46 protein-coding genes and 1 tRNA gene (2 of these 47 cut by a window edge) are annotated in these 57671 nt (G+C 71.6%); 28 read left to right on the top strand and 19 right to left on the bottom strand.

Annotated elements, in window-relative coordinates; genetic code table 11:
- From CD790_RS21315 to metH, 3 genes are all read right to left on the bottom strand, one after another.
- A protein-coding gene (locus CD790_RS21315) for an ABC transporter substrate-binding protein (RefSeq protein WP_144384909.1) crosses the window boundary here: on the bottom strand, positions 1-656 show its 5' portion. The gene continues 949 nt to the left of window position 1, outside the view; the window shows 656 of its 1605 coding nt (coding positions 1-656); its start codon is at positions 654-656; its stop codon lies off the left edge, out of view.
- A 342-nt stretch (positions 657-998) separates the two neighbouring features.
- Positions 999-1700 (bottom strand): HAD family phosphatase, encoded by a 702-nt coding sequence (locus CD790_RS21320; RefSeq protein ID WP_186319169.1) that lies wholly within the window; start codon positions 1698-1700, stop codon positions 999-1001.
- Between the two features lie 288 nt (positions 1701-1988).
- Positions 1989-5513 carry a methionine synthase gene (metH, locus tag CD790_RS21325; RefSeq protein WP_144384911.1) on the bottom strand — a complete coding sequence of 1175 codons (3525 nt, stop codon included), beginning with the start codon at positions 5511-5513 and terminating at the stop codon, positions 1989-1991.
- Between the two features lie 742 nt (positions 5514-6255).
- Between metH and CD790_RS21330 the strand changes: the two genes are divergently transcribed.
- The 4 genes from CD790_RS21330 to CD790_RS21345 all read left to right on the top strand — a co-directional run bounded on the left by CD790_RS21330 (position 6256) and on the right by CD790_RS21345 (position 11525).
- Positions 6256-7020, top strand: coding sequence for an IclR family transcriptional regulator (locus CD790_RS21330; RefSeq protein WP_144384912.1), 765 nt, complete (start codon positions 6256-6258; stop codon positions 7018-7020).
- A gap of 523 nt (positions 7021-7543) precedes the next feature.
- Positions 7544-8329 (top strand): MIP/aquaporin family protein, encoded by a 786-nt coding sequence (locus CD790_RS21335; RefSeq protein ID WP_144384913.1) that lies wholly within the window; start codon positions 7544-7546, stop codon positions 8327-8329.
- A 45-nt stretch (positions 8330-8374) separates the two neighbouring features.
- The gene (glpK, locus tag CD790_RS21340; RefSeq protein WP_144384914.1) at positions 8375-9901 is read left to right on the top strand and encodes a glycerol kinase GlpK; all 1527 of its coding nucleotides are present in this window, start codon (positions 8375-8377) and stop codon (positions 9899-9901) included.
- Positions 9902-9914: 13 nt separating this feature from the next.
- Positions 9915-11525, top strand: a complete 1611-nt coding sequence (locus CD790_RS21345; protein ID WP_144384915.1) for a glycerol-3-phosphate dehydrogenase/oxidase — start codon at positions 9915-9917, stop codon at positions 11523-11525.
- A 135-nt stretch (positions 11526-11660) separates the two neighbouring features.
- Here the strand turns inward: CD790_RS21345 and mtnA are convergent, their stop codons facing one another.
- The gene (gene mtnA / locus CD790_RS21350) at positions 11661-12722 is read right to left on the bottom strand and encodes an S-methyl-5-thioribose-1-phosphate isomerase (RefSeq protein WP_144384916.1); all 1062 of its coding nucleotides are present in this window, start codon (positions 12720-12722) and stop codon (positions 11661-11663) included.
- A gap of 142 nt (positions 12723-12864) precedes the next feature.
- Entirely contained in the window at positions 12865-13863 is a 999-nt protein-coding gene (locus CD790_RS21355; RefSeq protein WP_144384917.1) for an NADP-dependent oxidoreductase, read from the bottom strand.
- Positions 13864-14068: 205 nt separating this feature from the next.
- On the opposite strand from CD790_RS21355, the gene CD790_RS21360 reads away from it, so the two are divergent.
- The 3 genes from CD790_RS21360 to CD790_RS21370 all read left to right on the top strand — a co-directional run bounded on the left by CD790_RS21360 (position 14069) and on the right by CD790_RS21370 (position 17678).
- Positions 14069-14962, top strand: a complete 894-nt coding sequence (locus tag CD790_RS21360; RefSeq protein ID WP_144384918.1) for a LysR family transcriptional regulator — start codon at positions 14069-14071, stop codon at positions 14960-14962.
- A 204-nt stretch (positions 14963-15166) separates the two neighbouring features.
- Positions 15167-15838, top strand: coding sequence for a FadR/GntR family transcriptional regulator (locus CD790_RS21365; RefSeq protein ID WP_144384919.1), 672 nt, complete (start codon positions 15167-15169; stop codon positions 15836-15838).
- Between the two features lie 634 nt (positions 15839-16472).
- A complete protein-coding gene (locus tag CD790_RS21370) occupies positions 16473-17678 on the top strand; it encodes a PAC2 family protein (protein ID WP_144384920.1) in 1206 nt (401 codons plus the stop codon).
- A gap of 174 nt (positions 17679-17852) precedes the next feature.
- On the opposite strand, the gene CD790_RS21375 is transcribed toward CD790_RS21370, so the two are convergent.
- The 5 genes from CD790_RS21375 to CD790_RS21395 all read right to left on the bottom strand — a co-directional run bounded on the left by CD790_RS21375 (position 17853) and on the right by CD790_RS21395 (position 23315).
- Complete coding sequence (locus CD790_RS21375) at positions 17853-18824, bottom strand: SMP-30/gluconolactonase/LRE family protein (protein WP_260867752.1); 972 nt, start codon at positions 18822-18824, stop codon at positions 17853-17855.
- Positions 18825-19717: 893 nt separating this feature from the next.
- Positions 19718-20947 carry a cysteine--1-D-myo-inosityl 2-amino-2-deoxy-alpha-D-glucopyranoside ligase gene (gene mshC / locus CD790_RS21380; protein WP_144384921.1) on the bottom strand — a complete coding sequence of 410 codons (1230 nt, stop codon included), beginning with the start codon at positions 20945-20947 and terminating at the stop codon, positions 19718-19720.
- A gap of 155 nt (positions 20948-21102) precedes the next feature.
- The gene (locus CD790_RS21385) at positions 21103-21960 is read right to left on the bottom strand and encodes an SCO1664 family protein (protein ID WP_144384922.1); all 858 of its coding nucleotides are present in this window, start codon (positions 21958-21960) and stop codon (positions 21103-21105) included.
- Complete coding sequence (locus tag CD790_RS21390) at positions 21924-22514, bottom strand: DUF3090 domain-containing protein (protein ID WP_144384923.1); 591 nt, start codon at positions 22512-22514, stop codon at positions 21924-21926. Before CD790_RS21390 ends, CD790_RS21385 begins: the two co-directional genes overlap by 37 nt.
- 87 nt (positions 22515-22601) lie before the next feature.
- A complete protein-coding gene (locus CD790_RS21395; protein WP_144384924.1) occupies positions 22602-23315 on the bottom strand; it encodes a histidine phosphatase family protein in 714 nt (237 codons plus the stop codon).
- A 378-nt stretch (positions 23316-23693) separates the two neighbouring features.
- Here CD790_RS21395 and corA point away from each other — a divergent pair, with 378 nt between their 5' ends.
- Positions 23694-24686, top strand: a complete 993-nt coding sequence (gene corA / locus CD790_RS21400) for a magnesium/cobalt transporter CorA (protein WP_144384925.1) — start codon at positions 23694-23696, stop codon at positions 24684-24686.
- 184 nt (positions 24687-24870) lie between these two features.
- Here the strand turns inward: corA and CD790_RS21405 are convergent, their stop codons facing one another.
- Both CD790_RS21405 and CD790_RS21410 read right to left on the bottom strand, forming a co-directional pair.
- A complete protein-coding gene (locus tag CD790_RS21405; RefSeq protein WP_144384926.1) occupies positions 24871-25659 on the bottom strand; it encodes a ferritin-like domain-containing protein in 789 nt (262 codons plus the stop codon).
- A gap of 348 nt (positions 25660-26007) precedes the next feature.
- Positions 26008-27057, bottom strand: coding sequence for an LLM class F420-dependent oxidoreductase (locus tag CD790_RS21410; protein ID WP_144384927.1), 1050 nt, complete (start codon positions 27055-27057; stop codon positions 26008-26010).
- A 280-nt stretch (positions 27058-27337) separates the two neighbouring features.
- On the opposite strand from CD790_RS21410, the gene CD790_RS21415 reads away from it, so the two are divergent.
- Both CD790_RS21415 and CD790_RS21420 read left to right on the top strand, forming a co-directional pair.
- Positions 27338-28321, top strand: coding sequence for an aldo/keto reductase (locus CD790_RS21415; RefSeq protein ID WP_144384928.1), 984 nt, complete (start codon positions 27338-27340; stop codon positions 28319-28321).
- Positions 28318-31164, top strand: a complete 2847-nt coding sequence (locus CD790_RS21420; protein WP_144384929.1) for a helix-hairpin-helix domain-containing protein — start codon at positions 28318-28320, stop codon at positions 31162-31164. The genes CD790_RS21415 and CD790_RS21420 overlap by 4 nt, the downstream gene beginning before the upstream one ends.
- A 344-nt stretch (positions 31165-31508) precedes the next feature.
- On the opposite strand, the gene CD790_RS21425 is transcribed toward CD790_RS21420, so the two are convergent.
- Positions 31509-32264, bottom strand: a complete 756-nt coding sequence (locus CD790_RS21425) for a hypothetical protein (protein ID WP_144384930.1) — start codon at positions 32262-32264, stop codon at positions 31509-31511.
- A gap of 48 nt (positions 32265-32312) precedes the next feature.
- Here CD790_RS21425 and CD790_RS21430 point away from each other — a divergent pair, with 48 nt between their 5' ends.
- Positions 32313-32501: a DUF5703 family protein gene (locus CD790_RS21430; RefSeq protein WP_144384931.1), complete on the top strand. Its 189-nt coding sequence runs from the start codon at positions 32313-32315 to the stop codon at positions 32499-32501.
- 384 nt (positions 32502-32885) lie between these two features.
- Here the strand turns inward: CD790_RS21430 and CD790_RS36625 are convergent, their stop codons facing one another.
- The 3 genes from CD790_RS36625 to CD790_RS21445 form a co-directional block, all read right to left on the bottom strand.
- Entirely contained in the window at positions 32886-33839 is a 954-nt protein-coding gene (locus tag CD790_RS36625) for a chaplin family protein (protein WP_313956524.1), read from the bottom strand.
- 177 nt (positions 33840-34016) lie between these two features.
- Positions 34017-34250: a chaplin gene (locus tag CD790_RS21440; RefSeq protein WP_144384933.1), complete on the bottom strand. Its 234-nt coding sequence runs from the start codon at positions 34248-34250 to the stop codon at positions 34017-34019.
- A 182-nt stretch (positions 34251-34432) separates the two neighbouring features.
- Positions 34433-35758: a M20/M25/M40 family metallo-hydrolase gene (locus tag CD790_RS21445; RefSeq protein WP_144385073.1), complete on the bottom strand. Its 1326-nt coding sequence runs from the start codon at positions 35756-35758 to the stop codon at positions 34433-34435.
- A 245-nt stretch (positions 35759-36003) separates the two neighbouring features.
- Here CD790_RS21445 and CD790_RS21450 point away from each other — a divergent pair.
- A tRNA-Leu gene (locus tag CD790_RS21450) sits at positions 36004-36088 on the top strand.
- A gap of 48 nt (positions 36089-36136) precedes the next feature.
- Here the strand turns inward: CD790_RS21450 and CD790_RS36045 are convergent.
- Positions 36137-36388 (bottom strand): recombinase family protein, encoded by a 252-nt coding sequence (locus CD790_RS36045; RefSeq protein WP_260867754.1) that lies wholly within the window; start codon positions 36386-36388, stop codon positions 36137-36139.
- A gap of 413 nt (positions 36389-36801) precedes the next feature.
- Here CD790_RS36045 and CD790_RS21460 point away from each other — a divergent pair, with 413 nt between their 5' ends.
- Positions 36802-37935: a hypothetical protein gene (locus CD790_RS21460; RefSeq protein WP_144384934.1), complete on the top strand. Its 1134-nt coding sequence runs from the start codon at positions 36802-36804 to the stop codon at positions 37933-37935.
- A gap of 73 nt (positions 37936-38008) precedes the next feature.
- Here CD790_RS21460 and CD790_RS21465 read toward each other — a convergent pair whose 3' ends face one another.
- Together CD790_RS21465 and CD790_RS21470 are read right to left on the bottom strand one after the other, a co-directional pair.
- Positions 38009-38659 carry a hypothetical protein gene (locus CD790_RS21465; protein WP_144384935.1) on the bottom strand — a complete coding sequence of 217 codons (651 nt, stop codon included), beginning with the start codon at positions 38657-38659 and terminating at the stop codon, positions 38009-38011.
- A gap of 18 nt (positions 38660-38677) precedes the next feature.
- Entirely contained in the window at positions 38678-39676 is a 999-nt protein-coding gene (locus tag CD790_RS21470; RefSeq protein ID WP_144385075.1) for a peptidoglycan DD-metalloendopeptidase family protein, read from the bottom strand.
- 484 nt (positions 39677-40160) lie between these two features.
- Between CD790_RS21470 and CD790_RS34750 the strand changes: the two genes are divergently transcribed.
- The 15 genes from CD790_RS34750 to CD790_RS21540 all read left to right on the top strand — a co-directional run.
- A complete protein-coding gene (locus CD790_RS34750; RefSeq protein WP_260867755.1) occupies positions 40161-40961 on the top strand; it encodes a hypothetical protein in 801 nt (266 codons plus the stop codon).
- 31 nt (positions 40962-40992) lie between these two features.
- Positions 40993-41334 carry a hypothetical protein gene (locus CD790_RS21480; RefSeq protein WP_144384936.1) on the top strand — a complete coding sequence of 114 codons (342 nt, stop codon included), beginning with the start codon at positions 40993-40995 and terminating at the stop codon, positions 41332-41334.
- Between the two features lie 10 nt (positions 41335-41344).
- On the top strand, positions 41345-42115 hold the full coding sequence (locus CD790_RS21485) for a hypothetical protein (RefSeq protein ID WP_260867756.1): 771 nt from the start codon (positions 41345-41347) through the stop codon (positions 42113-42115).
- Positions 42116-42119: 4 nt separating this feature from the next.
- Positions 42120-44030 (top strand): hypothetical protein, encoded by a 1911-nt coding sequence (locus tag CD790_RS21490; protein ID WP_260867757.1) that lies wholly within the window; start codon positions 42120-42122, stop codon positions 44028-44030.
- Between the two features lie 3 nt (positions 44031-44033).
- Entirely contained in the window at positions 44034-45566 is a 1533-nt protein-coding gene (locus tag CD790_RS21495) for an SCO6880 family protein (RefSeq protein ID WP_144384937.1), read from the top strand.
- The gene (locus CD790_RS21500) at positions 45566-47113 is read left to right on the top strand and encodes a type VI secretion protein (protein ID WP_144384938.1); all 1548 of its coding nucleotides are present in this window, start codon (positions 45566-45568) and stop codon (positions 47111-47113) included. Before CD790_RS21495 ends, CD790_RS21500 begins: the two co-directional genes overlap by 1 nt.
- A gap of 156 nt (positions 47114-47269) precedes the next feature.
- A complete protein-coding gene (locus tag CD790_RS21505; RefSeq protein ID WP_260867758.1) occupies positions 47270-48871 on the top strand; it encodes a type IV secretory system conjugative DNA transfer family protein in 1602 nt (533 codons plus the stop codon).
- Positions 48868-49260, top strand: coding sequence for a DUF4913 domain-containing protein (locus CD790_RS21510; protein WP_144384939.1), 393 nt, complete (start codon positions 48868-48870; stop codon positions 49258-49260). The genes CD790_RS21505 and CD790_RS21510 overlap by 4 nt, the downstream gene beginning before the upstream one ends.
- A 59-nt stretch (positions 49261-49319) precedes the next feature.
- The gene (locus CD790_RS21515) at positions 49320-50297 is read left to right on the top strand and encodes a hypothetical protein (RefSeq protein ID WP_144384940.1); all 978 of its coding nucleotides are present in this window, start codon (positions 49320-49322) and stop codon (positions 50295-50297) included.
- On the top strand, positions 50291-50461 hold the full coding sequence (locus CD790_RS34755) for a hypothetical protein (RefSeq protein WP_186319160.1): 171 nt from the start codon (positions 50291-50293) through the stop codon (positions 50459-50461). Before CD790_RS21515 ends, CD790_RS34755 begins: the two co-directional genes overlap by 7 nt.
- Positions 50462-50475: 14 nt before the next feature.
- Entirely contained in the window at positions 50476-51969 is a 1494-nt protein-coding gene (locus CD790_RS21520) for a glycosyltransferase family 4 protein (protein WP_144384941.1), read from the top strand.
- 294 nt (positions 51970-52263) lie between these two features.
- Positions 52264-53187, top strand: a complete 924-nt coding sequence (locus CD790_RS21525; protein ID WP_144385080.1) for a cyclase family protein — start codon at positions 52264-52266, stop codon at positions 53185-53187.
- 121 nt (positions 53188-53308) lie between these two features.
- Positions 53309-54889, top strand: coding sequence for a GMC oxidoreductase (locus tag CD790_RS21530; RefSeq protein WP_144384942.1), 1581 nt, complete (start codon positions 53309-53311; stop codon positions 54887-54889).
- 374 nt (positions 54890-55263) lie between these two features.
- Positions 55264-56748, top strand: a complete 1485-nt coding sequence (locus CD790_RS21535; RefSeq protein ID WP_144384943.1) for a cytochrome ubiquinol oxidase subunit I — start codon at positions 55264-55266, stop codon at positions 56746-56748.
- Positions 56745-57671, top strand: partial view of a cytochrome d ubiquinol oxidase subunit II gene (locus CD790_RS21540; RefSeq protein ID WP_144384944.1) — the 5' portion only. 114 nt of this gene lie beyond the right edge of the window; the window shows 927 of its 1041 coding nt (coding positions 1-927); it begins with the start codon at positions 56745-56747; its stop codon lies beyond the right edge, outside the window. The genes CD790_RS21535 and CD790_RS21540 overlap by 4 nt, the downstream gene beginning before the upstream one ends.

Below are 57671 nucleotides of genomic sequence, written 5' to 3' on the forward strand. Positions count from 1 at the left end.
TCGAACACCAGCTTGGTGACCCGGTCGCCGCTCTCCTCGGCCTCCATGGTGTAGGGACCAGAGCCGGCGCTGGCGAAGCCCTTGTAGAGGGACTTCTCCCCGTAGGTCTCGCTGTCGACGATGGCGGCGGCCGGGGTGGTGAGCTTGGAGGGGAAGGTGGCGTCCGGGGTGGACAGGTGGATGACCACCTCACGCGGACTGGGCGCCTCCACCTTGTCGATGGAGGAGAGCAGCTCCACCGGGCCGTTCTCGTGGTGGATGGCCCGGACCCGGTCCAGGGAGAACTTGACGTCGGCGGAGGTCAGCTCGTGGCCGTTGGCGAACTTCAGCCCGGCGCGCAGCGTGCAGCGGTACTGCTCGCTGCGGCGGTCGACGAAGCCGCAGCGCTCGGCGGCGTCCGGGACCGGGTCGGTGCCGGAGCGGGGCAGCCGCATCAGCGTCTGGAAGGCGTTGTGCATGACGGCCCAGGAGCCGACGTCGTACGCCTGTGCCGGGTCCAGCGGAGCCGGGCCGTCCGCGGTCGCCTCGATGCGGTCGGTGGTTCCGACCACGATGGTCCCACCGCCCGAGCCCCCGTCGTCCGAACCGGCGCAAGCGGTCAGCACGGAGGCCAGCAGGCCCGCCACGGCAGGCAGCACCATCGTCTTGCGCTTCATTGTCGGGGGTCTCCCTGCGGGGTCGTTCAACGTGCTCGCGACGACATTAGTCGGCGGTACCAGCCATGCTGGAACACAACGAAGTTGGCGCGATATCACGCCCCGATAACGACCGCCTGGTGACCGATATTCGGACACCGGAGCGTTTCGTACGAGGGATCACCAACCCGGACACATGGGTTTTCCCAAATCCCCACAGAACGGGCGTGCAGCATAATCATGCAAGGGTGTCGATAGGTGACACAGTGATAAAGATCACTCAGCGTGCGCGGTTTGGCGGAACCGGGGAATTACGGGGCCAATTCGACGCCGCGAATTCCCGACGGCACGCTCAGTACACGATCAGTGCATTGCCGTGATCAGACCACTCAGAAAAGCAAGGTCGACTTCTTCCAGCGAGCTGACCACGGTGCGCCCGGCGGCCGGCTCGATGGCCACCACCGACGGCACCGCGACCACCGGGCAGCCGGCCGCCTCCGCGGCCGCCACTCCGGTCACGGTGTCCTCGATGACCACGCACCGCGCGGGGTCCGCGCCCAGCCGGGCGGCGGCCAGCAGATAGGGGTCCGGGTGCGGCTTGGTCCGCGGGATCTCGTCCCCCGCCACCGTCAGGGTGAAGTGCTCGGGACCGAGGGAGGCCAGGATGCGGTCGATGACGCGGCGGTGCGAGGCCGAGACCAGCGCGGTCGGCACGCCGTGCCGGACCAGCTCGCCGAGCAGCCGACGGGCCCCGGGCAACAGCGGCACGGTGCCGCCGATCAGCTCGGTGAAGCGGGTGTTCAGCAGGTGGGTCAGCTCGGCGAGGGTGACGTCGGCGCCGGTGGCCTCGATCAGATACGCGGCACTGCGCGTCATCGGTCCGCCGACGACGACCTCACGGTGCTCGTCGGCCAGCACATGCCCGAGCTCGGCGAAGATCGCGACCTCCGCGTCCCACCAGATGCCCTCGGTGTCCACCAGGGTGCCGTCCATGTCCAGCAGCACGGCCTGGAGCGCGGAGCTTTCTGCCGTGTACCGATCGACGGCCGGGATGCTGCTGGTCACCATGCACCTCCGTAGGGGGACGCGACCGAGGGGCCGGTCCCGAGGGGACGCGAAGGCCGGCCGCCCTCCCAGGTGCGGAGGGCGACCGGCCTCTACCGGATCGTCCAGTCTACGACGCTCCCGCCCGACATGCCTGTGCATTTCCGGGGGCCGGGGAGGTGCCACACCGGCGCCGCCCCAGGCCCCGAAGAGGGCCCGCGCGGCCGGTGTCCGGGGCGCCGTCCGGAGCGGCGACCGGCCCTGCCGTGGGAACGCGCCGGGGCCGCGTCCCCACGGCCCCGGCGGCGCCTACCGCGCGTTGAAGTACTTCGCCTCCGGGTGGTGGATGACGATCGCGTCGGTGGACTGCTCCGGGTGCAGCTGGAACTCCTCCGAGAGCTTCACGCCGATCCGCTCGGGCTGCAGCAGGTCGGCGATCTTGGCCCGGTCCTCCAGGTCGGGGCAGGCCCCGTAGCCCAGGGAGAAGCGGGCGCCGCGGTACTTCAGGTCGAACATGTCCGTGACGTCGGCGGGGTCCTCGCCGCCGAATCCGAGCTCCGCGCGGACCCGCGCGTGCCAGTACTCGGCGAGCGCCTCCGCCAGCTGCACCGAGAGACCGTGCAGCTCCAGGTAGTCGCGGTAGGCGTTGGCGCCGAACAGCTCGGCGGTCGCCTCGCCGATCCGGGAGCCCACGGTGACCACCTGGAGCCCCACCACGTCGATCTCGCCGGACTCCTCGGGCCGGAAGAAGTCGGCCAGGCAGAGCCGGCGGCCGCGGCGCTGCCGCGGGAAGGTGAACCGGGTCCGCTCGCTGCCGTCCTCGTGCAGCAGCACGAGGTCGTCGCCCTTGGACACGCAGGGGAAGTAGCCGTAGACGACGGCCGCCTCCAGCAGGTTCTCGGTGTGCAGCTTCTCCAGCCAGCCGCGGAGCCGCGGCCGGCCCTCGGTCTCCACCAGCTCCGCGTACGTCGGGCCGTCGCCGGCGCGGGCCTCCTTCAGGCCCCACTGGCCCTTGAACAGGGCGCCCTCGTCGAGCCACGAGGCGTAGTCGGCCTGCTGGATGCCCTTGACGACGCGGGTGCCCCAGAACGGCGGGGTGGGCACCGGGTTGTCGACGGCGACGTCGGAACGCACCTGCCCCTGCTCCGGCTGCGCCTCGCTCACCTGGACCGCCGCCCGCGTGGGGACGCGGCGCTGCTTGAGCTCGGGGAGCGTGGCGCCGGGGACCCCGCGCTTCACCGCGATCAGGGCGTCCATCAACCGCAGTCCCTCGAAGGCGTCCCGCGCGTACCGCACCTCGCCCTCGTAGATCTCGTGGAGGTCCTGCTCGACATAGGCGCGGGTGAGCGCCGCGCCGCCGAGGATGACCGGGTAGTCGGCGGCCATCTTGCGCTGGTTCAGCTCCTCCAGGTTCTCCTTCATGATCACCGTGGACTTCACCAGCAGCCCGGACATGCCGATCACATCGGCCCGGTGCTCCTGCGCCGCCTCCAGAATGGCCGAAACCGGCTGCTTGATGCCCAGGTTGACCACGTTGTAGCCGTTGTTGGACAGGATGATGTCGACGAGGTTCTTACCGATGTCGTGGACGTCGCCGCGGACGGTGGCCAGCACGATGGTGCCCTTGCCCGCCGCTCCCTCGCCGTCGGCGCTCTTCTCCATGTGCGGCTCCAGATAGGCCACCGCGGCCTTCATCACCTCGGCGGACTGGAGCACGAAGGGCAGCTGCATCTGGCCGGATCCGAAGAGATCGCCGACCACCTTCATGCCGTCCAGCAGGGTCTCGTTGACGATGTCCAGCGCCGGGCGGGAGGTCAGGGCCTCGTCGAGGTCGGCCTCCAGGCCGTTGCGCTCGCCGTCGATGATGCGCCGCTTGAGCCGCTCCTCCAGCGGCAGGGCGAGCAGTTCCTCCGCCTTGGACGCCTTGAGCGACTTGGTGTTGACGCCCTCGAACAGCGCCATGAGCTTCTGCAGCGGGTCGTAGCCCTCGGAGCGCCGGTCGTAGATCAGGTCGAGGGCGGTGGTGACCTGCTCCTCGTCGAAGCGGGCGATCGGCAGGATCTTGGAGGCGTGCACGATCGCCGAGTCGAGCCCGGCCTTGACGCACTCGTCGAGGAAGACGGAGTTGAGCAGGATGCGGGCGGCCGGGTTGAGGCCGAAGGAGATGTTGGACAGGCCCAGGGTGGTCTGCACGTCCGGGTGGCGGCGCTTGAGCTCGCGGATGGCCTCGATGGTGGCGACGCCGTCCTTGCGGGACTCCTCCTGGCCGGTGCAGATGGTGAAGGTCAGGGTGTCGATGAGGATGTCGGACTCGTGGATGCCCCAGTTGGTGGTGAGGTCCGCGATGAGCCGCTCGGCGATGGCGACCTTGTGCTCGGCGGTGCGGGCCTGGCCGTCCTCGTCGATGGTGAGCGCGATCAGGGCCGCGCCGTGTTCGGCGGCGAGCCGGGTGACCTTGGCGAAGCGGGAGTCGGGGCCGTCGCCGTCCTCGTAGTTGACGGAGTTGATGACGGCCCGGCCGCCGAGCTTCTCCAGACCGGCCTGGATGACGTCCACCTCGGTGGAGTCCAGCACGACGGGCAGGGTGGAGGCGGTGGCGAAGCGCCCGGCGAGCTCCTCCATGTCCGCCACGCCGTCCCGGCCGACGTAGTCGACGCAGAGGTCGAGCATGTGGGCGCCCTCGCGGATCTGGTCCCGGGCCATCTCCACGCAGTCGTCCCAGCGACCTTCCAGCATGGCCTCGCGGAACTTCTTCGAGCCGTTGGCGTTGGTCCGCTCGCCGATCGCCATGTAGGCCGTGTCCTGACGGAACGGCATCGTCTGGTACAGCGAGGCGGCGCCCGGCTCGGGGCGCGGCTCCCGCTTCGTCGGGGTCAGGTCGCGGACCCGCTCCACCACCTGGCGCAGGTGCTCCGGCGTCGTACCGCAGCAGCCGCCGACCAGCGACAGGCCGTACTCCCGGACGAAGGTCTCCTGGGCGTCGGCGAGCTCGCCGGGGCTGAGCGGGTAGTGCGCGCCGTCCTTGCCGAGGACCGGCAGACCGGCGTTGGGCATGCAGGAGAGCGGGATGCGCGAGTGGCGGGACAGATAGCGCAGGTGCTCGCTCATCTCGGCGGGGCCGGTGGCGCAGTTCAGCCCGATCATGTCGATGCCGAGCGGCTCCAGGGCGGTCAGCGCCGCGCCGATCTCGGAGCCGAGCAGCATGGTGCCGGTGGTCTCGACGGTCACCGAGCAGATCAGCGGCAGGTCGGCGCCCAGGGCGTCCAGGGCGCGGCGGGCGCCGAGGACGGCGGCCTTGGTCTGGAGCAGGTCCTGGGTGGTCTCCACCAGCAGGGCGTCGGCGCCGCCGGCGATCATGCCCTCGGCGTTCTGCTGGTACGCGTCACGCAGCGCGACGTAGGGCGCGTGGCCGAGGGTGGGCAGCTTGGTGCCGGGGCCGATGGAGCCCAGCACCCAGCGCTGCCGTCCGTCGACGGAGTACTCGTCCGCGACCTCGCGGGCGATGCGCGCGCCGGCCTCGGAGAGCTCGTAGACGCGCTCGGGGATGTCGTACTCCCCCAGGGCCGCGAGGTTGGCACCGAAGGTGTTGGTCTCCACGCAGTCGACGCCGACGGCGAAGTACGCCTCGTGGACGGAGCGGACGATGTCGGGTCGGGTGACGTTGAGGATCTCGTTGCAGCCTTCGAGCTGCTGGAAGTCGTCGAGGCTCGGATCCTGGGCCTGGAGCATCGTGCCCATCGCTCCGTCTGCCACCACCACTCGGGTGGCGAGCGCCTCGCGGAGTGCGGCGGCGCGGCTGGTGCGGGCGGGGGACGGCGGCGTATGCGAGGCCATGGGCATGCTCCCTGGAGTGCGACGGCTGTCGGCTTTGCGGCTTCCCTCGGGAAGGCGCACCTGGCCAGAGTAGCCGCCAAGGGGGCGTCAGTCCCGGGCGTTCCAGCACGCGGGATGGCTGATGCGCGCCCATGGGACGGACGGGGCGCCCGCGGCGGACGCTCGGGGGCCCGTTCAGGGTGCTCGCGCCGAGGCCCGGGGCGTCTCGTCGCGGAGCACGCGAGAGGGCTTCGGGGGTACGGCGCGGAGCTCACGACAGGGCTTCGGGGTACGTCGTGGGGAGCTCGCGAGAGGTGGCGCGTTCGGGGCTCGCGGAACTCGCGAGGGGTGGGGCCGTCGGGGGCTCGGGCGCTCGCGAGGGGGATTCGGGGTACGTCACGGAGCTCGCGCGGGCCTCCGGGGCTCCAGCGCCGCACCCGTACAGGCGTTCGGACGACCCCCCGGTCAGGGGCGTTTACCGGACATCCGGAAGAATCGGCCGGCGGCCCCCGGCGGAGGCCCGAAGGGGCGTCCGGAGGGTGGCCGTCGACCGACCCGGAGGCGCGGAAAGACCGGTTCCGGGCGTGTCGGGGACCGACCGGGACCCGTCGCGGACAGGGTCGCGGCGGGACGACCGGACACGGCTCGCGGTGGCCGGATCATGATCCTTTACTGCTGTCCGTTGATCGCCACCAAGTATCCCTAGGTCGGCATCGACCGATAGTGTTCAGCATTGTCGAACCGCACTTGGGGAGGTTTCGCGATGGCACGGACCATCCAGTCGCTGGAGCGAGCGGCCGCCATGCTGCGCCTGCTGGCCGGCGGCGAGCGGCGCCTCGGCCTGTCCGATATCGCCTCCGCCCTCGGGCTCGCCAAGGGCACCGCGCACGGCATCCTGCGCACCCTGCAGCAGGAGGGTTTCGTCGAGCAGGACGCGGCCTCGGGCCGCTACCAGCTCGGCGCCGAGCTGCTGCGGCTGGGCAACAGCTACCTCGACGTGCACGAGCTGCGGGCCCGCGCCCTGGTCTGGGCGGACGACCTCGCCCGCTCCAGCGGGGAGAGCGTCTACCTGGGTGTCCTGCACCAACAGGGCGTCCTCATCGTGCACCACGTCTTCCGCCCCGACGACAGCCGCCAGGTGCTGGAGGTCGGCGCGATGCAGCCGCTCCACAGCACCGCGCTGGGCAAGGTGCTCTCCGCTTACGACCCGGTGGCGCACAGCGAGGCGGCCGAGGTCGAGCGCAAGGCGTTCACCCCGCGCACCGTCACGGCGCTCCGCGAGTTCGAGCAGCTGCTGGACCTCACCCGGGCCCGCGGCTGGGCCGCGGACGTGGAGGAGACCTGGGAGGGCGTCGCCTCCGTCGCCGCCCCCATCCACGACCGGCGCCGCATGCCGGTCGGCGCGGTCGGCATCACCGGCGCGGTGGAGCGGGTCTGCGACGGCGGCGAGCTCCGCTCCGACCTCGTGGCGGCGGTGCGCGACTGCGCCCGCGCGGTCTCGCGCGACCTGGGCGCCAGCCGCTTCTGATACTCGCCGAAGGCGCCGGCCACCGCTGAGGCCGCCAGGCGACGGGCGCCGACGCGCCGGCGCTCCCGGGGCGCCACGCCACCAGCCGCCCCGGCGAACGGGCCTCTTCACCCAACGGGCCTCTTCACCGAACCGGGCGCTCGACCGAACGGGCCGCCCCGGCGAATGAGTCCCGCAGGGCTCGGGAGCCATCCACCGGACCTCTCCCGCCAACCGTCCTCGACCGGGTCCGCGACCCGCTTTCGGGACCCTTCCGAAGCCCTTTCGTTATCGCTTCCAGACCCCTTGGTTACTCGCGGGTTAGACCCCCGCGTTCCGCGGAAGTTTTGGGCCCCAGAACCCTTGACGCGTCCTTCACGGTGAAGAAAACTGCCGTTCATCGGTCGGCATTGTCGAACACCTGACGACAATATTCGCTATGGTGGACTCGCCGCGGGCCGACCAACGCCCTCACCGAGAGGGCGCGGACCTCCGGACGAGCCGGGGTTCGCCTTCCCCTGGACGAAGGACAAAGGAGTCGCGGGTGTCCAGCTCCGACATCTTCATCGGCGAGACCATCGGTACCGCCGTTCTCATCCTGCTCGGCGCAGGCGTCGTCGCCGCCGTCGTGCTCAAGCGATCCAAGGCGTTCGAGGCCGGCTGGCTCGCCATCACCTTCGGGTGGGGCTTCGCCGTGCTCATCGGTGCGTACATCTCCGCACCGCTCTCCGGCGCGCACCTCAACCCCGCCGTCACGGTCGGCGTCGCCATCAAGTCGGGCGAGTGGGGCGATGTCCCCGTCTACTTCGCCGGTCAGATGCTCGGCGCGATGATCGGTGCCGCCCTGGCCTGGCTCGCCTACTACGGTCACTTCCAGGCCCACCTCACCGACCCGGAGCTGGTCAAGGAGCAGGCGGACCACGCCGGTCTGGTCGACCGGAAGACCGAGCCCGCCGCCGGCCCGGTGCTGGGCGTGTTCTCCACCGGCCCCGAGATCCGCAATGTGGCGCAGAACCTCGTCACCGAGATCATCGGCACCGCCGTGCTGGTCCTGCTGATCCTCACCAGCGGTCTGACCGAGGGACTCGCCCTCTCCGGCACCGGCATTCTGATCGTCGCCTTCACCGTGGTCGGCATCGGCCTGTCCCTGGGCGGCCCCACCGGCTACGCCATCAACCCCGCCCGTGACCTGGGCCCGCGCATCGTCCACGCCCTCCTGCCGCTGCCCAACAAGGGCGGCTCGGACTGGGGCTACGCCTGGATCCCCGTCGTCGGCCCGCTGATCGGCGGCGCCATCGCCGGCGGTCTGTACAAGCTGGCATTCGCGTAACCCCCCGGCCCCCTTCCCGAGACTTCCGCAGGAGAGCAGCAGACCATGACCGACACGCACACCACCGGCCCGTTCATCGCGGCGATCGACCAGGGCACCACCTCCAGCCGCTGCATCGTCTTCGACCGCGACGGCCGCATCGTCTCCGTCGACCAGAAGGAGCACGAGCAGATCTTCCCGAAGCCGGGCTGGGTGGAGCACAACGCCACCGAGATCTGGGAGAACGTCCAGGAGGTCGTCGCCGGCGCCATCGAGAAGGCCGGCATCACCGCCGCCGACGTCAAGGCGATCGGCATCACCAACCAGCGTGAGACCACGCTGCTGTGGGACAAGAACACCGGCGAGCCGGTGCACAACGCCATCGTCTGGCAGGACACCCGCACCGACGCGCTCTGCAAGGAGCTGGGCCGCAACGTCGGTCAGGACCGGTTCCGCCGCGAGACCGGCCTCCCGCTCGCCTCGTACTTCTCCGGCCCCAAGGTCCGCTGGCTGCTGGACAACGTCGAGGGTCTGCGCGAGCGCGCCGCCGCCGGCGACATCCTCTTCGGCACCATGGACTCCTGGGTCATCTGGAACCTCACCGGCGGTGTGGAGGGCGGCCACCACGTCACCGACGTCACCAACGCCTCGCGCACCATGCTCATGAACCTGCACTCCATGCAGTGGGACGAGCGGATCCTGGAGTCGATGGACATCCCGGCGGCCGTGCTGCCGGAGATCCGGTCCTCCGCCGAGGTGTACGGCGCCGTCAAGGGCGGCGTCCTGGACGGCGTCCCGGTCGCCTCCGCGCTCGGCGACCAGCAGGCGGCCCTGTTCGGCCAGACCTGCTTCTCCGAGGGCGAGGCCAAGTCCACCTACGGCACCGGCACCTTCATGCTGATGAACACCGGCGAGAAGGTCATCAACTCCTACAGCGGCCTGCTGACCACCGTCGGCTACCAGATCGGCGACGAGAAGCCGGTCTACGCCCTGGAGGGCTCGATCGCCGTCACCGGTTCGCTGGTGCAGTGGATGCGCGACCAGATGGGCCTCATCAAGAGCGCCGCCGAGATCGAGACCCTGGCCTCCTCCGTCGAGGACAACGGAGGCGCGTACTTCGTGCCGGCCTTCTCCGGTCTGTTCGCCCCGTACTGGCGCTCCGACGCCCGCGGCGTGATCGCCGGTCTGACCCGGTACGTCACCAAGGCGCACATCGCGCGCGCCGTGCTCGAGGCCACCGCCTGGCAGACCCGCGAGATCACCGACGCCATGACCAAGGACTCCGGCGTCGAGCTGACCGCGCTCAAGGTCGACGGCGGCATGACCTCCAACAACCTGCTGATGCAGACGCTCTCGGACTTCCTGGACGCCCCGGTGGTGCGCCCGATGGTCGCCGAGACCACCTGCCTCGGCGCCGCCTACGCCGCCGGCCTGGCCGTCGGCTTCTGGCCGGACACCGACGCGCTGCGCGCCAACTGGCGCCGGGCAGCCGAGTGGACCCCCCGTATGGACGCGGACGTCCGCGACCGCGAGTACAAGAACTGGCTCAAGGCCGTCGAGCGGACCATGGGCTGGATCGACGACGAGAGCTGACGAGGAGTTATTCATGAGCACCCTGCAGAGCGTTCCGTCCTTCGGAGCGCACCCGACTGCCGGTTCGAACCCGGGCCGTGCCGAAATCCGGGACCGGCTGTCCAACGCGACGTACGACCTCCTGGTGATCGGCGGTGGCATCCTGGGCATCTCCACCGCCTGGCATGCCGCGCAGTCGGGCCTGCGGGTCGCTCTGGTGGACGCCGGCGACTTCGCCGGCGCCACCTCCTCCGCCTCCTCCAAGCTGCTCCACGGCGGCCTGCGCTACCTCCAGACCGGCGCGGTCAAGCTGGTCGCCGAGAACCACTTCGAGCGCCGCGCGGTCTCCCGTGACGTGGCCCCGCACCTGGCCAGCCCGCTCACCTTCTACCTGCCGGTCTACAAGGGCGGCCCGCACGGCGCGACCAAGCTCGGCGCCGGCGTCTTCGCCTACTCCGCGCTGTCCGCGTTCCGCGACGGCGTCGGCCACGTCATCAGCCCCGAGAAGGCCGCGCGTGACGTGCCGGAGCTGCGCACCGACAACCTCAAGGCGGTCGCGGTCTACGGCGACGGCCAGATGAACGACAGCCGTATGGCGCTGATGACGGTCCGCGCGGCGGCCGAGGCCGGCGCCACCGTCCTCAACCACGCCGAGGTCACCGGGCTGCGCTTCACCGAGGGCCGGGTCACCGGCGCGGAGCTCAAGGACCGCGTCGACGGCACCGAGTTCGGCCTCGACGCCCGCCTGGTGCTCAACGCCACCGGCCCGTGGGTGGACCACCTGCGCAAGATGGAGGACCCGAACGCGGCGCCGTCCATCCGGCTCTCCAAGGGCGCGCACCTGGTCCTCAAGCGCACCTCCCCCTGGAAGGCGGCGCTGGCCACCCCGATCGACAAGTACCGCATCACCTTCGCCCTGCCGTGGGAGGACATGCTCCTGCTCGGCACCACCGACGAGGAGTACGAGGGAGACCCGGCGGACCTGACGGTCAACGACAAGGACATATCCCAGATCCTCGACGAGGCCGCGTTCTCCATTCGCGACCAGCAGCTCTCCCGCGACCTGATCACCTACTCCTTCGCCGGCCTGCGGGTGCTGCCGGGCGGCCCCGGCGACACCGCCAAGGCCAAGCGCGAGACGGTCGTCACCGAGGGCAAGGGCGGGATGCTCTCCATAGCCGGCGGCAAGTGGACCACCTTCCGTCACATCGGTCGCACCGTCATGAACAAGCTGGCCCAGCTGCCCGGCCGTCCGCTCGCGGACGACATGGAGCCGATGTCCCAGCTGCCGAAGCACGCCCCGCTGCCGGGCCTGGCCAACCCGCACGCCGTGGCGCACCGCCTGGTCATGGACGGCGGCACCCCGGGTCCGCGGATGTCCGCCGACACCGCCCGCCACCTGGCGACCCACTACGGCTCGCTCTCCTTCGACATCGCCCGGCTGGCCAACGAGGACGCGGCGCTCGCCGAGCGGATCCACCCCGACGCCCCGGAGATCTGGGCCCAGGTCGCCTACGCCCGGGACCACGAGTGGGCCGAGACCGTCGACGACGTGCTGCGCCGCCGCACCACCCTGACCATCCGCGGCCTGGACACCGAGGACGTCCGCGCCAAGGTCAAGGACATGCTGGAGAAGAAGAACTGACGCCGGCTGTCTGAGCAGAGGTAAGGGGCGCTCCTCTCCGAGGGGCGCCCCTTACCCGTGTCCCGCGAGAGACGGCGGCAGGGAACGGCGCCGAGAGCCGGACCACGACCTTCCAGGTGCGCACGTGCGGGTCGGTCAGGGCACGCGCAGGTGGTCGGCGGGGAGCTGGCCTGCCGCCACCTCCAGCACTCCGCGCTCGGTGACCAGCGCGGTGACCAGGCGGCCCGGGGTGACGTCGAAAGCCGGGTTGTGGCCCCGCGAGGCGGCGGGGGCGGTGCGCACGCCGCCCCACTCCAGCACCTCGTCCTCACCGCGCAGCTCGATGTGGATGCCCTCGCCGCTCGCGGTGGCCAGGTCGACGGTGGTGGTGGGCGCGGCGACGAGGAAGGGTATGCCCGCCTCGGCGCAGGCCAGGGCGACGGCGACGGTGCCGACCTTGTTGGCGGTGTCGCCGTTGGCGGCCACGCGGTCGGCGCCGACGACGGCCGCGTCCACCTCTCCGCGCAGGATGGTGCCCGCGGCGGCGCCGTCGGCCTGGACGTAGTGCGGTATGCCGTCGTGCGCCAGCTCCCAGGCGGTGAGCCGAGAGCCCTGGAGCAGCGGGCGGGTCTCGTCCGCGTAGACGACCTCCACCAGGTCGCGCGCGTGCAGCTCGCGGATGACGCCGAGCGCGGTGCCCCAGCCGGCCGTGGCCAGGGCGCCGGTGTTGCAGTGGGTGAGCAGACGCAGCGGGCGCCGCGCGCCGACACGCTTGACCAGCCAGTCCGCGCCGTGGCCGGCCATGGTGCGGTTGGCCTGCTCGTCCTCGCGCAGCACGGCGTGCGCCTCCGCCAGCACCGCGTCCGGGCCCTGGTCGAGGAGGGGCAGCACCCGGTCGACGCAGACCGCCAGGTTGACGGCGGTCGGGCGGGCGTCGCGGATCCGCGCGATGGCGGCGAGCAGCGCCGCGCGGTCCCAGCCGGCGCGCTCCGCCTGCCGGAGCGCCAGCGCCACCCCGTAGGCGCCGGCCACGCCGATCGCCGGCGCGCCGCGCACCACCAGGCGCCGGATGGCGTCGACGAGGGTGTCCACGTCGCTGACCCGCAACCGCTCCAGGCGGTCGGGCAGCAGGGTCTGGTCGATGAGCTGCAGGCCGTCGTCGGCCCACTCGACGGCGTGCAGTTCCTGTCGTGATGCCTGGCGTGATTCCTGACTCACGCTCGCCACCGTACCGGACGTCGCCGAACGGCGGTTCGTTATCCACAGGCGGGATCCGGGCGTCTCCACAGGCCCGCCGAGGGCTTGACACCCGGGCGGACCGCCGCTCTGGGCCCATCCGGTGGACGGGCCGCGGGGCGGCTCAGACCTCGCCGAGCTTGACGATCATCTTGCCGGTGTTGGCGCCGCGCAGCATGCCCAGGAACGCGTCCACCACGTTGTCGAAGCCCTCCACCACCGTCTCGTCCGGCACGGCCCGGCCGGCCTGGAGGTGCGGCACCAGGAACGCCTCCAACTCGTGGCGCAGGTGGGGGTAGTCGCGGACCAGGAAGCCCTGCAGTCGGATGCTCTTCTCGACCACGTCGAAGAGGTTGCGCGGCGCGGGCGGCGGTTCGGCGCTGTTGTACTGGGCGACCGCACCGCACCAGGCGATGCGCCCGTGGTCGCGCATGGCGGCGATCGCCCCTTCGAGATGGTCGCCGCCGACGTTGTCCAGGTAGACGTCGATGCCATCGGGGGCGGCGTGGCGCAGGAGTTCGCCGACGGGGCCGTCGTGGTAGTCGAAGGCGGCGTCGAAGCCGAGGTCTTCGGTGAGGTGCTCGACCTTGGCGGCCGAGCCGGCGCTGCCGATGACCCGGCCGGCGCCCAGCAGCCGGGCGAGCTGTCCGGCCGCGGAGCCCACTCCGCCGGCCGCGGCCGAGATGAAGACGGTGTCGCCGGGACGCACCCGGGCGATCTCCACGAGGCCGACGTAGGCGCTCAGGCCGGTGCCGCCGAGCACGCCCAGGTAAGCGCTGAGCGGCACTCCGGGGGCCGGGCGCAGCACGCGTGCCTCGTCGGGACGTATGAGCGCGTGGGTACGCCACCCCTCGCGGTGGAAGACGATGTCGCCGGCGGAGAGTCCGGCGGCGCGCGAGGCGAGGACACGGCCGATGCTGCGGCCTTCCAGGGGTGTGTGTAGCTCCCAGTCGCCGTCCATCGCCTCGCGGTGGTAGGGGTCGACGGACAGGTAGAGGTTCTCGACCAGCGCGGTCCCCTGCTCGGGGGTGGGAAGTGCCTCGTCGACGAAGGCGAAGTCGGCGGCGGTGGGGAAGCCCTGGGGCCTGCTGATCTGGTGCACGGCGCGTGCTCTGCTGGACATGTCGATCACCGTAGGGGGCGGGACGGGCCTCGGGCAGTGGCGCGCGTTGATGGAAGGCCCGGTTCCATGAGCGTTCTTCATGGAAAGCCGGCTGAGCACGTGTGATGGCGCTCGCGCGGAGTCGCGACGGCGCTCACACGGAGGCGCGACGGCGCTCGCGCGGAGCCGCGACGGCGCTCGCGCGAGGCCGCGATAAGTTGCCGGGATGACCGATCTCGCTCCCCAGGAGCTGCGCGTGCTGGTCGCCGTCGATCGCGAGCGCGGCTTCTCGGCCGCCGCCGCCAGCCTGGGCCTGACCCAGTCCGCGGTCTCCCACACCGTCCGCGGCTGCGAGCGCAAGATCGGGACGGTGCTCTTCGAGCGCGGCCGGCACGGAGCGCGCCCCACCCCGGCCGGCGAACGGGCGGTCGCGCACGCCCGGCAGATCCTGCGGCTGCTCGAGGCGATGGGCGCCGAGGCGCGGGCCGCCGCCGCGGGCTCCGAGGACGCGGAGCTCAGCGGCCCGCTGCGGATCGCGGCCTTCCGCAGTGCCGCGGCCCAGCTGCTGCCCCCCGCGCTGGAGCGGCTCACCGCGCGACATCCACGGCTGACGCCGGAGGTGCGGATCGTACGGGAGCTGGGGCGGGGCACGGCGGGAGAGGTCGCGGACGGTCGCGCGGACCTCGGGATAGCCACCCTCTCCGCCACGGTGGAGCCGCCCGCCGGGCTGGTGCTGAGCACCCTCTTCGAGGAGAGCTACGCACTGGCCCATCCGGCGGGACACCCGGCACCGCGCGGGCTGCCGCTGATCGACTGGGACGAGAACTGCGGTTCGTACACCCGCCGGTGGTGGTCCGAGCAGGACTGGCTGCCGGCGGCGACCATCACCGCCGAGGACGACAGCGTCGTCCTCTCCATGGTGGCGCAGGGCATGGGCATGGCGATCGTCCCGGCGCTGACGCTGGCGGGCGCCCCGGCCGGAATCGAGGTGGTGGACCTGGGACCGCGCCCGCCCACCCGCGACGTCGGCTATGTGACCACACCCGCGCTGGCGCGCACCCGCGCGGTGCGGGCGCTCATCCGCGAACTCCGCGCGGCCGGCGGCGGCATCCGGCGCTGAGCGCCGGAGCGTCAGGGAGTGAATCGGGGGCGGACCGGTGTGCGGGGTCCGGCGAGGTTTTTCGGCCAAGAAGGACATCGCGCGGCGCGAAGCGCTCAGCTCGCGTCCAGGGAGCGGGACTTGGCGACGTACCGGCAGGGTTACCGCGGGGAACGCGCGTCATAATGAGCTCAGACATCCGATGTCTGAGCCGGGAGGTCCACCATGGCGGTCACCGACGAGGCGATCGAGAAGATCAAGGGCATGATCGTCTCCGGTGCGCTGCGGCCGGGTGACCGACTCCCCAAGGAGAGCGAGCTCGCCGCGGAGCTCGGCCTGTCCCGCAACTCGCTGCGTGAGGCGGTCCGGGCGCTGACGCTGATCCGCATCCTCGATGTGCGGCAGGGCGACGGCACCTACGTCACCAGCCTGGACCCGCAGTTACTGCTGGAGGCGCTGGGCTTCGTGGTGGACTTCCACCGCGACGACACGGCGCTGGAGTTCCTGGCCGTACGGCGGATCCTGGAGCCCGCGGCCACCGCCCTGGCCTGTCCCCGTATCAGCGACGCCGAACTGGACGCGTTGGAGGCCGAGTTGGAGGCGCTCGGCCCGGACCCGTCGGTGGACGAACTGGTCGCCTGCGACATCAGGTTCCATCGCGGCATCGTCCGGGCGTCCGGCAACGGCGTGCTGTGCTCGCTGCTGGACGGGCTGTCGGGGCCGGCCGGTCGAGCACGGGTGTGGCGCGGACTGACGCGGGAGGACGCGGTCGATCGCACCCTGCGCGAGCACCGCGCGATCCTGGACGCACTGCGGGACCGGGACGCGGAGGCCGCGCGGTCCTGGGCCACGGCGCACATCACCAGCCACGAACAGTGGCTGCGCACCACGCTGTGACGCGTGAGCGCCGACGACTCGCCGCGCGGGCCGACGGCTCACCGCGCGGGCCCCGACGACGTCACAGGACCCCCGACGACACCACGCGGCGCCCGGCGGCTCGACGTGCGTGCCTCGCGGCAGCGGTGCACGGCGCGGCCGCGCGCCACAGCTCGCTCCACGAGACGTGCGCCACGACGTCCGGGACACCGCTCCCGAGGCCCTGGGCGCCGCACTCGCCGGGCCGTACGACGCCCGCGGGGCGCCGCCCGCCCCTCCGTGGCCGTATGACCATGCCGGAGTCCGGTGAGAACCCCACAGGCGCTCACCCTGACTGACTCACTCCAACTGACCGGTGGATCCTCGGCGATGGCCCCTCGGGTCGAACGCCGGCGGCCGTGCCGAGGCAGTGCGGGGCGAGCCCCGCGGCAGGACATCGGACCTTTCTCGATGATCCGATGTCTGGACCCATGATGGCGGCAACGCCCCGATGTGTGCGCGTTTTCTGCCGAAGACAGGTCGGATGAATCTGTGACCGTTCCTGTACGGGGGCTGCGGTGGGGGGCGGTGGAAGCCGTAGGCTTGAGTCGCACGCAACGGAACTGCAGCCGGCGGTGGTACACACGCGTACGCCCCGGTCGGAAGGAGGCGCTGGGTGATCGAGCTTGAGGGGGTTCCCGAGCTGATCGACCCGGTCATGATCTGTGCCTTCGAGGGCTGGAACGACGCCGGAGACGCCGCCTCCACCGCGGTCGGGCACCTGGACCGGGAATGGAAGGGCGAGGTCTTCGCCGCGCTCGACGCCGAGGACTACTACGACTTCCAGGTCAACCGCCCCACGGTGTGGCTGGACGGCGGGGTTCGCAAGATCACCTGGCCGACGACCCGGCTCTCGGTGGTGCGCGCCGGCACCGGCGACAAGCCGCGGGACCTGGTTCTGGTCCGGGGCATCGAGCCGAGCATGCGCTGGCGCTCGTTCTGCAACGAGATCCTGGGCTTCGCCCACGAGTTGGGCGTGGAGATGGTGGTGGTGCTCGGAGCGCTGCTGGGTGACACCCCGCACACCCGCCCGGTGCCCGTCAGCGGCGTCACCTCCGATCCGGACCTGGCCCGCAGCCTCGACCTGGAGGAGACCCGCTACGAGGGCCCGACCGGGATCGTCGGCATCCTCCAGGAAGCGTGCACGCACGCCGGCGTTCCGGCGGTGAGCCTGTGGGCGGCCGTGCCGCACTACGTCTCACAGCCGCCGAATCCGAAGGCCACCCTGGCGCTGCTGAACCGCCTGGAGGACCTGATCGGCATCCGCATCCCGCTCGGCGAGCTGTCGGAGGACGCCCGGGCCTGGCAGCTCGGCGTCGACCAGCTCGCGGCCGAGGACAGCGAGGTCGCGGAGTACGTGCAGTCGCTGGAGGAGGCGCGGGACACCGCCGACCTCCCGGAGGCGTCGGGCGAGGCCATCGCCCGCGAGTTCGAGCGCTATCTGCGGCGCCGGGACGGCCAGCCGGGGCCGGGCGGCCACGCCACCGAGACGGGCGGCGTGGCGGACGGCCGGGACGGGGCCTCGTATCTGCGCGACTCCTCCGGCGGGCGCACCCGGCCGCCGAAGGCGTCCGCGCGGGACGAGTCCGCGGAGGAGACGGGCGGGGCGGCCCCCACCGACGGCGCGGCGGATTCCGCCGACCGCGCGGAGGATGCCGCCGACCGCGCGGAGGGCGGGGATTCCGGCCCGACGGGTGACTCCGGTGCCGGGGACTCCGGCGATTCCGCGGGATCCACCGGTGACGCGGGCCCTACCGGCAGCGCGGATTCCACCGGCTCCTCCGGTGAGGGCGGCGAGGGCGCCGGCGGCGGGAAGGGCTGATCGCGCGGACGCACGTAGCCGCGGGGTGCGGGCGCCCGAAACGGCGACCGCTCAGCGCGGAAGCCGCTCAGCAGGCCGCTCAGCGCGGACACGGCGGAGCGGGAAGATCATGATCGAGCGCGCGGCGCTCGCGCACGGGCCGGGCGGCACACATGTCGCCCGGCCCGTGCTCGTTCACCGCACACGCTCGACGGCGACCGCCGTGTACGTCGTCTGTGGCGTGGGCGGTGTGGTGAAGCGCGCGTTGGGCAGGTAGATCCGGTCCCCGTAGGCGGCCGCGGTCGTGGGCACGTCGAAGCGGGGGTCCGTGATCCGCGTGAGGAACTCGCCCCGCCCGCCGGTCGCGTCCAGCCGGAAGACGTCGACGGCGTTCTGCCGGTTCTGCACCACGTAGAGCGTACGGCCCTCCAGCAGGAGCCCGTCGCCGTTGGTCAGGGGGGCGGCCGCGCCCAGGTCGACCCGCACGGCGACGCCGTCCGTCGGGTTCACGCGATGGAGCAGCCCGACGCCGGACTGGACCACCAGCAACGCGCGGCCGTCCGGAGTCGGCGCGATCCCGTTGGCGTTGATCACTTCCCCGGGCACCTGCTGCCACTCCCCTGCCAGGGGCAGTCGCACCACGTCGGCCGGATCGGGCAGCCGACCGTCCTGGCCGAGCGGCAGCCCGTACAACACCGGCTGGTAGGAGTCGGTGAACCAGGCGGCGCTCGGGGTGAGGACCACGTCGTTGACGAAGCTGGTGCCTTCGGTGAGGCGGTAGGTGGCCAGCAGGGCGCCGGAGCGGCTGTCGACCACCCGGGCCTCGCCGGTCCGCTGTCCGGCGACGAACAGCCGTCCCCAGCGGTCCAGTTTGAGGCCGAGCGAGGCGGTGCCGGGCCCCTCCGAGATGACCGCGCCGGCTCCCGAGCGGAGGTCGACGCGGTAGATCGAGCCGTCCCCGATGGAACCGAAGTAGGCCCATGGCCCACCGCCGATGGCGATCCCCTCCGGCCGGAAGCCGTCCGGCAGTTGGAGCGTCGTGGGCCACGCCGCCTCCTCCGTGCGAGGCGATCGCCCATCGGCCAGGTCGCTCGGCCGCCCCACGGCGGGGCCGGTCCGCCGGCCCTCGACGGCGTCGGTCAGCCCGAGGAGCGCGGCCCCGCTCACGGCCGCCCCGACGCCGAGCAGCGAACGGCGGGCGAGCGAACGTCCCGACCGCGCGGGCGCGGCCTCGGGATCCGCCGGGGAATGTCCCGACCGCGCGGGCGCACCCTGGGGCTCCGCCGGGGAACGCTCCCCTCGCGCGGGCGCACCCTCGGGCTCCGCTCGGAAACGCTCCGACCGCGCGGGCGAGCGATCCGTCTCCGCGCGGACACCTCGCGACCGCGCGGGCCGGCGATCCGGTCGTATCGGGGAGTCATCCATGACGCTTCCTTCCGACGAGCGGACGAACGGGTCGTCAGGCAAAGGCATCGGCTTGGGCACCGTCCAGCTCACCACGGCGGCCGCGCCCCGCGCGGCACGTCCGCGGCCATCCGGGTGACACGAGGCCGGGCGGACGGCGGCCCGGCCACGGATACGGAGCCGGGAGGGCCGGCCCGCTGGCGCGAGGTCGCCCGGGCGGGGAGCCCGTGCGGCGTGGGGCGGGTGGTCGCCTTCCGTACGGCGGCCCGCGCGGGGCCGTGCCACGGCCCTCTCGGCTTCCTGGGCACCCGAAGCCGGCCGGTCTCGGCTCGGACGGGCACTCGGCGGGTCACGCACGGCACCGCCCGCGCGGTCGCGCCGGCCGCCTCGGGCGCATCCTCCGCGGCGAGCCGCGCCGCCAGACGGCCGGGCGCGCCGCCCCAGGCGCACCGGTCAAGCTGCCCAGACCCACCGCGCGGGTTACCCAGACCCACCGGGCGAGCCGCTCAGCTCGGGCGACCGACCGGGGCGAGACCGACCCGGGGCGACCGGTCCCGGCCGACCGGCCCGGGGCCCCTTCGGGCGCCCCCACCCATGCGTAGGGGGCGCCCCCGCGCGGGAGCGCCCCCTACGTCGTACGGAGGTGGTGGTACGGCCTACAGCGCGACGCCCAGCAGCGCGTCGACGGCGCGCGAGACCAGGCCGGGCGCGCCGATGTCCGTGCCGCCGGTGGTCCGCTGGGTCTCGGCCCAGCGGTCGACCGCGGCGAGCGCGGCCGGGGCGTTCAGGTCGTCGGCGAGCGCCTCGCGGATCTCCTCGACGAGCGCGTCGGCCGACGGCCCGTCGGGCCGGGACACGGCGGCGCGCCAGCGGTCCAGGCGGGCCTGGGCCTCCGTCAGCACGTCGTCCGTCCACTCCCAGTCCGAGCGGTAGTGGTGGGCGAGCAGCGCGAGCCGTATCGCCACCGGGTCCACGCCCTGGCGGCGCAGCGCGGAGACGAAGACGAGGTTGCCCTTGGACTTGGACATCTTCTCGCCGTCGAGGGCGACCATCCCGGCGTGTACGTACGCCTTGGCGAAGGGGTGTTCGCCGGTGAGCACCTGGGCGTGCGAGGCGCCCATCTCGTGGTGCGGGAAGGCCAGGTCCGAGCCGCCGCCCTGGACGTCGAAGCCCATGCCGAGGTGGTCGAGGGCGATGGCCACGCACTCGATGTGCCAGCCGGGGCGGCCGGGGCCGAGGGAGGCGCCGTCCCAGCTCGGCTCGCCCGGTCGGGCGGCCATCCACAGCATCGGGTCGAGCGGGTTCTTCTTGCCGGGCCGGTCGGGGTCGCCGCCGCGTTCGGCGGAGAGCAACCGCATGGCCGCGGCGTCCAGCCGCGACACGCCGCCGAAGGCGGGGTCGGACTCGACGGAGAAGTAGGTGTCGCCTTCGAGTTCGTAGGCGGCGCCCAGGTCGCGCAGTCGCTCCACCAGCGGGACGATCCCGGGAATCGCCTCGACGGCGCCGATGTAGTGCCGGGGCGGGAGCATCCGCAGCGCGGTCATGTCCTCGCGGAACAGGGCGGTCTCGCGCTCGGCGAGGGCGGTCCAGTCGTCGTCGTTCACCGCGGCCCGCTCCAGCAGCGGGTCGTCGATGTCGGTGACGTTCTGGACGTAGTGCACCTGCCGCTTGGTGTCGAGCCACACGCGCTGAACGAGGTCGAACGCGTTGTAGGTCGCCGCGTGCCCCATGTGGGTGGCGTCGTACGGGGTGATTCCGCAGACGTAGATACGGGCGACGGGACCGGGGGCGAGGGTGATCGTCTCTCCGGTCGCGGTGTCGTGGATCCTCAGGTCGCGGCCACTGCCGGGCAGGGCGGGAACCTCAGAAGCGGGCCAGGCATACATGTCATGAGCGTAACCGGACGCCTGTTCCGGATACGAACCGGATGGCTGCTGTTGGCCGAAGAGGCGGTCTTGCGGAACGCGGGGCCGCTGTGCATATGCCAGCACGGCGGGGGGTGACACCCCCCAGACGCCTCCAGGGGGCGCTCAGCGCGCTCTCACACCGGCGGCCACGGTATGGGCGGCCACTCGCCGCTCGGCTCCGGGTGGAGGCCGCTGCGCAACAGCTCCGCGACTCGGGCCCGTAGCGCCTCGATCTCCGCCGCTGTGATCAGCTCGGCCAGTCGGAGGGCCAGCGCGGCGCCCTCCGCCAGTTGCGCGGCGAGCCGCCGCAGCACCTCCAGCGCCTCCTCCGGCAGCGGCTCGCCGGCCCAGCCCCACAGCAGGGTGCGCAGCTTGTCGTCGGCGTTGAAGGTGACCCCGTGGTCGATCGCGTAGACCCGTCCGTCGGCGGCCGGCAGCAGATGGCCGCCCTTGCGGTCGCCGTTGTTGATCACCGCGTCCAGGACGGCGAGCCTGCGCAGCCGCACGTCGTCGGCGTGGACCAGCAGCGCGGTGCGGCCGCCGCCCACCTCGGCGAGGCCGACGGCCTTCCACCCCGGGTCCGGCTCCTCGCCCTCCACCAGGGCCAGCAGCGGGGGCGTGGCGTCCTCGGCGGTGGGCTCGATCCACAGCTGGCACATGCCCCGCCCGTACGGGCCGTCGCGCAGCACGGTCGGCGGCACCAGGCCCCAGCCGGTGGCCTCGGAGATCTCGTAGGCCGCGACCTCGCGCTGGGCGAGGGTGCCGTCGGGGAAGTCCCACAGCGGTCGCTCGCCGGCGATCGGCTTGTAGACGCAGGCGGCGCTGTGCCCCTGGTACTCGACCGTGCAGTACAGCACCGCGTTGGAGGCGTCCGTCACCCGGCCGCGCACGGTCAGCTCGCCCCGTACGAGCAGCTCGCGCGGGGTGGGCGCGCCGGGCGGATCGTCCGGGGGCGTCAGGCGCCGCGGCGGTATCCGTTCTGGCGCGGACATACGTGTCCCTCCGGGTCGAGCGGCAGGCTGCACAGCGGGCAGGGCGGCCGACCGGCGTTGACGACCTCCAGGGCGCGCTTGGCGAACGCGCGGGCCTGCACTCCGGTGAGCCGCACCCGCAGCATAGGGGGCCCGTTCACCTCGTCCTGGAGCAGCCGCTCCTCGGCCGCGGCGAGGTCCTCCTCGGTCTCGGCCTCCAGCTCGACCAGGGCCTGCGCCTCCACGATCATGCGCTGTTCCTCGCCGTCCCAGGCGAGCGCCATGGTGCCGACCCGGAACTCCTCCTCCACGGGGAGGTCCAGCGGGGCGGTGTCGGTGAATTCGACCGGTGCGACGGCGGGGACGGCGGCATTGCCGCCGGTGCGCCGCAGGACCTCGTCCAGCAGCTCGTCGATGCGCTCGGCGAGCGCCGCGACCTGTGTCTTCTCCAAGGCGACGCTGGTGGTCCGGCCACCCGCGGACGCCTGCAGGAAAAAGGTACGGCGGCCAGGCAGCCCGACCGTACCGGCGACGAAGCGGTCCGGCGGGTCATAGAGGAACACCTGACGGGACAACGTCCTGCTCCATTTGGTTCGTGGCGTTCGATGGGTTGGTGGTGTTCGTTGTTTCGTGGTGTTCGACCACCCTACTGCGCAGGGAGATCACGGCGCTCCCGCGCCACCTCCCACCGTCGCCTGTCCCTCCTGCCCCGGGCGACCCTGCCGCCCCTCCAGCGTGCCCGCGCTCGGCGCCAGTCCGCCGAGGTCGCCGGTGTCGCCCAGCCGCACCAGGAAGGGCCGCAGCGCGGTGTATCGGATCGCGGTGATCGAGCAGGGGTCGACGGCGATGCGCTGGAAGAGGTCGAGGTGCAGCCCGAGCGCGTCGGCCACCAGGGACTTGATGATGTCGCCGTGCGAGCACATCAGATAGACGGCGTCGGCGCCGTGCTCGGCCTCCACCCGCGCGTTCCAGTCCCGCACGGCCACCACCGCGCGGTCCTGCATCGCCCGGAGCGACTCGCCGCCCGGGAACGCGGCGCCGGACGGGTACCGCTGCACGACGTCCATCAGCGGGTCGTCGGCCAGCTCCTTGAGCTTGCGGCCCGACCAGTCGCCGTAGTGGCACTCCCCGATCCGCTCATCCGTGTGCAGCGGCACCTCGGGCCGGGCGGCGAGCAGCGGCACAAGGGTCTCGCGGCAGCGCTGGAGGGGACTGGTGACGACGGCCGCCAGTGGGATGTCCGCGAGCCGGCCGGGCAGCGTCGCCGCCTGGGCCGCGCCGCGCTCGTCGAGCGAGACGCCGGGCGTCCATCCCGCGAGCACCCCCGCGGTGTTGGCGGTGGACCGGCCGTGCCTGAGGAGGATCAGCGTGGGCATGCCTGCCAGCCTACGGCCAGCCGGAGTACCGCGAAGGGGCGGCATGGGAGACCCGTGACCGGTCGCCTCGACCGGCCCGGGACGGCCGACCCACCGCGCCAGGCCGCGCCGGGAGCGACGCGCGACGACCGCGCCCCGCGCGGGGCGCGACGGGTACGACCGGCCGCCCGCGCTGGGCGACGGGTTGCGACGACCGCACGCGCGGCGTGCCGGTGACGACACCCGAGCCCGCGCGGGGCAGCGCGGACGACGGCCGGGGTTCCGCGCGGGGACGCGGCGCGACGAGCCGCCGCCCGCGCGGCGACCGGGGGCTCACGGGGCCTTCGCCCTGCGCTCCGGCCCCAAGAAGACATGCGCTCCGGCCTCAAGAAGAGAAGAATGCGCGACGTGATCGTGGACTGCGCCATCTATCAGGACGGGCGCCGCACCGAGGGTCCGGAGGACTTCTCCGACGCGCTGGAGCGGGCCCGCGCGGCCGGCAACGCCTTCCTGTGGATCGGCCTGTACGAGCCGACCGAGGAGGAGTTCGCGCGGGTCACCAGCGAGTTCGGGCTGCATCCGCTGGCCGTGGAGGACGCGCTCTCCGCCCACCAGCGGCCCAAGCTGGAGATCTATGACGACTCGCTGTTCCTCGTACTCAAACCGCTGCTGTACGAGGAGCGGTACAGCGCGGTCACGGCCGGTGAGCTGATGCTCTTCGTCGGCGACTCCTTCGTGGTGAGCGTCCGGCACGGCGAGGCCAACCCGCTGAGCGCGGTGCGGGCGCGGCTGGAGCGCAGCCCCGAGGTGCTGAAGCACGGCCCGACAGCCGTGATGTACGCCGTGTCGGACGCGGTGGTGGACCACTATCTGGAGGTCGCCGACGACCTCCACATCGACCTGGACGAGCTGGAGGCGGAGGTCTTCGCCCCGGAGACCGGCAGCACCCGTCGCACGGCCGGGCGGATCTACTCCTTCAAGCGCCAGGTGCTCGAGTTCCGCCGGGCGGCGGGCCCGCTGACCGAACCGATGGCGCGGCTCGCGGGCGCCGGGGTGCCCTTCGTCCACACGGGCTCGCGGCCGTTCTTCCGCGACGTCAACGACCATCTGACCCGTGCCAACGAGCATGTGGAGGGGCTGGACCGGCTGCTGTCGGACATCCTCTCCGCCCATCTCGCCCAGATGGGCGTGCGACAGAACGACGACGTGCGGAAGATCTCCGCCTGGGCGGCCATGATCGCGGTTCCGACGATGATCGCCGGGATCTACGGCATGAACTTCGAGCACATGCCCGAGTTGACGGAGTCCTGGGGCTATCCGGCGGTCGTTCTGATCATGGTCGGCATCGTCGCCCTGCTGTACCGGTTCTTCAAGCGGCGCGGCTGGCTGTAGCCGGCCCGGCCCACTCCGGGGCGACCGTCCCGTACCGCTCGACGGTGCTCCCGGGCCCCGCGCGGGGCCGCGGGCCGCGAGGCCGCGAGAGCTCGGGACCCGAGAGCCCGGAGAAGGGTCCCGGGCCGCACGGAGACCCCCGTCCGCCCGGGGGGGCTCGCGGGCGCTCCCGGGTCCTCCCCGGTCAGGCGAACTCGGGCGCGGTCGTCGCCGTGCCGCCCAGCGCGTTGCGCCGTTCGGGCATCCGGAGGGTGACCATCCGCCGCCAGCCGCCGGCCCGCTCGGCCAGGTACATCGCGCGGATGGCCGCCATGAGCACCGCGGACTTCGCCCGTGGCCAGCGCAGGATGGCGGCCATGTGCCCCATCACGGCGAGGCTGACGTCCCGGTAGATCACGATCTCCGCCAGCGCGGTCTCCCGGAGCGTGGCCTGGATGAGCCGGCCGTGTCCGGCGGCCGCCAGCCGCAGCAGCTCCTCGTGGCAGTAGGCGAGGTGGTTGTCCTCGTCGCCGGCGATCATGCTGATCGCGCGACCCACGTCGGGGTGGTCGCCGAAGGACTTCCGCAACATCACCATCTGGTCGGCGGCGCGCTGCTCGGTGACCCGACTGTGCGAGAGGTACGTGACGATGTCCCGCTCGGTCAGCGGCTCGTCGCGGCGCAGCTTGTCATGGGCCAGCCCGATGCCGTGAGTCTCCAGCAGCATGGTGTAGTCGGTCTCGCGCGGTACCTCGACCGGCTCCAGATCGCGCTTGCGCAGCAGCGCGTTGAAGATGCGGCCGTGCTTGTCCTCGTCGGCGCCATGCCGAGTGATCTTGGGCGCCAGGTCGCGCTGGCTCTCCGGGACCAGCGCCGCGATCCGGCCGTTCTCCCAGCCGCCCTGCGCTTCGCCGCTGGCGGCTATGGAGCAGAAGAGCTGGAAGGCCTCGTCGTTGTCGAGGATCTCCTGGAACAGGCTTTTCGCCGAGAACATGCTGCCACCTCCGTGCACGACATCCGCAAAGAAATAGTCAAATGCCGGATATCTCAAGGGGCAACAGGTGGGGGCCGTGAGTGGACCGAACGAATGACGCCCATGGGGCGCGCGGCCGGTGGGGTGAGGTGGTGAGGGTTGTGCGGGGGCGTAACCGCGGGGCGTCCGGGGCGTTGTGCTCCGTGACGGCCGCCGTGACGGCCGTGGCGGGGAGGCCCCCCGAGCCCCCACCACGGCTGCGAGGTCCGCGGCATGGCGTGTGGGGTGCCGGACCCTTGGGTCCGGCACCCCACACGCCGGCGCACATGTGTGGCCCGCCGCGTACGCGGTCCGTACTGTCGTGAGCCGTTACGCCAGCCCGGCGCGCTCCAGCGCCGCCACGCCCGCGCGCAGGCCCGCGATCCGCTCGTCGAGCGTGAAGCCGGCCGGCGTCAGGGACAGGGTGGTGACGCCGGCCTCGGCGTACGCCTGCATCCGATCGGCGACCCGCTCGACCGAGCCGAGCAGCGTGGTCGAGTCGATCAGCTGGTGCGGGATGGCGGCGGCGGCCCCCGCCTTGTCACCGGAGAGGTACTTCTCCTGGATCTCGGCCGCCTCCTTCTCGTAGCCCATGCGCTGCGCCAGCCTGTTGTAGAAGTTCTGCTTGGCGCTGCCCATGCCGCCCACGTACAGCGCGGTGTACGGGCGGAAGTGGTCGGCCAGCGCGTGCACGTCGTCGCCGATGGCCAGCGGCACGGTGGGGACCAGGTCGAAGCCCTCCAGGGTCTTCCCGGCCTTGGCGCGGCCCGCGCGGAGCGAGCCGAGCGTGGTCTCCTCCGCGTGCTCGGGGGCGAAGAAGATGACCAGGGCGCCGTCGGCGATCTCGCCGGTCTGCTCCAGGTTCTTCGGCCCGATGGCGGCGATGTACAGCGGGATGTGCTCGCGCACCGGGTGCACGGTGAGCTTGAGCGCCTTGCCCGGGCCGTCGGGCAGCGGAAGGGTCCAGTGCGCGCCCTCGTGGGTCAGCCGCTCGCGCGACATCGCCTTGCGGACGATCTCCACGTACTCGCGGGTGCGGGCCAGCGGCTTGTCGAACTTGACCCCGTACCAACCCTCGGAGACCTGCGGGCCGGAGACGCCGAGGCCGAGGCGGAAGCGGCCTCCGGAGAGCGTGTCCAGGGTGGCGGCGGTCATGGCGGTCATCGCGGGCGTACGGGCCGGGATCTGGAAGATCGCGGAGCCGACGTCGATCCGCTCGGTCTTGGCGGCCACCCAGGACAGCACCGTGGGCGCGTCGGAACCATAGGCCTCGGCGGCCCAGCAGACGTCGTAGCCGAGCCGGTCCGCCTCCTGGGCGACCGCGAGGTTGTCCGCGTCCATTCCGGCGCCCCAGTACCCGAGGTTGATTCCGAGCTTCATGCCGCTCCCTCTCACCGCTTCAGCGATTTACCGATCAGTAACGTCCCGTTTCCGGGACTCTAGCGCGCGCCATGCGGATCCGGCAGGGGTCGCCCGCCCGCAGTCCCCGGAGGTCGGCCACGGGCCGGGCGCCGGGCCGGTCGCACCCGGTCTCACCAGGTGTCTCATCGGGTGTCTCAACGGGGTCCCACCGGGTTATCCACCGGGTGTCCATGGGTGTCCCACCGGGGTTATCCACAGGCCACCACCGCTGTGCGAGCGCCCAGTAACCTCAACGGTCATGGAGCTAAGGCACCTCGGCCGGACGGGCCTGCGCGTATCCCGGCTCGGCCTCGGCACCCTCACCTGGGGGCGGGACACGGACGAACACGACGCGGCCGAGCAGCTCAAGACCTTCTGGGAGGCGGGCGGCACGCTGGTCGACACCGCGGACGTCTACGCGGACGGAGCCGCGGAGTACCTGCTGGGTCAGTTCCTGGAGGGCCTGGTGCCGCGCCGGGACCTGGTGATCGCCACCAAGGCGGGCAGCGTCCCGGACCCGGACCGCCGCTTCGACACGTCGCGCGGCCACCTGCTGGAAGCCCTCGACGCCTCGTTGGAGCGGCTGGGCACCGACCACGTCGACCTCTGGCAGCTGCACGCCTTCGACCCCGCCACCCCGCTGGAAGAGACCCTGCAGGCCCTGGACATCGCGGTCAGCAGCGGCCGGGCCCGCTATGTCGGCGTGTCCAACTTCTCCGGCTGGCAGCTGGCGAAGGCCGCCACCTGGCAGCTGGCCTCGCCCGGCGCGCAGACCCGGCTCGCCAGCACGCAGATGGAGTACTCGCTGCTCCAGCGCGGCATCGAGCGGGAGGTGCTCCCCGCCGTGCTCGACCTGGGCCTGGGGCTGCTGCCGTCCTCGCCACTGGGCCGCGGCGTCCTGACCGGCAAGTACCGGCACGCGACGCCGGCCGACTCGCGCGGTGCCTCCGAACAGCTGGCCGCCTTCGTCGCCCCCTATCTGGACGAGGAGGCCGGCCGCATCGTCGACGCGGTGACCACCGCGGCCGACGGCCTCGCCACCACCCCGCTCCAGGTCGCCCTCGCCTGGGTGCGCGACCGCCCCGGGGTCACCGCGCCCATCGTCGGCGCCCGCAACGCGCAGCAGCTCAGAGCGGCGTTGTCAGCGGAGGCGCTTAGTCTTCCCCACGAGATCTGCCAGGCGCTCGACGACGTCTCCGCGCCCGTGCACCGCTACCCCGATCAGGACTGGAGCACCCTGTGAGCACCGACCGCCTCGCCGGCGACGCCGCCACCGCGCCCGAGGAGGCCCCCGAGGAGGCACCCACCCGCGAGGCCGGCGTCCCCGCGGACCCCCCCGCCGGGCCGGACGCCCCCGGGGACTCCGCCGCGGACGCCGCCGAGAAGGCACTCACGGCCACCCCGGCGGAAACCTCCGGGGAAGCGGAGCCTCACGGGGAGACAGCCGGGACCGCCGGCTCTTCCGGGGCGGGGGAAGTCGACGCGGAGGCCGCGGGGTACGCCGACGCGGAGGTCTCGGGAACGGCTCGCTCGGATGCCGGCGGGGAGTCCGACGAGCCTGGCGCGGAAGCCGCTCCAGAGGCCGACGACACGTCGTCCGACGCCAGCACCAGGAAGCCCGCCGAGGACGCGCGCGCGGACGCCTCGGGGGCGGCTCGCGCGGACGCCACAGGGGAGTCGGGGCAGCCTGACACGGAGACCGGGACCGGGACCGGGGCTGGGGCTGGGGCCGGAACCGAGGCGGAAACCGGGACCGGGGCCGGAACCGGGGCGGGAACCGGGGCGGGAACCGGGACCGGGGACGCGCACGCGGAAGGCCCCGGAGAAGGCGCCCGGCCGGTCGCGGGCGCGCCGGGGGCCGCGCGTGAGGCGGAGCGGCCGCGGGCGGACACAGGGGCGCAGACCGGAAGCGGCCGAAAGCGGAGCGCCGCCGCGGAGGCGTTGGCGGCCGCCGTACGGGCGGTGGAGAGCGGCGAGCGCTCGGCCGCGTCGTTCTTCACGGAGCGGGCGTCGGCTCCTGCCCCCTCCGCGACGCCGCGTGCGGCGCAGGCGAGGCGGGAGGCGCCCTCCGGAGTCGCCGCCGGACCCGCTCCCGCCGGGGCACGGCGGGACGACACCGCAGGCCCGGCCCGCCCGGCCGTCGGCGGTGTGGCGCCGGGCGCGCCCCGGCCCGCGGCCTCGCTCGCCGACACCGCCGGGGTGCGCGAGGTGTTGGCCGCGGGCGGCGCCCCGGCGCAGCTGGCCGGACCGGTGGTCGAGACGCTCGGCGAGCAGGCGGCGGACGCCCTGCGGGCCGATCCGTGGCTGCTGCTGGGCGTCCCCGGGGTGCGACCGGAGCAGGCCGACGGCTTCGCGCGGGCGCTGCTCGGCTCCGCCTGCGGCCCGGGCGACGCACGGCGCTCCCAGGCCCTGATCACCTGGCTGCTGGAGCGGGCGGCGCTGGAAGGGCACACCGCGCTGACGGCCACCGCCGTGCGCGAGGCGTTGGCCCGGCAGTCCGTGCCCGACCCGGAGGAGGCGCTGCGCACGGCGATCGGGGACGGCGCCGTGCTCGTCTTCCAGGACGCGCTGGAGACGCCCGGCGGCGGCCGGCCGGGCGCGGCGGCCACCGGTCGTGGTGGGGGCGAGGACGATGAGGGCGGCGAGAGCGAGCCGCCGGTGCGGATCCTGCTCGGCCTGGATCGGTACGCGCTGGCGGAGGAGAGCCTCGCCGACGGTCTCGCCCGGCTGACCAACACCTTCGAGCAGGCCGTCGGCGCGGCGGACCGGCAGGACGGCTCGGCAGAGCCGCCGGGCGACGTCGCGGCGAAGCCGGACTGGGAAGGCGCCGCCGCCGCGGCGCCCTCCCCCTCGGCCGCCGAGCTGATCCGTACCGTGGCCGGCCATGGGCTGGTCGCCCACAGCGGCGGCGAGGCAGCGCGGGCCGAGCCCGCCGCGCTGGTCGGCGCCGCGCGGGCGCTGGGACTGCGGGCGTACGCGGCGACACACAGCGAGGACGGGCGGCGCCGGCTGGCGGCACCGTCGGCGGCCGGGCCGGCTGACGCCACCGGTGCGGCCGACACGCGTGCCGCGGGGGGCATCGGGGAGGCGGGCGGCGCGGCCCCCGACGGCGGGGACGCCGGCAGCGGAGCGGCGGCGGTCACCGTCGCCGGGCTGCTCTCGGGTCACGAGGGCCCGGGCCGGGACGAGGAGGGCGCGCTCGCCCTCGACCTGCTGGTCGTGTTGGACGCCCCGCAGCTCGATGTCGAGACGGCGGCGATGCTGGTCGAGTCGCTCCCGGACGGCGCCCGTCTGGTGCTCAGCGGTGATCCGGGGGTGCTGTGGTCGGCCGGCCCCGGCCGGGTCTTCGCCGATCTGCTGGCCGCCCGCTGCTGCCCGCAGGTGGTCTCCCGCACCCCGGACCCCGGCCCGATCGGCGAGCTGGTCTCCGGCATCGGCATCGGCGAGCTGAACCAGGTCGAGGCCCCCCACAAGGAGGTCGTGATCGTGCCGGTGCGCGACGCCGGGGAGGCCGTGCACCGCACCGTGCAGCTGGTCGCGGACTCGGTGCCGCGGGTGATCGGGGTGCCGGCGGAGCAGGTGCAAGTGATCACCCCCGGCCACGGCGGCGCCGCCGGGACGCGCGCGTTGAACGCGGCGCTCAAGGAGCGGTTGAACCCGGGCCCCGGCCGGTTCGGCGGCTTCGACCCGGGCGACCGGGTGGCCTACGTGCCGGCGCCCGGCCGGATGGTGCTCGCCACCGTGACCTCGGCGGACGCCGAGGGTCTCCATCTGGACTGCGCGGGGACGGCGGTCGTCATCCCGCGCGAGCGGGTCGCCGAGACCGTGCGGCACGGCTGGGCCGTCACCGCGCACCAGGCGGCCGGATCACGCTGGCCGGCCGTGGTCGTCGTGCTGCCGGGCGACGCCACGGCGGCGCTCACCCGGGCCTGGGTCTACACCGCCTTCGGTCGCGGCGAGCGCCATCTGTCGGTGGTGCACGGCGCTGACGACGCCCTGCCGAACGCGGTGACGCGCATCCCGGCCAAGGAGCGGACCACCCGACTGCGATCGTTGCTGGAGGCGCAGGCGCCGACCTCCGACTGACCGCGCGCCGCCGCGGGACGCGTCGTCCGTCTCGCGGCGGTCAGTTCGCCCCCACGTAGCCGGGCCACGGCCGACGGACCCACGCAGCCTGTCCCCGGCCGGCCAGGGGCACCCGACCTCGGCCCACCTCGGCCCGCTCCCGGCCCTCCGACCGTACCGCGACCAGACCGCGCCCTCCTGGGGCGCGCGGGCCGGGCCCGACGGCGGACGCCGGTACTGGCCTGGCAGCCCGCCCCACCGCGGCTCGCTGTCGGCGGGCCATCGCTACGCCACCGCCCCGCGGCGCCCCTCCCACAGCGACCCGGGGCCGGGCCCCGACAGCCGACACCGGCCGCGCCGCCGGGTCAGTTCTCGGGGCCGAGCACTTCCAGCTCGTCCTCGTCGGCCTCGTCGACGTCGTCGGCCTCGCCCTCGTCCTCGTCGTCTTCGACCTCGACTTCGACCCCGCCGACTCGGATGTCGTCCTCGTCGAGGTCCTGGTCGAAGACCTCGCTGACGTCGAAGCGGCAGACGAGCCGCTGCGGGTCGGCCTGGTCGAAGGGGGCCTCCAGCCACTCCCCCGGCTCCGCGAGCTCGTCGGCGGCGGTCACCCACAGCGTGGAGTCGCCCTCCGCGAGGCCGAACTCCTTGTGTCGGGTGGCGATCTCATCCGGTTCGTACTCGCCGAAGAGCACTCCGAGAGCGGCATGGACGCTGTCGCCGGCACCACCCGCGGCGGTGCGGTTCGTTCCGTTCCCGGGCGCGGAGTCCGGGTCCAGGTCGGTGACCCGGCGCGCCTGGGAGAGCAGGCGCTGCGGCTCGACGACCGCGTAGTCCCGGCGGATCAGCAGGCTCAGGGCGGTCGGCTCCTCCGGTCCGGCGTAGGCGGGCATGCCCTCCTCGGCCGGGATCTCGAACGGGGTGACCTCGTCGTAGGTGTCGTAGAGCAGTTCGTCGTACGCCTCGGCTGCCGCGGCCAGGTCGTTGAACGCCGCGTAGACGACCGGGTCGTCCTCGCCCGACCGGCGTTCGACGGCGTCGAGGTGGCGGTCCAGAGCGGCTTTCACGGCCTCAGCGGCGGCGCGTACCTCGGCAGCGGATGGCTGCGCAGCATCAGACATAGTGCAGACGCTATCCGTATCAGGGCAGTTCCCGCACAATAGATTGCGATGCCGGAATACGAATTCTGTGATGTGTATGTGCCGCGGGGAGTCTCCCGCAAGGCCACGACCCGTCTGCTGACCGACCATGCCGAGTACGGACACTGGGAGTTGGACCGACTACGACTGAATCCCGACGGGAGCCGCAGAGTGCGGCTGCGCCGCCGCATCATCCGCCAGATCCGCGCCACCTGGTGAGCAACGGCTCCCGATAAGCGGTCACGAGCCGGAGCCGGGGCCCCGAGGACCGAGGGCACCCGACGTGGCAGCGGGCCCGGCGGGTGCCGGACGGACCGGGCACCGGCGGACGTACGGCGGGCGCCGCCACCGTCCGGCGCGCCGAGGTGTCCTTCCGCGCCACCGCGAACCACGGGAGCGCGCGTTCCACACCCGGCGCGCCCAGAGCGCACAGAGCGCCACGTAGAGCGCGCGGAGCGCACGTACAGAGCGGGCCCCGTATGGAGCCCGCTCGGTATGAATCAGGCCACGCGCGGATCAGGCCACGTACGCCTCATCAGGCCGATCGCTCATGGCGGCGGCCGGTGGATCCGGCCGGCCGGTTTGACGGGGCCGGCCGTTTCCTCAGTGCTGCCCGGCGCGAGACCGGCGGTAGAGCACGGCGCCCGCGAGCAGCATCCCCGCGCTTGCCGGGATCACCATCTCCAGCGGGCCGGCACCGGTGGACGCCAGCCGGTCCTTGCCCACGATGTGCGCGGCGGGGCCGGGGGCCGCGCCGAAGACGGACGAGTCGTCCACCGGCGTGCCGATGTGGCCGCCGCCCTTCACCTCGGTCATCGGGGGCTTGTGGCCCTCGGGCTTCTGACCCTCAGGCTTCTGACCCTCAGGCTTCTGACCCTCGGGCTTCTGACCCTCGGGCTTCTCCTCGGGACCCGGCTTGTCCTCACCAGGCTTGTCCTCACCCGGCTTCTCCTGGCCCGGCTTCTGGGGACCGGGCTTCTCGCCGCCCGGCTGCTCACCGCCGGGCTTGCCCGGCTTGCCCGGCTTGCCCGGCTCACCCGGCTTGCCCGGCTCCTCCGGCCCCGGCTTGCCCGGCTTGCCCGGGGTGTGTCCACCGGGCTGCTGCGGCCCGTGGCCGTGCCCGCCGACGTTGAGGCAGCTGTTACCGGCCGCCGGGTTGCCGAGCCCCGGGGCGTTGACGGTGTTGCCACAGATGTTCACCGGGGCGTTCACCGGCACCTGGACCTGGTTGCCGGAGGCGACTCCCGGAGAGTGGTGCGCGCCGCCCTTCGCCGAGCTGCCGCCGCCCTGGTACGAGCCGCCGTGGTGCGAACCGCCGTGGTGCTTTCCGCCACCGCCGTGGTTGACACAGGTGTTGCCGGACGCGGGGTTGAGCGCACCGACCACATTGACGGTGTTGCCGCAGGCGTTCACCGGCGCGTTCACCGGCACCTGAATGGAATTACCGGAGGCCACACCCGGCGAATTCACCGCGGCGCCCTGGGCGCCGCCCGGGCCCGTGGCGTATGCGTAACCGGCGCTGGCGGCGAGCACGCTGCCCGCCGCGGCAACCGTCATCAGACTTTTCTTCGCAACCTGTCGCATGCGCTTCCTTGCATTGCGTCGTGCCGAAAACCCACACGGGCCGGATCGCCCGCGTGCGCTATGCCGCGCGGCCCCGGGGCGCTGACGCTCACTCCGGGACCGCGCGAGATGACGCCGCCCTGAGCGGCGGCTAAGAAGGGTGACGCAACGTCACTTGTTGATGCAGGTGTTGCCCATGGCGGGGTTCAGCAGCCCGATCACGTTGATCGTGTTGCCACAGACATTCGCCGGCGTGTTCACCGGAGCCTGGATCACGTTGCCGGAAACCACACCGGGGGACCGCAGCGCGGCGCCCTGGGCGCCCGCGTCGGCGGCAGCCAGACCCGCACCTGCCATCACCAGACCACCGGTGGCGGCCGCGACGGCGACAACCTTCTTGATCATCGTTCCTCCTCATTGACAATGCGGCCCAGCCTCGGGCCGCACTGCCGATAACGAGGACGATGTAATCAAGCTACGAATCCTCCGCGGGCTTCACTCTTTCCGATGAACCGGCCGCAATGCGGCAACCGGAGAGTGAATTCGTCGAAGATCTCGTTCTCAGGGCTCAGCGCCGCTTTCCGGCCTCAGCAGTGGTCGAGGAAGCGATCGAGCACCCGCACTCCGAACTTGAGTCCCTCCACCGGCACCCGCTCGTCCACGCCGTGGAACATGCCCGCGAAGTCCAGCTCCGGCGGCAGCTTGAGCGGGGCGAAGCCGAAGCAACGGATGCCGAGGTCGTCGAAGGACTTGGCGTCGGTGCCACCGGAGAGGCAGTAGGGGACGGCCCGCGCGATCGGGTCCTCGGCCTTCAGGGCCGTCTGCATGGCCTCCACCAGTGCCCCGTCGAAGCTGGTCTCCAGCGCCTTGTCCGCGTGCACGTCCTCACGTCGCACCCGCGGCCCGAGCAGCCGGTCCAGGTCGGCCAGGAACTCCTCCTCGTAGCCGGGCAGGAACCTGCCGTCCACATGCGCCGTGGCCTGCCCGGGAATGACGTTGACCTTGTACCCGGCGCCGAGCATGGTCGGCTGGGCGGTGTTCTGCAGCGTGGCCCCGATGATCTTCGCGATGCCGCCGAGCTTGGCGAGCGTCTCGTCCATGTTCTCCGGGTCCAGCGGAGTCCCGAGGGCGTCGGAGAGCTCGTCGAGGAAGGACCGCACGGTCTTGGTCACCCGCACCGGGAACCTGTGCCGGCCCACCCGCGCGACCGCCTCGCTCAGCTCGGTGATCGCGTTGTCCTTGTTGGTCATCGAGCCGTGGCCGGCGGTGCCGTCCACCGTCAGCCGCATCCAGTGCATCCCCTTCTGGGCGGTTTCCACCAGATACAGCCGCAGCTTCTCGTTCACCGTGAACGAGAAACCGCCGACCTCCCCGATGGCCTCGGTCACCCCCTCGAAGAGATCGGGGTGCCGGTCGACGAGGTGCCGCGCCCCGTAGACCCCACCCGCCTCCTCGTCCGCCAGGAAGGCCAGCACGATGTCCCGCGGCGGCCTGCGCCCGCTGCGCAGCCGGTCCCGCACGACCGCCAGCGTCATCGCGTCCATGTCCTTCATGTCGACCGCGCCACGCCCCCAGACGCAGTCGTCGGCGATCTCCCCGGCGAACGGGTGGTGCGTCCAGTCGTGGGCGTTCGCCGGCACCACGTCCAGGTGCCCGTGGATCAGCAGCGCGGGCCGCGACGGGTCCTCGCCCGCGATCCGCGCCACCGTCGACGCCCGCCCCTTGTGCGACTCGAAGATCCGCGGCTCCAGCCCCACCTCGGCCAGCTTCTCGGCCACGTACTCGGCGGCGGCGCGCTCCCCGGGCCCGGAGTGGTCCCCGTAGTTGCTGGTGTCGATCCGGATCAGCTCGCGGCAGAGATCGACGACCTCGTCCTCACCGCTGACGGCACCGCTCCCAGTCGCGGTCGACATCGACTCGCTCACACTGCCTCCTCGTCGTTCGCTGCCACCGCGCGACCCCCTTGTCAGCGCCGCTGCCGGCGGGATCCGTCCCCATCCTCCCTCCCCCGCCCGCCCAGCCCAAGGCGGCAATACCGCCGTCATCCGCCCGCCACATCCACCCCCTCCCGGCCCCGTTCCCGGCGTGATCGAGCACGCCCGGATGTTTGCTATTGTTTTCCACGTCGGAGCGGCCAGGGGCCGCACGACAGACACCGGTCCGGGTGGCGGAATGGCAGACGCGCTAGCTTGAGGTGCTAGTGCCCTTTATCGGGCGTGGGGGTTCAAGTCCCCCCTCGGACACTTACTGGTAGCCCACGGGTTGCTTGAGAGTGCTGGTTGAGATCCGTCTCAACCGGCACTTTGTGTTTTCCGGAGTCGTAGGAGAGCCGCAGCCCCAGCGATGGTGTCGTCGAGGCGGTGGGGCAGGAAGACCGTCGCGAGCCAGTCGCCCAGCAGCGACTCGCGCTTGTGCTGACGATTCCAGACCTGGCGTCCGGTGTAGCGGGGGTTGGCCAGGATCGCGCGGACGCTGCTCTTGGACCAGGCGATCCCGTCGCGGAGCCCTTGTTCATGCCCATCACATCCGAAACAACGGATCACGTGCGGAAAGCGGATGGCTTCTTACTCCTTGTGACTCCTGACGGCTGGCAGACTCGGGGCGCGGCTGTTGCGGCCGAGTGAAGTGGTGGGCGTGTGCCTGCCGTGGTCGTTCCGGAGGTCTGCCGGTTGCGGTCGGCTGCCTCGCTGAGGAAGGGGAATCTGTGCGGGTGAGAAGGGCCGCGAGTGCGGTCTTGGTGGCGGGGCTCCTCGCAGGGTGTGGTGGTGGCGGGTCGGACGACGACCGCGGGCCGGAACGGCGGCCGGCCCCCAAGGAGAAGAACACGCAGAAGCCGCTGTCCAAGCTGAGCGTGCCGTCGACCTACGACAGCGCCAAGGGCTGGGAGGAAACGCTGAACTGGGTGCCTCGTCCTACGCGGTCCATACCGGTGACCATGGCGCCGAAGGCGAACGCTGTGGCATACCTGAACGTCGCCTCCAGCGGCTACACGGTCCACGTGCGGGACGCGGACACGGGGGCGGTCCGTTGGATCAGTCAGCCCTGGAACGCCCCGCTTCCGCAGGACGTCTCGACTTCGAAGCCAGCGCGCATCCCGGACCTCGCGATGGTCAGCCAGGGCGGTGAGGAGTACATCGTGGCGTGGGGGCACGGTGTGAGCGGAACGGACGCCCTCCACAACGGCAGGGAGGTCGTGGAGCTGGCCATCTACCCGGTCAAGACCACCGGGAAGGCGGTCAAACCGCTGCACGAGGTCTCCGTACCCGTTTCCGTTGGGAGGGACATCCTGGATGTCCGGGGCACCGCGAACGGCTTGCTCATCACCTGGGGCGAGGGGCTCACGCTGCGCACCCACGGCGCGTCCGTGGACATGGCCACGGGTCGTGTCGCCCGATATACGAAGGTCGACGAACTGCTGCCGCAGTGCGAGGACACCTGGTGCGTCGGGGCCGACGTCGTGGGGGTCACCGATCGGGGGCCCGTGGTTCGCCTGCCGGCGGGCGGATTCGGAGTCCCCGACAGGTGGTTCAGCAAGGACGTCGCTCCCCGGGGCGCGCTGAACGCCAAGACGACGATGGGCGGCTGGACGGGAAAGGTGGAGGCCGCGACCTACAAGAGTCTCGTCGCCGTATGGCGGACGGAGGGCGGTGACCCGATCTGGGCCGTGCACGACGCCGCCACGGGCAAGGTCCTGGCTTCGACCAAGTGCTCCACGGAAACCCTGAGGCCCGACGAGGACCGGCCCGCCTACCCGGCGGTGACCTCCATGAACGGCCGGTACCTGGTCGCCGGGCCCCTGGCCTTCGACGTGCAGAAGGGGACCGGGCAGTGCCTCGCGGGCGACGGCGACCGCAAGACCGTGCTCCTGGCCTCCGTGCAGGACGATGGCACGGCCTATGGAACCGTCGCGAACGACGACCTCGATGACATCGCGCAGACGGCCAAGGCGCAGGTCCCTGTCGAGACCGGGGTTCCGACCGCCCTGAGTGTGGACACCGAAGTCCCCCTCGGCCCGCTCAAGAACAGCGCGGTCTTCCTCACCAGGGACGACAGCGACTTCCTGCGCATCTCCGTCCTACGGCGCCGCTGAGCACGACTGCGCGTCGTCGAGCGTCCCCCGTCTTCGGCGGGGGACGCCGCACGTCACAGGCTTCTCCGCAGGGTCAGCCGGGAGCAGTGCGCAGCTTGTCCAGAACGGAGCGGACGTGCCGGTAGATGCGGTGCTCCTCGCCGGTCACAGCCGCCAGCATGGTCAGCAGCTCCGGCCCGAGGGCCAGCGCGTCCTGGGGGGCGGTGATGCTCGTCCAGGTGTGGACGGCGCGGCGGGCCGAGTCCTGCGTGAGCTTGTGTGCCGCGCCCCATGCGGCGGCCTGGAGACCGGTGGTGTGCAGGTACCAGCGGGTGGCGACACCGGCCTCCCCTCCAAGGTGGGCCAGATGGGCACGCAGCTCGCGCACGTTGATGGTGTGCGTGTGCGTCGGGCCGTATCGAGTGGAGATCTCCTGGTCGAGTCGCTCGGCTTCCGCACTGGCGGCGGCGAGGCGCTGGTGGTCGTCAGGGGCGGCGAAGGCCGCGGTGATGGACGCTATCCGCTCGCGGTACTCCTCGGGAGGCGGGGCCGGCTTCGCCTCCCGCGTGCCCGGCTCCGGCTGCGCCGGCCCCGTGGAGGGCGGCGCGACAGGCGGGTGGGGGCGCTCCGCCACGAGCTGCATGCCGTGGGGTTCTGCCGGCTGGGCGGTCTCCGCGGGCCGGCCGTTGGTCCAGAACCGGGGCGTGACGGTGCCCCACGGGGCGAAGCGTTCGTCGTCGTGCACTGCTACCTCGCGTGATGTTCAGATGCCCACGCCGTGTCGGCGCAGGTAGGCGACCGGATCGACGTCGGAGCCGTAGGCGGGACCGGTGCGGACCTCCATGTGCAGGTGGGGGCCGCTCACGTTGCCTGTTGCTCCGGACAGGCCGATCAGGTCTCCGCCTTTGAGTTTCTGGCCCTTGGAGACCTTCAAGGAGGACAGGTGGGCGTACTGGCTGTACATGCCGTCGCCGTGCTTGATGATCACTTGGTTCCCGTAGGGCCCTCCGGGCCCCGCGGATAGGACCGTCCCCGGCCCCGCGGCCTTGATGGGGGTGCCGACGGGCACGGCGAAGTCGATGCCGGTGTGGTAGCCGCTGGACCACATGGGGCCCGCCTGGTGGTAGGGGGTGCCGAGGGTGGCCTTGACCGGCAGCGTCCAGCCGGAGGTGGAGGTGGGGCCGTCGGGGGCGGACAGCTTGGCCACGTTCCCCATGATGATCTTGACGTAGTTGTAGGTCTCGCCGCCTGCGAACGACTTCGGGGGCACGCCGCGGTACTGGTCGACGCGGCCCCAGCCGGCGTTGTAGCCCGCCAGGGCGAGTTCTATCGAGGAACCGTTGTAGTCCGAGTGCTTCTTGGCGGTCTTCACCAACTTGCACATCATGCGGCCCTGCGAGGGGATGGCGTCCTCGGGGTCCCAGACCGAGGCTTTACCGTCCCCGTTCGCGTCGAAGCCTTCTACAGCCCAGGTGGCGGGGATGAACTGGGCTATTCCCTGCGCTCCCGCAGGGGAGCCCGCACGCGGGTTGAATCCGGATTCCTGCATCAGCTGAGCCGCCAGGACAGCCGCCGGAAGGCCCGCGTCGCAGTCCGCCGCGGCCTTCTCGATGATGCCCGCGTATTGGGCGGGCACGGCTCCCTCGCCGATCCTGAGTGCCCCCGAGGTCAGCTCGGTGGCGTCTCCTCCACCTCCCCCTTCCTCGTCTTCGGCGGGAACGAGGAGGAGCACGAGGGCCAAGCCCAGCGCGACCGGGCTCATCACGAAGGCGGCGGCCCCTATCTTCAGCCCCCGTTTGATACGCAATCAGGTCCCCCAACCCGTCAGGTGCTTGTCCGCAGCGCTCTGGCTCATGCGCGCATATACCGCTGGCGCCGCCACTCCGGGGGCTCGGCCAGCACGACGTCACATTCTCGCACCAGACCTTCACCCCCATATCGACACGCCCCGGCCCCGCACCAGCAGAAAGGGACACACCAGAGGGGGCATTCCGCCACCAACGCGGCTGATTTACCGTCAAATACACACCGCCATTCGCACTTTGCGTGATCCCCGCCACACGGAGAAGTGCCCCTGAGACGGTATTAGACTTTCGGCCGGGCACGTGCATGTGGCAACTTGCCCGAGGAAGTGCTATTTCGGGGGAGCGTTGGCCAAGAAGGTGCAACGTGCTGTGGAGGCGATGCCCGCACACGCGCGTCTGGTCGTCCCGGTGATGGGACCGGGAGGAGGATCCGGCCGGTCCGTGATCTCGGGCCTGCTGGCCTGCGCGCTGGCTTCGGCAGGATCGACGGTGGTACTCGATACCAGCGCCCGGCTGACATCGCCGTGGCCGTCCTGGGCGGACGAGCCGGGCGCCGGCCTGGTATCGGTTCCGGCTGACCAGCCACTCACCCGCCGTCAGGTGCATGCCGCGGGCTCCGTCTTCCGGGGCCCTGACGGCAGGTGCTGGCAGGTGCTGACCGACCACCAGGACTGGAACGCTCCCCCGCTCGACCTTCCCGCGGAGCCGGACGCCTGGTACCAACTGGCCGCCATCGGCGGCTGGCAGGCCGTGGTGGCCGACACCGACCATCCCCTGACGCACGACGTCGTCACGGCGCGGTGCGAGGGTCGCCGCGGTGTCACCGCGGCGTGGTGCGCGGTGCCGTTCTCCGTGCCGGTCGTGTGCGCGCCGGCCACCGGCCCGGGAGCCCAGGCGCTTCAGACGGCGGTCATGGCGGCGGGAGCGGAAGGGTTGCCGGTCCAGCGGATGGTCGTCGCCCTGACGGCGACCAGCGACGGCCGTCTTCCCGCTCCCGTGCAGGCCGCCGTCGCGATGCTGCGCGACCGGGTCGGGGCCGTGGTCACGATCCCCTTCGACCCGCACATCCGCACGCACGGACTCGCGCAGGCGACCCGACTCAAGGCCCGGACCCTCCAGGCGGGGGCCGAGCTTGTGCGGTCGGTCCTCGCCTCCGTCCACGCCACGTGGGGAGAACCGCTTCCCCCCGCGCCGGTCCCCGCTCCCCTCCCTGCCGTTCCGCACCCCCCGCACACCGTCTAGTCCCACCTATCTCAGCAAGAGGTAAGCGCTCATGAGTCAGCTGCTGCATGTCCTGAACAGCCTGGGTGATGTCGTTCTCGCCGACGGCGACGATCCGTCGAAGGAGCCTGTCGTACCCAAGTACGAACCGTCGCTCCCCGGTGAACTCAAGGGCCCCACAGAGCAGATCCTGAGCTGGACTGCGGGCGGCGGCCTGGCCCTGGCCACCCTGGGTGGGTTGGTGGGCTGGGCCTGCGTGGCGATCGGGCAGAACACCGAGCGCGGAACCCTGGCGGCGCGCGGCAAGCAGGGCATCCTGTGGAGCCTCATAGCCGGTCTGGGCATCGGCGTCACCAGCGGCCTCGTGCTCGCCTTCTACAACATGACTCAGTGAGGCGGCTGACATGGACTACAACGGCAAAGCGCGCGCGGCACGACTGAGGCTGCTGCTGATCGGAGCCCTCTCGGGGGCCGTGCTGGTGGGTGGCGGAGTGTGGGCCGTCAGCAGCCTGGGAGGCGACGAGCCGAAGGCGGGCCCGACCGCCAAGCCGACGACTACCTCGAAGCAGACCAGCCGGCCCCCCAGCTCAGGCGACGACGAGACGGAGTTGACACCCGGGACCGTCAAGCCTTTTACACCGCTCAAGCCTCGCTCGAACAAGGCGGGCATTGGGACCGGGTTCGAGCACTCCAGCTGGGGCGGCGAGTCCGCAGCCATCACCTACGCGCAGGACCTGGACATCATCGACGACATCACCGCGCGGAAGCAGTTGGAGGCCATCACCTCACGCGACTCTCGGCCATCCATCGACCGCCGCGTCTCCGACGTCCGCGCGCTCCGAGAAGCGGCGGGCTTGTCACCCTCGGGCGGAGCGCCTGACGGCGTCACTTTCACCACAGTCGTCAAAGCGGCACGTGCAACGAGCTTGGACGACAAGGGTGACTTGTTGGAAGTGTGGATGGTGTTGGACCGTTACGCCACTACGCGGGGTAAGGGAGGGGACGACGACCCACTGAAAGACCAGTTGGACTGCTTCATCGTCAAGTGGGAGGACGGCGATTGGAAACTGGTCGACGAGTCGCGGTATGTCAGCCCGGAAAGTGCTCCAGGTGCCTACGACCGCAACAGCACAGCTTCCTACGACGATGGCTGGCGGGAGGTCGTGAGTGCATAGGGCCATGGCCCGGTTCGGGACGCTGCTGGGCATCGTCCTCATCCTCCTGTCCTCCGCTTCACCGATCGCTCTCGCAGGGGCGAAGCCGCCAGATGATCCGGTTCCGACGGAACTTCGCGACAAGGACTGGGGCATCGACGAAAAGACGGGCGAATACTGCGACAAGACAGACCCAGACCCCAAGAAGCGGAATAGCTGCCGACCCGCGAAACCTTGCGAAGTCAAACGAAAAGTCTGCACGGGCAGCGCTGTCGATGTCAATGCAGAGCTCGCAAATCTAGAGAAGCAGCGTCGAACTAACCCCGCCATTCGCGACAACGACAAAGTATACGAGAAGGCGAAGAAATGCATCAAGGACGAGAAGCTCACCGCAGCAGCATGCATTCTAAAGAGCAGCCTATTCCCTAAATTTAAAAGAATCAGCATCTTTGAATTTGCCGCTAAGGAAATATCAGAGGCTGCCGCAGACGCCTTCCAGGAAGCGGCGAGGAAGCTGGGCGAATCGGTGGTGTGGCTCCTTCAGGAGTTCGCTACCGCATTCAACGACATCTCGACAATTTCACTCAACAAGACCGGACTGAGTCTTATCCTCGGCGTGACCACGGGCGTTTCCGTGATCATTGCAGCGTTTTTGCTGCTGGTGCAGTTTGCCAAGCTCGCGGTCAGCCAGAGCGGCGGCCCTCTAGTGACGGCACTCACGGGGCTGGCGAAGTGGGGTGTAATCCTGGGTGTCTATCTGCTCGCCACACAGGTAGCGCTCAACTGGGCCGACACCTTCTCGACCGCATTGATCAACGAGTCATTCTCGGGTGGTGGACACGGCGAAAAGGATGCACAGAAGGTACTGCAACAGCGGCTAGGGGAGATGTTCTCCGGACTCATCGGCGGGGCCGGCACAGGTTCGCTGGTCACCGGTGGCGGCATGGCGGTCGGTGCGATCGGTTTCGTCATCGTGATCAGCATTTTGTGCATCATCGCGATCGGTGCCCTGTGGGTGGAGATGCTCATCCGTCAGGCCGCGATCATGATTTTGGTCGCTGTGATGCCGATCGTGCTGGCGGGGCAGATGGCGGATTCGACGCGGGAGTGGTGGCCCAAGGCCCGCAATGCGCTGATCACTCTCATCCTCATGAAGCCGGTGATTGTCATCTGTTTCAGCGTTGGCTTCGGGGCGATGAGCAGTGGCGAGGGCGTGCAGAATGTTCTCGTCGGTCTGTTGATCTTCATCATCGCCGGATTCTCATGGCCCGCACTGGCCCAGTTCATGACCTTCACCAGCAGCGGAGGAGGCAGCAGCGCCGCGTCCGGTCTGCTGGGCTCGGCAGGATCGAGCATCTCGTCCGCGTTCGGCGGGAACAGGGCGGCGCTCGGCGGCGCCGGCATGGCCGGCGGCGGCACCGCGTACACCAAGGCACTGGAGGCCGAGAACGACCGGGGGGCCGGAGGATCCGGCTCCATGTCCGCCGCAGGCAACAGCGGTGGCGTCGGCCGCGGCTTCTGGTCCAAGGCGATGACCGGCAAGAAGGCCGGGTCGTTCGGCTCGAAGGTCAAGGGCAGCGTGGGCACGGGCATGCAGCTGGCAGCTCTCGGCCAGAACACCTTGGAGAGCACGGCCACGAACACGGCGGCCAACGCGGGGCTCGGCCCCGGGGCTCCGGGCGGGCGCCATGTGGTGGTGCCTTCCTCCGCTCCCGGCGGCGGTGCGCAGCGGTCCGAGTCCAGCAAGCCGGCCGCCCCGGCAAGCCCCGATGGTTCCTCCGGACCGTCGCCCAGCCCGGCCGCGCCCGCTTCCGGTGGCTCGTCGGAGGGCGGACCATCGCCTGCGGCGGCTCCGCCGCCCCCGCCGGACAGCGCGCCGACCGGCGCACCACCCGTTTCGCCACCGGCGCCGGCGCCGGACAGTAAGGGGAGCTAGCCCATGTCCTCACACGACGCGGCGCCGACCACCTACGGCGGCTGGCAGTCCGAGCGCTCCGGCTTCATGGGCAACCTGAGCGGCTTGGGCTTCGTGCTGGTGGCCGCGGCGTCCATCATCGCCCTGGTCCCGATCTATGTCCGCTCCTGGGCCGCGGTCTTCTTCGCCCTGCCGATCAGCGCCGTGCTCCTGCTACTCGCCTACGCGCGCGTGCTGGGACTCGCCGCCAACGAATGGATCGTCCTCGCAGTAAGGCATCAAATCTCCGTGGCCACACGAAAAAACGTTTTTCTTTCCGGGCTCTTCGCTCCCCGGGACAAGGACGGGCGCCAGCCGATGGACCTGCCCGGCACCCTCGCGCGGCTCCACCTGCTGGAGGCCCCCGATGGTCTCGGCGGCAGGATCGGCGTGATGCACAACCCGATGGACGGCACCTACACCGCCATCGCCCAGGTGACCTTCCCCGGTCTGGCTCTGATCGACACCGACCGGCAGGATGCCCGGGTCAAGGCGTGGGAGGCGTTCCTGCGCGGCCTGTGCACGGAGGACGGGGCGATCACCCGTATCCAGGTGCACCAGCGTTCCCTGCCCGATGACGGGACGGCGCTGCGGGCGTGGACGGAGCGTCACACCTCCCCCGATGCGCCGCCCGCCGCGGTGCAGGCGCTGGACGAGCTCATGATGAGCGCGGGCCCGGTCGCCACGCGCCGCGAGACCTACCTGTCCTTCACCCTGTCCTCCTCTCGTGCCCGCCTGGCGGTGAAGGGGGCCGGTGGCGGGCAGGTCGGCGCGGCCGCGGTCCTGGTCCGCGAGCTTCACGCCATGCAGCCCGCCTTGAGCAGCGCAGGGCTCCAGATCGAGGAGTGGCTGACCCCGCGCGGGGTGGCCCAGGCGATCAGGACGGCCTATGACCCCGAGGCACAGCTGACGATGGCCGGGCGGAAGGCGGCCGCCGACGATCCGGGGTGGCAGGGCTCGTCGCCGGGAGTCGAGCCGGACCTGGCGGGGCCGGCGGCCGCCGAGACGGGGTGGGGCGTCTACCGTCACGACGGGGCGTGGACGGTCAGCTACCAGGTCCGCGGCCTTCCCCGCTCCGAGGTCTACGCCACCTTCTTGCAGCCGCTGCTGAGGCCGCGGCAGAACGCCCGCCGTTCCCTCAGTCTGCTCTATGAGCCGATCGGCCCGTCCAAGGCGCGCTCGGAGCTGGCGCGCGAGAAGACCAAGCGGGATGCCGCCCGCCGGTTGAGGGCCAAGACCGGCCGCGCGGAGTCCGAGGACGAGCGGCGCGAGGCCCAGGTGGCGCGGGAGCAGGACGCGGCCCGCGCGGCCGGCCACGGCGTGCTGCGCATGACCTGCCTGCTTGCCGTCACGGTCAACGACCTTGAGGAGTTGGAGACGGCGTGCGCCGAACTCCAGGCCGACGCCTCGCAGGCCGGTCTGGAGCTGCGGCGGGTGTGGGGCGCTCAGGACTCCGCGTTCGCCATCGCCGCCCTTCCCCTGGGCCAGGGGCTGCCCGACCGGCGGGTGGGCATCTGATGGGGCTCTTCGGGCGCCGGTCCGGCGCCGACAGCACGCTGAAGTCCCAGCGCCTGGCCGATCTCCTCGACCCCGTCGAGGCACCGCGGGAGGCTCCCCAGCAGCTCAGCGGCCGCGAACTGCGGCGTGCCCGGCTGCTGGAGGACCCACAGGTCGCTCAGCGAGTCGCCCCCCGCAAGGGCTGGCCCGGCCCGTTCGCGGGACGTGCGGCGTCGCTGGCGAAGACGGAGGTCTTCCGCGGCTCCTCCGCGCAGGCTGCCGGCGTCTACCCGTTCCTCCACGGTGCCAGCCTGCCGCCGATCGGCGTGTACATCGGCTGGGACGTCATGACCATGCAGGCGTTCTCCGCGCACCCCGCCGCGTGGGTGCGCGAGGGGCTGACCACCAACCCCAACGTGATGGTCACCGGCATCCCGGGCTCGGGGAAGTCCGCGCATATCAAGGCGCTGTGCTTCCGCATGATGGCGCTGGGCGCCAGGACGCTCATCGCCGGCGACGTCAAGGGCGAGTATCAGGCGATCTGCAACCACCTGGGGGTCGAGCCGGTCCGGCTCGGCCCCGGCCTGCCCGGGCGGCTGAACCCCCTGGACGCGGGCCCACTGGGCCACGACCTGGACAAGATCAGCGACCCGGCCGAGCTCCAGTCCCGACTCAAGGAGATCCACCGCCGCCGCCTCACCCTGCTCAAGGCGCTGCTGGAGCTCCAGCTGCGGCGCACGCTCCTGCCGCAGGAGGAGGAGTGCATGGACATCGCGCTCCGGGAGGTCACCGGCGAGCTGCATGGGCAGGACCGGCTGCGGGTCCCCACCCTTCCCCTGGTCTACGAGAAGCTCAAGGACCCGACGCGGACCATGGCCCGCGAACTGCGGGTCCGCGGCGACGACGTCCAGCTGGCCCGGGAGCAGATGGCCTCCCTGCGGTCCGCGCTCGGCGGCATGATCACCGGCCACCTCGGAGGGTTGTTCGACCAGGAGACCTCGCTCAGCCTGGACTGGGACGCGCCGATTCAGTCCGTCGACATCTCCGCGCTGGAGCACTACGGGGACGAGACGGTCGCCATGGTCCTCACCTGCGTCTCCTCCTGGGCCCAGTCCGCCATCGACCGGCCCGGCGAACGGCCGTGGATCGTCGTGCGCGACGAGCTGTGGCGTCAGATGCGCTCCGGCGGAGCCGCCATGGTGCGCAAGATCGACGCCGACCTGCGCCTGTCCCGCGCGACCGGCACCATCCAGCTCCTGGCCACCCACCGGCTCTCCGACTTCGAGGCCGTCGGCGCGGCCGGCTCGGAGGCCGTCGCGCTGGCACGGGACCTGATCGCCTCGTGCGAGACCCGCATCCAGCTCGCCCAGGACACCAAGCCCCTGAACCTGACCCGTGAAGCGATCGGCCTCACCGACGCCGAATGCCAGCTGATCAGCTCCTGGGGAGCCGGGGAGCGCGGCCGCGCACTGTGGAAGGTCGGCCGCGGCGCATCCCACGCGGTCCAGCTGATCCTCTCCCACACCGAGAAAGCCCTGTTCGAGACCGACGAGAGAATGGTGGTGTAAACCGTGCCGTCCGACGGCAACCCGCCTGACTCCCGGGCGGGCGGCGATTCCCTCCTCGTGCCCGCGCTGATCCTCGTCGGTGCCGCATCACTGGCCTGCACCCTGCTCACCGCACCGCTCGCGGGGCTCCTGTCCGGGCGGGGCCGGCCTCGGTGGGTGAATGACGACCCGGCGACCACGGCCGTCCTGACCATCGTCCGGGGCCCCGGCGCGGCCTACTCACCGGCTCCGCCCGCATGGCTCTTCTGGACCCTGACGGTCATGCTCTTCGCCGGCGTCGGGTGGGCCACCGTACGCGTGCTGAGCAAGCGCGGTAAGAAGCCCACCGGCCTGGCGGGACGGCGCGAGCTGGCCGGCATGCTGCCCAAGGGCGCGGCGGAACGCGCCCGGCAGCTACGGCCCGCGCTGGCCGGGGTCGAGCGCCTGGACCCCGACGACACCGGCAACCTCCTGGGCAACCTGGAGCCGAACGGCCCGGAGTTGCGCTCGTCGTTCGAGGACGTCGAGCTCGACCTGATGGCCCCCCGGGCCGGCAAGTCGACGGCCATCTCCGTACCCCGCGTCCTGCGGGCACGGGGGTCCGTGCTGCTCACGTCGAACAAGGCGGACGTCTACAGCGTCACCAAGGCCGAGCGGGCGGGTGTCGGCACGGTGTGGACGTTCGACCCGCAGGGCATCGCGCACACCCCGCGCGAGATGTGGTGGGACATGCTCGCCGACGCCACCACGATCGAGGGAGCCCGCCGGCTGGCCGGGCACTTCGTGGGGGCGGTCAACGACGACGCGTCCAAGCGGGACTTCTGGATCTCTGCCGCGCAGAACACGCTCACCGCGCTCTTCCACGCCGCGAACCGCGGGAAGCGACCGGTGACGGACGTGCTGGCCTGGCTGGCCGACCCCGGGGACCGCACGCCCGTCGACCTGTTGCGCGATGCCGGCATGGCGGCCCTCTCCGAGCAGCTGCAGGGCACCATCAGGGGTGCGGTCGAAACACGCGACGGCATCTACGAGACCGCGCGCCAGTCCGTGGCCTGCCTCCTGGACCCGGAGATCGCCGCCTGGGTGACCCCCGACCCCCGCCTCCCTCAGTTCCGGCCCGAGCTGCACGCGTTGAGCCAGGACACGCTCTATCTCCTGTCGAAGGACGGCGGCGGCTCGGCCGCGGGCGTCATCGCCGCGGCGGCCGACTCCGTCCTGCGCGCCGGAGTCCAGGCAGCCGAGCGGATGGGCGGGCGCCTCGATCCCCCCATGACCGCCGTGCTCGACGAGGCCGCGAACGTCTGCAGGATTTCGGACCTGCCCGACCTCTACTCGCACTTCGGTTCGCGCGGCATCAACATCGTGACGCTGCTGCAGAGCTACCGGCAGGGCAGCCGCGTCTGGGGCGAGGCCGGCATGGACGCGCTGTGGGGTGCCGCGACGGTCAAACTCCTCGGCGCGGGACTGGACGACGCCGACTTCATCGAAAAGATCTCCCGGCTCGTCGGCGAGCACGACGTCACCACGGTGAGCTATTCGGAGAGCGGCGCCACCCGCTCCCGCTCCACCTCCACCCGGCTCCAGCGGGTCATGCCGGCGGACCGCATCCGCGCCCTGCCCAAGGGCACCGCCCTCCTCCTCGCCACCGGCGTGAAGCCCGCCCTCATCCGGCTGCGCCCCTGGTACAAGGAGCCGGGAGCCGACCGCATCCAGGCGGCCGCCCAGGCCGAGATGAAGGCCATCACCGCTCGTGCCGCAGGGGGGATGCTCCAGAAATGAGCGGATTTGCCACGGAGGCGGACCACCCTGTCACGTCCTTCATCCTCTACCTGGAGGGCGAGGACCAGCGGGCGGCGATGCAGGGCCTCTCCGGCTGGGTGAGCGGACTCCTCCTCCCCGTGTACGGCAGGGAGGTCACCTCCCGTGCGCCGTGGTGCCCTCAGTGGTGGGAGCACCTGGAGGCGGTCGCCCACTTGCACGCGCTCTGGCTTGCCTGGCAGGAACTCACGGGGCCGAACGGGGGGATGACGGGGCCGGCGATGTGGCACCGGGATTTTCTGGCACCGACGATGCAGGTGCTGCGCGACCCTGACGGACCGTTCGCGGGGTGCAAGGCCGGCACACACCGGCCGAAAGAGGCTCCGGCAGCCGAACCATATCCGGCGTGAACCCAGTCGACCGCCCCACCGAATGGGTCGATTACATATTCAAAGGAGAGCTTGAAAATATGAGCGAACAGAACGAATTGGCGAGCGATTACGAACGTCTCTACTCGGCTGCGGCTCGCATGATGTGGGCTCAGCGAACCCGCTCCTGGCATGACGCCGATTCGAGGTGGCCCGCGGAGCGGAGGACGGCGTGGCGGACCTTGGAACAGGTTCTGCTCGACGCCGAGGCCGCCCTGGGCGCGCCCCGGCCGGGTGAGGGATCCGACCCCGCGCGTCACCTGATTTCCCGACGCGCCTCAGGGGACGCAGACCGCCCGCTCCCCTTCGACGAGGCGGTGCAGGACTGGAAGCAGCGGCTCGATGCCGACCCGGGATTCCTCGTGGAGCGCTGGGAGCCGTACCCGGACTACTACATGGAGCCCGGCTCCTGCGTGATCGTCCCCTCTTCGCCGTACTTCGCGATGATCGGCATCTTCCCAGAGCTGTTCCACCGACTGGCTCCGGGCCGGCCGGCGGTGACCATCGGTTCCGGTGCCTCGGACCTCTGCGTCGTGGCGCACGAGGCCGCGGACGCCCTGCGCGCGCCGCTGGGCATCGCCACACCGACGCCGCAGCCGGGGAACGCCCCCTGGATCGCTCCCGTCTCCCGTCCGGTATCGGACCTGCCCGATCTCCCCGAGCGTTTCGAGGCCCTGCGCCGCGCAGCGTGGTACGCGGCGGAAGCGATGCCGTCCCCGGAGGAGTTGAAGGGGACGCTGAACTTCACGGTCCAGCTGCGAGCGGCCGTGGCGGCCACCGACATCCAGCTGATGCTGACCGGTCAGGTGGCACCCGCGTGGCGCGAGGAGTACGAGCAGATCGATCCGGCGCGACACGGTGTCGTGGGGCTCGTGTCCGGTCCCGGGGACGAAGCGGTTCCGGTGCCCTTCGAGAAGGATGCCGCCAAATGGCGCGGGCTGAACGCCACCTCCCGTGGACGCCGAAGGAATACCAGCGGCAGTACTACCCGGACCGGGGCGAAACCGAGAACGTGGTGATTTCCGCCACCCGTGCCCTGGTCTTCGCCGAGATCCTCGACGAATTCGCGGCACGCCTGACGCCGGGACGCAATGCGGGGCTCATCCACTACAGCGCCTACGAGCTCTGCCAGTTCCTCACCTGGGGAATCGGCCGTGAGCTTCGCGCCCACTCGGGATTCTGACGGGAGGGCGGCCCATGACAGACAAGCGTTACCGCATTCTCGTCGTCTCCGACATCAGCGGCATGGGCGGCGGCGGCATTCCGGTGTTCAACCAGCACATCACCGAGGCGCTCGGGAAAGAGCACGACGTGACGCTGTTCACCGCCGACCCCGACACGCAGCCCCACAAGGGCGCGCGGATGGCCTCCACCCCGCCGATACCGGAGGGCGTTGAGGGCCGCGTGTGGATGGAGTTCCAATCCACCCTGAATCCTCGCACCCATGGCCTCCCCGACCCTCAGGAACGCCCCTTCGACCTGATCGTCGGGCACTCCCGGTTCTCCGGACCGACCGCGGCCGAGCTGCGGGACCGCTGGTATCCGGACGCGAAGGTCGCGCACTTTCTGCACACCAGCCCGGAACGGCTCGCCGAGGTCAAGTACGCACATGATCCGGCACACGCACAGGCCAAGGCCGCCCGCGACGCCCGGATCGAGCGCGAGGTGATGGACCGGGCGGACGTGGTCGTGGGCGTCGGCCCGTTGCTGACGACCGAGGCCGAGCGTCTGTCCTCGACAGGGCAGCACGTGCCCGACTCACACCAGCTCGTACCCGGCGTGGAGATCGAGGAGCTGGTCCAGCGGGGGCCGCACGAAGGTCGCCTCAACCTCCTGGTCATGGGGCGGACGGACGACCCGCTGAAGGGCGTCGACGACGCGCTGCGCGCTGTGAAGATGCTGAACGAAAACGGCATTGCCGTCCATCTCACCGTTCGTGGCGCCAATCCCGAAAAGCTCGGCGAGATAGTGGAGGTGACCGAAGGGCTGGGTGGGAAGGGCAACGTCACCGTCAAACCCTTCACCAAAGACGGCAATGAGCTGAAGAACGACATCATCACCGCCGACGCGGTCATCATGCCGTCCAAACACGAGGGCTTCGGCCTGGTGGCCACCGAGGCAGCGGGACATGGCGTGCCCATCCTGGTGAACCAGGAGAGTGGGGCGGCGCAGTTCCTGGGCGACAAGGCGCGAATCGCACCCGAGATCGGGCAGCCTTGTATCGTCCCTGAGCCGGAGAACTCCGAATACCGGGAGATCGCCTGGGCCGAGGCCATAGGCCAGCTCAAGGCCGACCTCGCCCAGCGCCGCGAGAACGCCAAGGAGCTCCGCGAGGCGCTCAAGGCTTACTCCTGGGACCATGCGAGCAAGGCCCTGGTCGAGGCGTCCATGAAGGCCACGCCCCTGTCACAGCAGAAGCCGCTCGCGCAGGGCCAAGCGCAGCGGAAGGCGACCGTGCAGGGCCCCGAAGGCAAGCTGCTGGCCAACGGCCCGGCCCCGAAGAAGCCCGGTGCACCGCCCGGCCTACAGAGCACCATCGCCAAGGCCGCTCGTCTCACCTCTCCAGGAGTGCGTCCCCCCGGATCCCAGCCCCAGGCGCCCCGCCCCGCACAGTCGGCTCCCGCGCCTGTGGCCCGCCCCTTCCACCTGCCGCAGACCGGGCAGGGCCAGGGCAGAGGCCCTGGCCGCTAGATAGGCAGGGCGTGCCTGGTGGATCTTCGCTGCCCACGGGGCTCGGCACCCGGAATGCGTACGGAACCGTCCCAGCGGACACTGGGGCCAGTGCCCTTCGGCGGACGAGGAGGACGCCGGCGTGACGGAGCGTACGAGCGGAGCGGGAGCGGCGGGCCGGGTCGGAGCAGGTGAGCACGTCAGACCGGCGGACCGCGTCAGACACGGTGAGCACCGTGGACCAGGCGTGGGTGGTCTGGCCTCGTGACGTCGAGCCCGCGTCCGTCGGCGCAGCGCCAGGGGGCGGAGACGTCGCTGTCCGAGGAGGACTTTCGGGGCCTGTACCGGCGGCTGTGGGAGCAGGCGCGGAGCGGGCGGGGTGACGGAGATCCGCGTCGTGGGGCACTGGTCCACCTGACCCCCGAGCGTGTGGTGGCGGCCGCCGCCGGGGTGCGGTGGGGGCGGAGCGTGTCGCTGGCCGCGCCCATCGAGACCCGGCCGGGGCCGGACGACCCGGAGCCCGCGACACACCGGATGACGGGGACGGTCCACCAGAACCCCGAAGCGCCCGGGTTGCACTTCGCGCTCGACCGGTTCGCCATGAACGTGCACGGTGACGCGCACAGCCATCTCGACGCGTTGTGCCACGTCGTCTTCGACGGCGAGCTCTACGGCGGCGTCCCGGCGAGCACGGTGACGCCGGACGGCGCCCGTGCGCTCACGGTCGACCTGGTGCGCGACGGGATCGTCGGTCGCGGCGTACTGCTGGACATCCCGCGGCTGCGCGGGATCCCCTGGCTCGAACCCGGCGACCATGTGACGGCCGACGACCTCACGGCCGCGGAGGCCGCCCAGGGGGTCCGGACCGGGCCGGGAGACCTGCTGTTCGTACGGGTCGGACACCGCCGTCGGCGTCGGGAGACCGGTGCCTGGGAGGTGGCGCGGGCCCGGGCCGGCATCCATCCGGCGGCGTTGGGCTTCCTCGCCGAGCGGCGCGTCGCCGTCCTGGGCTCGGACGGCAACAACGACACGGCTCCGAGCCCGGTGGCGGAGGTCGCGTTTCCCGTCCACGTGCTGGCGATGCACGCCATGGGTCTGCATCTCCTGGACTACCTGGACTTCGAGGAGCTGGCGCCGGCGTGCGAACAGCTGGGCCGCTGGCACTTCCTGTGCGTGGTGGCGCCGTTGCGGCTGCCGGCGGCCACCGGCTCTCCGGTGAATCCCCTCGCCGTGCTCTGAGCGGGGCGGTAGGGGCCCCGGGTGCCGCTCCGGCGCGTGGCGGCTATGTTCGAAGGGGGGAGACCGGTGTGACAGGTCCCGGCGGGGACGCGGGACCGCGAACCCGAGGACGGTGGTCGCCGTGGGCGACGCCCCCCATTACGACGTCATCATCATCGGTACCGGAGCGGGCGGAGGGACGCTCGCCCACCGGCTGGCGCCTTCCGGGAAGCGGGTGCTGATCCTCGAACGCGGCGACTACCTCCCGCGCGAACGGGACAACTGGGATTCCACCGCCGTGTTCGTCAAGGGCAGGTACCGGGCCCCGGAGTTCTGGTTCGACAAGCACGGCAGGGAGTTCCCGCCCGAGGTGAACTACTACGTCGGCGGCAACACCAAGTTCTATGGGGCCGCCCTGTTCCGACTGCGGCCCGAGGACTTCGGCGAACTGACGCACCACGACGGCGTCTCCCCCGCCTGGCCGATCCGGTACGAGGACCTGGAGCCGTACTACACCCAGGCGGAACACCTGTACCGGGTGCACGGCCGGCACGGCGAGGATCCCTGGGAGGGCCCGGCCGGCGAGCAGTACGCGTATCCGCCGGTGGAACACGAGCCGCGCATCCAGCGGTTGAGCGACGACCTGGAGAAGCGGGGCCTGCACCCCTTCCACCTGCCCATCGGGGTCGATCTGACCCAGGACGGCGACGGCCGGGCGACCCACTCCAGCGTCTGCATCCGCTGCGACCGGGTGGACGGCTTCCCCTGCCTGGTGCGCGGCAAGTCCGACGCCCAGGTGATCTGCGTGGAACCGGCGCTGCGGCACCCCAACATCGAGATGATCACCAACGCCCGGGTGACCAGGCTCGAGACCGATCCGACGGGCCGTGGCGTCAGCACGGTCGTGGCCCGGCTCGCGGGGGACGAGGAGGCCCGGTACGCGGCCGACATCGTGGTCGTCGCCTGCGGCGCGGTCAACTCGGCCGTCCTCCTCCTCGCCTCGGCGAACGAGCACCATCCCCGGGGCCTGGCGAACAGCTCGGACGTGGTCGGCCGGTTCTACATGCGCCACAACAACCTGGCCCTGATGGCCGTTTCGAAGGAACCCAACGACACCAGGTTCCAGAAGACCCTCGCCCTGCACGACTGGTACCTCGGCGCCGACGACTGGGACTACCCGCTCGGCGGGATCCAGATGCTCGGCAAGTCGGACGCCGAGCAGATCCACGGTGAGGCCCCGCGCTGGGCCGGAGCGGTGACCCCGGACATGCCCTTCGAGGTCCTGGCCCACCACGCCGTCGACTTCTGGCTGTGCGGGGAGGACCTGCCGCTCCCCGACAACCGCGTCACCCTGGACGACGACGGCCGCGTCCACCTCGCGCTCGACGAGTCCAACAACATCGCGGGGCTGGAGCGCCTGCGGCACAGGCTCCAGCGCATGCTGGGCCATCTGGGCATGCACGAGCACCATCTGTTGCCCCACAGCATCTACCTGCACAAGGGCATGCCGATCGGCGCCACCGCCCACCAGGCCGGCACCGTGCGGTTCGGCGACGACCCGGCCTCCTCGGCCCTGGACGTCAACTGCAAGGCGCACGACCTCGACAACCTGTACGTGGTCGACACGAGCTTCTTCCCGAGCATCGGTGCGGTCAACCCGTCCCTGACGGCCATCGCGAACGCTCTGCGCGTCGGCGACCACCTGCTGGACCGGCTGGGCTGAGGTCGCCGACCCGCACCGGCCGCGCTGACGCCGCCGACTCGCGTCGACCCAAGTCCTGCCAGGCGAAGCGTTCGACCGAAGTCCGACCCAGCGAGCGTTCGACCGAAGTCCGACCGGGCGAAGTCCGACAGAGCGAAGTTCCTGGACCAGGCGGCGTAACGCGGGGCCGCCCCTCATCACCGCACCGGGCCCGTGGTGATTGTGTGACGCCCGAACGCTCCCGGGCCCCGGCCCGGCGGAGCGGCGCCAGGCAGTCGAGGAGGCGGTACGTGGTGAGTTCCCCCGAGGTCATGCCCGAGGGCGTGGCCCTGCTCCCCGGATCCGCCGCCGAGGGCTGACCCCGTCACCCGCGTCGGCTCCCGGGAGAGACACGTATGCACACCACGCTGCAGCTGTTGGTGGACGCGCCGCCGCAGACGCTGCCGGCCAGATCGCTGATGGCCTTCACCCTGGCCTCCCACATCATCCTGGTGCCGCTGGGCGTGGCGCTGCCGCTGATCACCCTCATCACGCACGGCTACGGCCTGCGCCGCGACGACCCGACCGCCCTGCTGCTGGCGCGGCGCTGGTCGGCGGTCATGGCGGTGCAGTTCGCGATCGGAGTGGTCACCGGGACCGTGCTGTCCTTCGAGTTCGGCCTGCTCTGGCCGGGCCTGATGGGACGTTGGGGCGATGTCTTCGGCATCGGTTTCGGCGTCGAGGCATGGGCCTTCTTCCTCGAAGCGGTCCTCATCGCGATCTACCTCTACGGCTGGCGCAGGCTGCCTCCCCGTGCGCACTTCCTGCTCGGGCTGCCGCTGCCGGCGGCCGCTCTGCTCGGGGCCTTCGGCATCCTGGCCGCGAACTCCTGGATGAACACGCCGCGGGGTTTCACCCTCGACTCCGCGGGCGACCCCACCGACGTGAACATCTGGAAGGCGATCTTCACCCCGATGTTCGGGCCGCAGTACTGGCACTTCGTGGTGGCGATGCTGGTGACCGCGGGTTACGTCGTGGCGGGGGTGTACGCCGTCGGATGGCTGCGCGGACGCCGGGACCGCTACCACCGGCTCGGCTTCACCGTCCCGTTCACCGTCGCCGCGGTGGCGACTCCCGTGCAGTTCGTGCTGGGCGACTCCATCGCCCGGCAGGTGTTCCACAAGCAGCCGGTGAAGTTCGCCGCGATGGAGATCGTCTGGAAGACCGACACACATGTCCCGGAGTACCTGTTCGGCCGCCTCCATCCGGACGGCACGATCTCCGGCGGCATCAGGATCCCGCAGCTCGACTCCATCCTCGCGGGGTTCCGCCCCGACACCAGGGTCACCGGGCTGACCTCCGTCCCGGCGGCCGACCGGCCGAACGCCACCCAGGCCACCATCACCCACTGGGCCTTCGACATCATGGTCGGGATCGGCTCGGTGCTGGTGCTGCTCGCCCTGTGGTACGGCCTCGTCTGGCTGCGGCGTCGCCGCCTGCCGGAGTCGAAGTGGTTCTTCCGGGGCGCCGCCTGCGCGGGTGTCGCCTCCGTCGTCGCCGTGGAATGCGGCTGGATCACCACCGAGGTGGGCCGCCAGCCGTGGATCGTCTACGAGAACATGCGGGTCGCCGAAGCGGTGACCGCCACCCGTTCCACGACTCTGTGGATCATGTTCGGTCTCGTCGTCGTGGTGTACGTGTTCGTCTTCGGCTCGTTCCTCGCCGTGCTGCTGAAGATGCGCACCCGCTGGCGGTTCGCCGACGAACGGCGGACGGAGCCGGGACCGGTCGCGCCGCCGGAGACGGACACGCCCTACGGACCCCGCCCGCCGGTTCCCGCCGGCGACGCCCCGGCGCCCCGCGACGACGGCCCGGGACCGACCGCGGGAGGCCGGCCGTGACCGCCGATCTCGTCGCCGTCGTCCTGCTCCTCGCGATCGCCGCCTACGCCTGTGCCGGTGGCACCGACTACGGGGCCGGGTTCTGGGACCTGACCGCCGGCGGGGCGGAGCGCGGCAGGCGCCCCCGGTGGCTGATCGACCACGCCATGGCCCCCGTCTGGGAGGTCAACAACGTCTGGCTGATCTTCGTTCTGGTCATCATGTGGACCGGATTCCCGGACTTCTTCCAGGCCGTCTTCGCCGCGATGTGGCTTCCCCTGGCGCTGGCCGCCGTGGGCACCGTGCTGCGCGGCGCCGGCTTCGCCCTGCGCAAGCCCGCCCGGCGGCTCGCCGGACGGCGCCTCTACGGGGCCGTGTTCGCCATCGCCTCCCTCCTCACTCCGTTCTTCCTCGGAGCCGCGGCCGGAGGGATCGCCTCCGGCCGGGCGGCCCCCGGCACCGAGCCGTCGGCACACGCCTGGTCCAACCCCACCTCGATCCTCTTCGGCCTCCTCGCCGTCGCCGCCACGGCCTTCCTCGGAGCCGTGTTCCTGGCCGCCGACGCCCGGCGCTTCGACGCCCCCGACCTCGACGGCTACTTCCGGCGGCGAGCCCTGGCGGCTCTCGCCGCCGTCGCCGTGCTCGCCGTCATCACCCTGGGCGTCACCCACGATGACGCGCCCTACGTATGGCACGGCCTCATCCACGGCGTGGGACTCCTCTTCGTCGTCGCGGCGGCACTCGCCACCCTCGCCTCCGCCTGGCTGCTGCTCCGCCCCTCCGCGGCCTGGTCCCGGGGCACCGCCGTCGGCGTGGTCGCCTCGGCCGTCCTCGCGTGCGGCATGGCCCAACGCCCGTATCTCGTCCCGACCTCGCTGACCGTCGCGGAGGGCGCGGGCGCGCCCACCACCCTGCGCTGGCTGGTGTTCGTCACCCTCGTCGCG

The organism is Streptomyces sp. SAJ15 (genome assembly GCF_007595705.1).
In the GTDB taxonomy this organism is placed as follows: Bacteria; Actinomycetota; Actinomycetes; order Streptomycetales; family Streptomycetaceae; genus Streptomyces.

Bases quoted from the DNA above. Each gene is read 5' to 3' on its own strand.
- CD790_RS21330 (WP_144384912.1), top strand. From the start codon at position 6,256: ATGGCACGGACCATCCAGTCGCTGGAGCGAGCGGCCGCCATGCTGCGC.
- CD790_RS21495 (WP_144384937.1), top strand. From the start codon at position 44,034: ATGTCCTCACACGACGCGGCGCCGACCACCTACGGCGGCTGGCAGTCC.
- CD790_RS21470 (WP_144385075.1), bottom strand. From the start codon at position 39,676: ATGAGCCCGGTCGCGCTGGGCTTGGCCCTCGTGCTCCTCCTCGTTCCC.
- CD790_RS21515 (WP_144384940.1), top strand. From the start codon at position 49,320: ATGAGCGAACAGAACGAATTGGCGAGCGATTACGAACGTCTCTACTCG.
- CD790_RS21485 (WP_260867756.1), top strand. From the start codon at position 41,345: ATGGACTACAACGGCAAAGCGCGCGCGGCACGACTGAGGCTGCTGCTG.
- CD790_RS21385 (WP_144384922.1), bottom strand. From the start codon at position 21,960: ATGTCCGCGCCAGAACGGATACCGCCGCGGCGCCTGACGCCCCCGGAC.
- CD790_RS21510 (WP_144384939.1), top strand. From the start codon at position 48,868: ATGAGCGGATTTGCCACGGAGGCGGACCACCCTGTCACGTCCTTCATC.
- CD790_RS21360 (WP_144384918.1), top strand. From the start codon at position 14,069: ATGACCGATCTCGCTCCCCAGGAGCTGCGCGTGCTGGTCGCCGTCGAT.
- CD790_RS21445 (WP_144385073.1), bottom strand. From the start codon at position 35,758: ATGTCGACCGCGACTGGGAGCGGTGCCGTCAGCGGTGAGGACGAGGTC.
- CD790_RS21410 (WP_144384927.1), bottom strand. From the start codon at position 27,057: ATGAAGCTCGGAATCAACCTCGGGTACTGGGGCGCCGGAATGGACGCG.
- CD790_RS21480 (WP_144384936.1), top strand. From the start codon at position 40,993: ATGAGTCAGCTGCTGCATGTCCTGAACAGCCTGGGTGATGTCGTTCTC.
- CD790_RS21355 (WP_144384917.1), bottom strand. From the start codon at position 13,863: ATGTCCAGCAGAGCACGCGCCGTGCACCAGATCAGCAGGCCCCAGGGC.
- mshC (WP_144384921.1), bottom strand. From the start codon at position 20,947: ATGTATGCCTGGCCCGCTTCTGAGGTTCCCGCCCTGCCCGGCAGTGGC.
- CD790_RS21430 (WP_144384931.1), top strand. From the start codon at position 32,313: ATGCCGGAATACGAATTCTGTGATGTGTATGTGCCGCGGGGAGTCTCC.
- glpK (WP_144384914.1), top strand. From the start codon at position 8,375: ATGACCGACACGCACACCACCGGCCCGTTCATCGCGGCGATCGACCAG.
- CD790_RS21365 (WP_144384919.1), top strand. From the start codon at position 15,167: ATGGCGGTCACCGACGAGGCGATCGAGAAGATCAAGGGCATGATCGTC.
- CD790_RS21500 (WP_144384938.1), top strand. From the start codon at position 45,566: ATGGGGCTCTTCGGGCGCCGGTCCGGCGCCGACAGCACGCTGAAGTCC.
- CD790_RS36625 (WP_313956524.1), bottom strand. From the start codon at position 33,839: ATGACGGTTGCCGCGGCGGGCAGCGTGCTCGCCGCCAGCGCCGGTTAC.
- corA (WP_144384925.1), top strand. From the start codon at position 23,694: ATGCGCGACGTGATCGTGGACTGCGCCATCTATCAGGACGGGCGCCGC.
- CD790_RS21395 (WP_144384924.1), bottom strand. From the start codon at position 23,315: ATGCCCACGCTGATCCTCCTCAGGCACGGCCGGTCCACCGCCAACACC.
- CD790_RS21345 (WP_144384915.1), top strand. From the start codon at position 9,915: ATGAGCACCCTGCAGAGCGTTCCGTCCTTCGGAGCGCACCCGACTGCC.
- CD790_RS21425 (WP_144384930.1), bottom strand. From the start codon at position 32,264: ATGTCTGATGCTGCGCAGCCATCCGCTGCCGAGGTACGCGCCGCCGCT.
- CD790_RS21405 (WP_144384926.1), bottom strand. From the start codon at position 25,659: ATGTTCTCGGCGAAAAGCCTGTTCCAGGAGATCCTCGACAACGACGAG.
- CD790_RS21440 (WP_144384933.1), bottom strand. From the start codon at position 34,250: ATGATCAAGAAGGTTGTCGCCGTCGCGGCCGCCACCGGTGGTCTGGTG.
- CD790_RS21535 (WP_144384943.1), top strand. From the start codon at position 55,264: ATGCACACCACGCTGCAGCTGTTGGTGGACGCGCCGCCGCAGACGCTG.
- CD790_RS21490 (WP_260867757.1), top strand. From the start codon at position 42,120: ATGGCCCGGTTCGGGACGCTGCTGGGCATCGTCCTCATCCTCCTGTCC.
- CD790_RS21415 (WP_144384928.1), top strand. From the start codon at position 27,338: ATGGAGCTAAGGCACCTCGGCCGGACGGGCCTGCGCGTATCCCGGCTC.
- CD790_RS21520 (WP_144384941.1), top strand. From the start codon at position 50,476: ATGACAGACAAGCGTTACCGCATTCTCGTCGTCTCCGACATCAGCGGC.
- metH (WP_144384911.1), bottom strand. From the start codon at position 5,513: ATGGCCTCGCATACGCCGCCGTCCCCCGCCCGCACCAGCCGCGCCGCC.